A 57,671-nucleotide genomic window follows, 5' to 3' on the forward strand; every position below is an offset into this window, starting at 1 on the left:
ATCTGTCTTTTGCTCGTTGTTCATCAGGGCTACGGTCATCTCCAAATCCACCTTCCAAACCGGCGTCCCGGCAACGAGGGACAAAGATTTGCGAACGTTTATTTTGGTCACCCACAAGGTTATCGAGTGTCCTCCTATGCTGAATGACTCGGTGAAATTATCGATATCGCCTTTTAGAAGATGGTAATAGCCGGCTTGCTTCAGCCCCAACTTGCCGACCATGCGGTCATGCTTGAAGACAGCGCCGCCACTAAGCGTCAGGTTGCCTTGGTTGGCGTTGATATGTTCGAAGCGGTCGGTTTTTGTGGACGGTTTCGATCCGGTCAGGCTTATGAGCGGCAGTACGGTCGCCATCGACGTTTCCATGTTCTCGACCAGATCTTTGACTCGGGATTTTCGACCGACCCATCCGGTCGTTTTAGACACGTTCTGGACGAATGAACGGACGACGCGGCCCGGTAATCTCTCCAGTGGCGTATACGTCATCATGACGTCGGCCAGCGGAGAATCCGTGATGAATAGGTAGATGCTCGACCTTCTGTCATACTGCTTTTCATAGTAGTTGAGAAATGGGCGCAGCCCTTCTCTGGCGTACCGTTCGGTAATAATGTGCGACTGATAATGATCCGTGAACAGCCTGCGCGGTAAAAGATCGGATGATCTCAGTCCCAGATCCCCTTTACTCGGCCCCATCACTTTATACGTATATATGGGGGCTTTCATGTTCCCGCTCGTCTGGGAAGCCAAAGCGCCTGGATTCACAATCTGGTAGTATACGACCTGCTCGTGTTTCTCCGGCACGATATCGGTTCCGACGAGACTGGCGATTGCCAATTGATTAATCTCGATTTTATCCCAGCATCCGGTAAGGATGCCCGTACACACGCCAACGACAGCCAGTTTCCAAATGAACGCTTTCATACTCCTCCCCTTCTTTTTCTCTTGACCCGGTTCATTTGCGGGTAGCTTCTCATCCAGGGTCGCGGCACGCGAACCAGAAAATCTTTCCAGTCCTTCAAAGAGACCGGAGCCATTGGTGCGAGATAGGGAACGCTGAACGATTTGATGGAAGCCATATGAACGACGGTGAACAGCACGCCGCACAAGATGCCGTACAGCCCCATCGCGCCGGCCAAAATCATATAAAAAAATTGCAACATCCGTTGTGTGATGCCAAAACTGTATGAGGGCACGACGAAATTGGAAATCGCCGTTACCGATACGACGATCACCATCGCCGTCGACACCAGCCCTGCAGTGACCGCCGCCTGACCCAGCACCAAGGCGCCGACAATGGAAATCGCTTGCCCGGCGATTCGGGGCATGCGAAGACCGGCTTCACGCAGCAGCTCGAACGTCACCATCATGAGGATAGCTTCCATGAAAGCGGGGAAAGGAACGCCCTCCCGTTGAGCGGCGATGCTAATCAGCAGTGAGTGCGGCAGCAACTCATGATGATAAGAGATGATGGAGATGTACAGAGACGGCGTGAACACCGACAGTATGAAAGCGAGGAAGCGCAACCAGCGCAAGAGCGTAGCGATATCGGCTCTCTGATAGTAATCATCAGGAGCGGTAAAAAACTGAAAGAACGTGACTGGTCCGATCAGCACGATCGGGCTTCCGTCAACGATGACGCTCACGCGCCCTTCCAGCAAGTGCGCTGCAACAATATCCGGACGTTCCGAGTCCAGCAAAGTCGTAAAAGGAGAGTAGGTCCGATCTTGAATCCACTCCAAGACGTAAGCGCTGTCCAGCACACTGTCGATCTCGATGGCGAGGAGGCGCCGGCGGAACTCATCCACGACGCTCTCGGGCGCGAGATGGCCCAAATAAACCAACGCGATCGTGGTCGTCGTCTCGGTTCCAGCAACGATTTGCTCGATGCGCAGATTTACGTTTTTCACCCGTTTCCGCAGCAGCGACAAATTGGTGGCGACATCTTCGGTGAAGCCCTCCTGGGGTCCGCGCACCGTCGATTCCGTCAACGGCTCCGTGACATTGCGTTGGCTCGTTTGGGAGGCGTTAATGATCAACACCTCTTCTGCCGCCGATACCAGCAGCAGGCAATGGCCCTTGAGCAAGCTGTCGATACAATCCACAAAATCGGAGGAGCTTTTAATGAAGCTGAACGGAATCCGGCTTTGCAGGGCGTACATGACGTCCTCGGACGATTCCAGGTCGCTCAAGAGCGTTTTTTCGGATAAAAAGTGCAGCAGTTCGCGCTCGATTTTATTGCGATCCGCCAAGGTTTCAATAAATACGCAAAAGGTTTCAATATCCGGCGAGATGGTCAGCGAATGTACAATCAAATCGGGAGGCTCATGCAAGAAAGCAACGATCTGGTCGACAAAAGCCTGCAAATTCTCACCGTCAAAGTGCAAATACTCGTCCTGGAGCGAAGCGTTTATTTGCATAAGTAAGCTCCTCGTTTGGAATCATGATTATTTCCAGTATTACCAAAGGGATCCTGGATATGCATAAGCGCCATTGATTACTTCTTTTCTTCCGGGCGGGACGGACATAGCCCATAGTCATAACCACCGGCTTAGCCGGTGGCTTCCTTCGGCCCTATATCTGGGTAACGCTCTAAGAGAAAGAAGAGCGTATCTCGTTCGCGACAGAGAACGAACGCTGGGCTGCTGCCGACATCCGATTCTCCTTACCAACTGGGAGAAGGCTCTGCGTTGTGTCATCTACCGGGAAGCCCACGAAACTGTAAACTTACCTCCGCCATATCCACTAGGCAGAACTAGAGTTGTGCCATGGATTCTAAAATTCACCTTCAGTTGACAGTCCGCTATCAGCAAACAGCGCTTCTACTTTTGCTTTCGTTTCCGGCTTCAACGATAAGACTTGGGAATTGTACTGGTTTTCGGCTCATTCATGGAAATGCCCCTATTCACACTCCCTATGTCTATACGCTGGTTTTGATGTTTGGGCAGCTGGCCGCCGGTTGAAGCTCCCGAAAGGCAGGCGAAGCACAAACACTAACTCCTTCATAGACTTTTAAACTCATCGAGACGATTACTCGCAAGATCAAGGTATGCATTATACCCATCCTGTTTTTAAGGATAAGGTGAAGAAATTCCGTGAGGAATACTACTGGATCTCTAGAGGACTGCCACTGTTTCATTCAACTAACGTTCCCGTTAACGTAATATCGTGTTAATTAAGAATAGAAATTCCGACTTGATTTTAAACATAGCCTGTGTATAATTGACTTTAAATAAAATATTCATGTTGCCTAGGGTTCCGCGATTGAAAAGTCGGCTGGTCCGAGAGGTAACTCACAACTGAAAAGTTGTGTCACGGAGGGATAAAAGCCTGGGAGATAAACTGTCTAACGACAGTTTGTTTCCCAGGCTTTTTATTTTGCCGTATTTGGAAAAACTAAGTGCGGCGTAATTCTAAAAGGAGTGTGAAAAGAAATGAACAAAACATGGCTGTCAGTAGCTGTAGCAGCAATGTTTGAAGTTGGTTGGGTAATTGGATTAAAACACGCACATGGGATTTTGGAGTGGGGCGCTACTGTTATTGCAATAATTGTTAGTTTCACATTGATGATACTAGCGTCCCGCTCGCTTCCTGTAGGTACTGTTTATGCTGTATTCGTAGGATTGGGCACAGCCGGGACAGTTCTAGCGGAAATAATTCTTTTTGGAAATCCGGTTCAAGTGTCCAAAGTAATCCTTATTGGAGTTCTGCTCATCGGCGTTATTGGGCTGAAAATGTTAAGCAAAGAGAAAGAGAAGGAGGCAGCATAACATGGCCTGGACATACCTTATACTAGCTGGTTTGTTCGAAATGTTTGGAGTTCTAATGATAAATAAGCTAAACAAAGACCGTAATGCAACATCCTTTCTCTTACTGTTTGCAGGTTTTGGGTTAAGTTTTCTGTTCTTGTCGATGGCAATGAAAACATTGCCGATGGGGACAGCATACGCAGTTTGGACAGGAATAGGTGCATCTGGCGGTGCTATTCTTGGTATGATATTTTATGGAGAACCTAAAAATATATTGAGAATATTATTTATCACATTAGTTCTTGGATCTGCAGTTGGATTGAAATTGGTTAGCTGAATTGTTTTGACGGAGCCGGCACATTTTTTTGTGCCGGTTAATTGCCCTTTAGTTGAACGACGGGTTATTTAAGCTCTCTTTAGCTTAATCTCGGAATGCATCGGGGTAGATTTAAAAACTAGATTTCATTTCAGAATCAAAAACTTGAACAGCTTGGACAGTAGGTAAGATAACTGCGACTCGTTCTTGGCTCAATATGCTATTATCCGTTTGTACATAAATTTGTACTTCCTTTTTATCATCAGAGAAAATAATGCTGCTAATTGTAGGCTTGCCAAAACTATCATAAATGGCAAACTACAGAACCGTTAAACATCATATTACCGCCATTCCCAAAACTCCAAGCTTTGGTTTTTGTACCTGATAATTTTTGGAATATTCCAGTATCATCACACCTTTGCATCTTTGCAGGATTAGTGATGACTTGTGTTCTCATGCAACACCATTGAAGTGGGTTCTAAATTTAAGTTTTAGACAGGACAAAAAAATCAAAAAGCGGCAGACCAAGACTTGAAAAATAAAGTCATAGACTACCGCTATTGTCTTTGAACTAACGTGTTCCGAGAGTCTTATTGTGCTGTGGTGCGTGACTTAAGGTGATGGGCTGATCTAACAAGAGCATGGTTTATTTTTTGTAATCTACGGGTATCGAAATTTTCTTATTGTAGGTTTTAATATATTGGTACCCACTCACCAACAGCTCCATCGTTTAGTTCTGTGAAGTGAGCGTCCCAATTCGCTAACACAGTCACAATCATTGTACGAATTCTGCTAACCTGGGCAGTCGTAAACAGCGTATCCACGTAAAAATTCATCACGTTGGGTATTGCGTCAGACACTGGAGCGTCTGGCACATTTACGGTTATTTTCTACGTCGCCGATACATGCACTTTCGGCACGGCTTGACGCCTTCATTTCTCTTTCAACGAAATCATCTCCTTTCCTACCTATCGCCTACGCAACGGATTTCAATTCTTGAAATCCGTTGCGTAGGCGATGATGGATTTTTCTATAAAATTTTCATCCTCTTTTATTTTGAACATAGAAATAGTATGTGAGAGGGGGAATTGAAGATTTATGCGCAAGAAATCTCGTCGCTTAGGGGTGCCTAAGCGAGCCATTACATTGCTTCAATTCGCCAACCGTTATGTTGGCTTGCAGTTTAGACGCAATCCCCCGCCGCTTGAAATCGACTGCTCCCAGTTTACGCAAATGGTATTTGCGGAAGTGGGCATTAGCCTGCCGCGCACTTCGCAGGACCAAGCCAAACAGGGCGTGGCAGTAAGCCGCGCCGACTATGGCTCTCTTCGTCGATAAAATCGAAACTCTTCGCGAGCAGTTTGCAAGTATTCATAACGAGCGATTACAAGCAAAAGCAAACGAACCTTAACCTGATGGAATTCAGGAGTAAGGCAACTTAGTATTTTTTATTATTTGTACTGTCTACTTGACGGATTGCTGTTTATTGACCGGCTTCACATCCCCCCTGAAACGAGCTACATGCTCCAAATAGGCTTGCAGAGCCTCCTCTCTGTCGGTCGGTTCAATTTTATCTTCCAATAATTTTAAAAAAATAGGGGGAGAGAGAGGGTTAGGTCTGGCTATCTCCAAGGCTATTATCGAACGAAGCGGCGGGCAATTATCCAGGCAGCGAAGCGGTCTTTACCTTGCGGTTCCCAACAGATTGTAACTAATCCTGCTGTTCATTCCTTCCGGCTTCACTTACGGGGGTTATGCTCATACCCGAACGAGCGGCAAGTGAGAATGTTGACCGGTCAAAAGATATGTTAGACCACTATACGTTTTGAATAGACTATGCTATTCGGAAGATAGCATAAGATAAGTCCAGAAGACTCCGAAAAAAGGCTTTTACTGTACATGCTTTGCTGCATGTGTTCAGTAAAAGCCTTCAATTAATTCGATATCTGCGCTAGGACAATTTCTAATGAGCCGTTATTCGTTGCAGATAGAGCATTTTCAGAAGAATCAATGAATAATTCAATTCTGATCACAGAATCTAATTTCGATTGTATAGAATAAATATCCTCATTAAAGTTTGTTACTACATTGGGGAGTAGCAACATGGAGCCATAGCCTTCTTCGCCATTCGCCCCAATCAGTTTAATTAATACTTGCTTAGAGCTGTTATCTAGATTACGGATGGAAAGCTGCAAATTTTTCATTTCCGCTGTATGCCCTATGACTGTACTTTGAATATTCGCATATGATCCCTTTTCTACATTACTATAAGATATACTGACAAGCCCATCGCCAGCATCTGAGATATCATAACCTCCATCTGTTGTCCAGTTTCCAATTGGAATTTCCAATGGAAGGACTTGAGGCGGTGTGCTAGAGACCTCTGAGATTGCATAGGAAACAATTTCTAATGAACCACTATTGGTATTAGACATTGCATTTCCTGAAGAATCAATAAATAGTTCAATTCTCTTTAACCTGTCTATACCAAGATTGGCTTCATACACATTCAATTCATATTCTGTAATTGAATTCGGTGCCAGAAGCATAACTCCATAGCCCTCCTGCCCGTTTGCCCCAAGTAGCTTAATCAGAATATGCTTGGAACTGCTGTCTGGATTATGAATTGAAAGCTGTAAATATTTTTCTTTCTCTGAATGTCCTGTAATTGTGCTATAGATATTGGCATAAGTGTTCTTTTCAATATTACCATATGATACTCTAGCGGAGCCGTTCTCACCATTAGATATAGTGTAGCCTCCGAGCGTTGCCCAGTCTCCCAGATTCAATCCTGGTTGAACGACAGGCGGGAGAGTGTTCGAAACCTCCGCAAGCTCATAGGACTCGATAACTAATGATCCCGCATTCGTATCGGCCTTTGCATCTCCCGAAGAATCGATAAATAATTCAATTCTTTTTAGAATATCAATATTGGAATTAGTTGCATATACATCAATCTCATGTTCAGTCAAAGCATCTGGTTCTAAGGTTATTACGTCATAACCCTCTTGATTATTTGCTCCAATTAACTTGACCAGAATATGTTTGGAGCTATGCTCTTTATTTCGAATGGAGAACTGTAAATATTTTTTGGCAGCTGTATGATTGTCGATGGATCTAAAGATATTGGCATAAGAGTTCTTTGCAACGTTCGAATAAGTTACTGTAATATGTCCTGACGGATTTGCTTCCAGAGCAAATTTCCCATCAGTACCCCAACCTTTTAAGTCTATTGCTGGGAGATTCGGCGTAACTGGACCAGGATGGTACTGTTCTGAATCAATTTTTGGTGATGGCTCCTCGTGCAGGGACGTATTATTGGCAAAGGCCACAGCAAGCAATTCTAACTTACCATTGTTAACGTCTGCGCCAGCCTCTCCAGAAGAATCAATGAACAACTCGATTTTAGAAATAACATCAATGCCGGAATTTGAACCATATATATCCATTTCATAATCTGTTGTTGCATTCGGCTTTAAGACCATTAATCCATAACCTTCTTTTCCATTCTTGCCAACTGTCTTAATTAATACATACTTGGAGGTACTGTCCAAGTTCTTCATCGTAAACCTGAGATATTTTTTCTCCTTTGAATGACCACTAATCGTACTATAGACATTCTCATAAGTATTGCGACCAATGCTTTCATAAGAAATTTCGATTAAGCCGTCTTTCCCTGCGTTTAGCTTGTATCCTCCTTCTGTTTTCCATTCGCCGATTGTCAGTTCTTTGACTTCTTCTTCATTGTCATTTTTCGAAATCTCGGTAAAGCTCACATCTTGAATCTCAAGCTTTCCATCATTTAATTCTGCCCCTGCCTCACTCGAGGAATCAATGAACAGCTCAATTTTAGAAATAACATCAATATCAGGGTTAGCACTATAAACATCCATTTCATAATCTGTTGTTGCATTCGGCTTTAAGACCATTAATCCATAGCCTTCTTTGCCGTTCTTGCCAATCGTCTTAATTAATACATGCTTGGAGGTACTGTCCAAGTTTTTCATCGTAAACTTGAGATATTTTTTCTCCGCAGAATGCCCGCTAATCGTACTGTAAATATTCTCATAGGTATTCCGTCCAATATTTTTATAAGAAATTTCGATTGCTCCATCTTTCCTTGGATTTAATGTATAACTTCCGTCTGTCTTCCAAGTTCCGATCAATTCCTCGTTGCTCTCCATTTCTTCATCTGAAGGCTGCGGTTTCTTAGGTGGTTGCGAGCTTGCCTTACTAAAAGATACGGAGATAATCTTCAGTTCGCCTGTGCGATCCTTTGTTGGAAGAAGCGGACTGGAATCAATGAACAATTCCATTTTTACAACCTTGTCGATTCTCGGATTTGTCGCGTATATATCCATCTCATATTTCACAACTGACTCTTTGTAGTCCATAAGATCGATTACTCCATATCCCTCTTCACCATTCGCACCCAACAATTTAACCAATACATTCTCAGCACTGTGATCTAGGCGATCAAGCGTAATGGTCAGGTTGCCATACTCCTTCGCGTGGTTATTTACAGTCGTATAAATATTGGAGTAATCACTGAGCCTATTATTTTTATAGCTAACATGTGTCAAGCCGTCTTCCCGCTGTATCGTATATCCACCAGCCGTGTTCCAAGCATCAATTGTAACACCTTTCCCTGTAGGCGGTGGTACTGATGCTTCGGCAACTTGCTGTGTTGCAGCCTTCATAAGGGAAGTAGAAGCGATTGTTATTTTCCCTTTCCGATTGCTTGGCTCATTAAGCGGATTACTATCAATAAATAATTCAACTCTCTCAAGCTTATCGATCATCGCATTAACAATTCTCGTATCTACCTCGTAAACGACAGTATCGGTGTTGTGTTTCGTAAGATCAATAAAATCGTAGCCCTCTTGTCCATTAGTCCCTAAAAACTTAACTGTAATGTTCTCTGTGCTTCTGTCTCCTCGATCCAGAACAAGCTTCAGGAATGGGTAAGCTTTACTATGATTTTTTATTTCAGCACTGACGTTAGCGTAATCCGTAGGATTGTCATAAGAAATTAGCGTTCGTCCATTCTGGACAGACAATTTGTATCCACCATCTGTACTCCATGGCATAATGGTATTCTCATGAAATGCTGTCCTTCTCACTTCGTTTGCTTTTGTTGTTAAGGTTACGGATTGTACGGTCATTGAGCCTTTTCTGTCATAACTAGCCTTTGAATTCGGATGCGATTCTATCATCATGACGAGTTGAACTCCATCTGTCAGGTTGTCCTGCAATTCTGACAGCGCTGCCGAAATATCATAAGTGAGTTGGATTGTCCCCTTCTGACTGGCCCCTGCTTTATAGCTGCCTACAAATGCTTCATGATAAAGCCAGTACCCGCCGTTAGAATCTTCTATAAACTGCTTCTTATCGCCTCTAAGATATAATTCCATATGTGTAATGCTCTGATTCAGATTCACAAACTGAAGCATTAACTGATTAGCATTTCCAATATTCAGTTTACGCCGTACGCTTGCATAATCTGCTGTATGATCAAACTTAATAGAAACTTCTCCCTCTTCAGTTGGAGATAAATGATACCCTGTCCACACTGCCTCATTTATCCACTCACCAACATGTTGTTCTGTTAAGGGAACATCCTCTTCGAGTGGAAGCGCCGTTGATGATACAGGCACAGGTTGCGGGTTCTGTTTATTATCCATATTGGTTTTAGAAATAGTGGGTTGAATGCTGCTGCCATTATCTCGAGACATGATCATTACAACTGAAATACTTGCAATAATGACAGCCATTGAAATCATAATAGAGAGACCTAGCTTGGATTTCATCCAAATCCACATTGAATTCATGGCCAACCTCCTTTTATAATATTCTAAATCCATGGCTAGCACTTGGAGCATGTTCTATCCATCGCACGCGCCCCAAACCCGCTCCATTAACATCCTAAGTTCTCTTTTTCCTTACTATAAAAGCTGCTGCGACTAACAACAAAACGATTGCAGCTCCAGCGTAGATCAGCCAGCTGCTAGAACCACTGCTGCTATCGTCCTCCATATTTAAAGGCTTTGTTGGGTCTTCCAATCCAGCATCTTCTGTATTACTGGCAGTACTTGCTTCTGGCTGCTCAACTACAGCAACTGCCTGCGATCCAATTGTGTAAGAAAACTCATCTTTATAGAGAGTGCTGTCAGGATTTCCGATATTCGCTCCAGTTACAATATAAGCTGCATCGTTCGTTAAAAACGTGTTCCAGTTGATCGTAGTAATCTCTTGTTCATCATGATTGAACACAAGCTTTTGACCATTCAGACTGAGCTCATACCCCGTGTCGGCTTTTGTAAATTCAAACTTTAACTCGTCTCCAATGTCATATGAAATCTCAGCATTGCCAATGAAAGTCCAGTCTCCTGGCGCAGCATGCGTATGCGGCATAATCTGGAGAGTGTGGCTTTCCTGATTGTAGAAGAAGAGAATGAAGCCTGCTTTCACTGGATCTTGACCATCCCAGTTGTTGAACAATCTAGGTTGATCAGCAAAAGAGACAACAATCCAGCGATCACTTGCATATTCCATAGGTGAATCAATAGCGAACTTCCATTTTAAGTCATTCAGATCATATTTCTGAACACTCTTAACCCCAACTGCAGAAGGCTCCGGCATATTACCGGTATCCGGCCAGCTCAGGCCTCCTTTGCCAGTGACCTTGACCGCGGTATCCCCTGCTTGTTCTACACGCTGTTCAATATAAGTTCCGTTCAAGAATCCTCCCTTGTCATGCGGAATAAATCCATTCACGCTTTCAGCAGCAGCAAAACTATTCATACTCAGGCCCAAAGACAATAACGATATCACAATCAAAGATAGTAATTTTTTCATAGAATAAAACTCCTTCATTCATTCTCCTGACTCCAACAAATCTTGGGGTAACCTCACCAATCGACATATTCATGTCCTGGATAAAAGGACATGAATTCCTTGTTAATCGCATCTGGTGAATAGGTCGCCATTAAATTCATAGCCAATTCGCAGAAATACTGGTTTGTTAAGCGCTTTCAATTTATTCACTAAAACTGCGATGTTAGAATCCGCCACACCCTCTGCAACTTCTTGTTCATAAGCCTCTTCCGGGTGACCTTTCATAGTCATGTATAATCCAATCTGTGGAATAACATCGTCGCCATATTTATTTAAGTCAATCTGGAGCCACTCGAAGAAGTGCTCCAGATTATCCTTCAGTCCTACGTAATACATACTGATGATAGGCTTAACATCATCCCCCATGGCCATGTTATACTCGGCAAATGCTTCCGTATCTTGACCTGGACCATGCAGCACCTTGTCGCCCACCGGCTCCAAACGCTTTTGTGGTACAGTACCAATGGTGTAAGCAGAGTAAAACTCCTGTCAATGATTTTAGATTACTGTTTTCCTTTAGAATGGATATATTGGCCCTTTTGCATTTCCTTAATGTAATTGTTCAGGACGATCTCATTTGTTTGCAATCGAGCATCTCCCCAGTTACTCCAGTTGGGGTACTTACTCCATTGCCAATTGATATAACAGATTGCTTTAATCTCCTTATGGGCATCTACCCATTCGAAGAATGGCTTAAAGAAGTTGTCCCAGCTTTCCATACCATCTGTAACTCCCACAAATCTTGGGGTAACCTCGCCTATCATTACCGGATAACCCCGTTTTTTAGCCTCGTTCATATAGTCGATGGTATCCTGCTGAGTCGTTTTATGAATTTCAAAAATATCAACTCCCCACCAGTCGACATATTCATCTCCTGGATAAAAAGACATAAAGTCTTTGTTATTCGCATCTGGCGAATAGGTCCATACCGTCGCTACCTGATCCAGCCCTGCTTCTCTGATGGCTTTCGTAATTCGGATGAACGCCTGCTTGTAGGATTCCGGTTTGTAGCCATTCCACTCGCCATTAAACTCATAGCCAATTCGCAGAAATACTGGCCTGTTCAGCGCCTTTAGCTCATTTACGAGTATCTCTATGTTATAGTCAATCTTACCTTCCGCGACCTCATGATCAAAAGCCTTCTCAGGGTGGCCATCCATCGTCATATATAAACCAATCTGCGGAATAACATCATCGCCATAATCATATAAATCGCTCTGGACACCTTTGAAAAAGTTGTCTAATTTATCCTTTAGTCCTATGTAATACATACTAATGATCGGCTTAATATCATCCCCCATGGCCATGTTGTACTCGGCAAAAGCTCCCATGTCTTGACCTGCACCATGGAGTACCTTTTCGCCTACTGGTTCCAATCGTTTCAAGTCGTCTGAGGTCTTGTAGTTAGTCAGACTTTTAGAATGGTTTGAACATGCAGTTACTATGAGCATAAGTGCAAGTATAATCAGTAAGCTTGATTGTCTTATCATGTCATTCCCCCTCCTTAATCACCACTGTACTTAAAGTACTCAAAGTCAGCATAGATCGTATGATTGTTCAGGTCCTGACAGCACATTCCGACGAATGCCCCTGTAAATCCCATTGGATTCGCATACTCATCTGAAAGAATTGTAGTATCGAATTTCTCCCCTACCTTATTCCAATTCGTTGAATCGCTCGAATAATAGAACTGTCCGGATTCATAATTGACTTCAAGTCGGAGATAGATATCGGAATTGAGATGAACGGAATGCTCCGGGGTTAATGCACGATAACTCCCATTGTCTATCGACAGTACATGGAGTACCTTGCTAGAAGCCTGTTCATCATAGGTTACATACAGGTAATAAAGATTATCTTCGTTATATCGATAAATGAGTCCAGCCTTGTGTTGAAAGCTTGTCGGATGGAATTCAAGCTTGGTCTCGGCCTGAAATACGAATGTGTCCTGTCTTCTGCAGACCATACTTTGGGTATGCATGGAAACAACTGATTCCCTGCCATGTAATCGCAAATACCCCGGTCTCTCCGTAATATTCATAATTTCAGCACCAAGCGGAATTCTTAAGGTTTGAAAATCCTTCAAATAATCATGATCATGGAATTGGTAGAGTATTTCCGAATTCCGGATTGACGGCTTCGCGTCTGTATGAATTTCTATTTCATCACTGGGGAATAAAGTCCCATTAGCAAGGTATGGCCAGCCCTCTCTCCACACAACCTCTTGAAGACTTGTTTCGCGTCCCAATACACATCGTAAACTGTCATTGACTGGCCTGCCGCATAAATGAGCAAAATACCATTTACCGTCTTTTCCTTGACATAGACTGCCATGTCCTGCTTTTTGAATCTTTCCTGAATAACCTTTAGATGTAATCAGATGCGTGTTGGGGTGCATCTCATAAGGCCCGGTAAGACACTTGCTTCGTGCCACCGTTTCTGCATGATCATAGGAGGTTCCCCCCTCAGCAGTAAACAAATAATAATAATCCTCCACTTTGTAAATATGAGGTCCTTCCACCAGACTCAGCTCAGAACCTTTAAATATTTTATGAATAGGTCCTACTAGTTTCTGCTCTCTTTCGCAGTATTCTTGCAACAAAATGCCCGTAAATTGATCTCCGCCTACATATCTATAGTCCCATTCCATATTTAAAAGCCACTTTTTACCATCTTTATCGTGGAAAAGGGAAGGGTCAAATCCACTGCTATTCAAATAAACAGGGGCACTCCACGGCCCCTCTATACTCTCAGAAGTAACAAGATAATTATGCGTATCCTTAAAAGGATGGCTGCCCCATGCCTTTACATCTGTATAGATCAAATAAAATTTACCATTGGCATAAGATAAGCATGGCGCCCAAATTCCTCCCGATGCCGGATTCCCCCTCATATCCAAATGAGCCAGTCGATTTAACGGTCTTGCAACGACTTCCCAATTCACTAAATCTGTGGATGCATGAATCTGTACACCAGGAAACCACTCAAAAGTAGAGGTTGCAATGTAGTACGTATCTTCAACTAGCAAAAAAGAGGGGTCTGGATTAAAGCCGCGTAATATGGGGTTAGTTATTTTAAGCATGTTGTCTACTCCTTCACTCCACCTAAAGCAACACCGGATATTATATATTTAGACAAGCTGAAGTATACGATTAGCAAAGGCAATACCGTCAGCATAATTCCAAGATACATGCTTCCTAGTTCCGTTCGATAGATGTCTGTTTTTAATAGTTGAACCATCATCGGCAAGGTATATTTTTCTTGCGTGTTAATCAAGATCAATGGCATAAGATAGTTATTCCAAGAACCGACCACGCTAAATATAGCGATTGTAGCAAGCGCCGGCTTCATTAAAGGAAGATTGATTCGATGGAAGATAGCCAATTCCGATGCACCATCAATTCTTGCGGCTTGAATGATCTCCGGTTGTAAGGTTGCATCCAAGTACTGCTTGAAAAAGAATACAGCTGTTGCTGTAGAGATAGCAGGTACAATGAGTGGAATAAAGCTATCCGTCAAATTCAATCTGAGCATAAACTGGTAGAAACCGATCATCCCCAGCTGCCCGGGAATCATGATGATCCCGAGAACAACCCCGAACAAAAAACGATTTCCTTTGAAACGATAGGTGACAAATCCGTATGCAGTCATCGCGGAGAAATAAATCGTTAATAATGCGCTAGAGAAAGCAATAAATGCACTGTTTAAAAACCCAGTAATCACATTAAAGCCTTTACCGACCAGCACATCCCAATTCGATAATAGGAAGTGGCTAGGGATTAAAGAAAAAGATTGCTGAATTTGCTCCGTTGATCGGGTTGCGTTGACAATCATGATCCAGAATGGCAATATGCTTGCGGCGCAAAGCACCAAACACAACAGGTAAATGAACAGGCTTCGCGTGGTCAGGTTAATGTTCATTTGACGCCCTTCCTTTTTCTCTCGGGTTCCATGTGAAAGAACTTGAAGATAATTGCGCTTAACAGAATTACGACAAGGAATAGAACAACAGAGGCAGCAGAAGCAATGTAATAGTTGTTAGAGCCTGTAAATGCTTGTTTATAAATAAACATAGCTATAGTCTCTGTGCTATAGTCCGGAGCTCCTCCTAGCAATAGGAACGGTATATCAAACATTTGTGTACCTCCAATTAACGAGGTAATCAAGTTGTACAATAAGATCGGTTTGATTAACGGCAAGGTTATCTTGAAGAAGATTTTTGTATTTGACGCACCGTCTACCATTGCCGACTCATAAAGAGAGGGACTAATGCCAAGCATCGCAGCAATCAGAATCAACATATTGCTTCCATACCACATCCAAAATTGAATGAAGGCTACAATGGAGCGAGACCCCAGCTTATCTCTAAAGAAGTTATAAGGCTCCTCCAGTATGCCAAAGCTCACAAGCAATTGATTGATTGGACCAGTAGGATGATTAAATAATACGTAGAACAGTACAGACACTGACGCAGCGGTAATGATATTGGGCAGGTAGAAAAGCACTTTGAATACGCCCTGCCCTCTAAGCCTCAGTCGAGGATTCGTAAATATCGCCGCCAAAACAATGGCTAATGTAATTTGAGGTACAAAATTCATAATCCAAATAATGAAGGTGTTAAAGAATGACTTAATAAACAATGGATTATGAAATAAATCCACGAAGTTTTTGAAACCAACATAATTGTAATCTGTGTTCCAGCCCTTCAAATCTGTAAAGCTCAAATTAAACGTGTAAACCATTGAATACAATCCAAATACAAGAAACACGATAAAGAAAGGTGCGATGAAGAAATAGCCGTATCGATCATAATTAAGCTTTGAACTTCGCGACTTCATGAACTTTCACCTCCTAACGCTACTCCACTTGATAATGTGGAAATGCGTTTTTAACCGCTAATTTGAAATCTTCAATCGCCTGCTCTTTCTGTTTTTCTCCCAGTGCGTAAGCGATTACCTGTTCAGATAATAGCCCACCTATCGTTCCATCATCACCGGTAACGATTGATGCATCAATATCACCTGCATGACTCGCGAAGAGCTCATAGTGATTTTGTCCGCCAAGAAAGTCTTCTTTGAAATCACCCTTGATTTGTTCTACCACCTTCTTATTTGACAGGAAATCACCGGTGTCTTTTGCCCAACTCTTCAAGAAATCTTCATTGCTAGTGATATATTCTACCAGCGCCTTTGCTTCTTCTTTCATATTGGACTTATCATACACACTAAGCCATGTTCCACCGCTAAAATAAGGTGCAGGTCCTTGGGTTACTGCCCAATCATTCTCAGATGTTGTAGAGCCATCAGCCTTTTTAGCATTTGGCTTCAAAACATAGCTAAGACCCCATGTCGGAAGAAAATAACCGAAAGCAGAATCACCGGACATGTCTGCAAACCATCCTTCAGACCATTCGACTGTTTCGTTCGTTAATTTTTTCTCTTGCAATATCTTAGTTGTCTCCATTAATTCATCTATTTTCGAATCAATAATCAGCTTGTTATCAACGATCCAAGGGCTAGTTCTGGCTGCATAGAACACTTTGTATAGATCAGAGAAGGAGGAGACAATTTTCACTTTTCCGTTGGATTGTTTATTTAATTGTTCGCCAGTAGCAATAAAAGTACTGAAATTCTTTACATACTGTTGTACCTGTGCCGGGTCCGAAGTCCCCAAGTATTGTTCTGCCAAGCTCCTTCTGTAATAGAACGCTCCAGGAGTAGCCTGGAAGGTAGCTCCTCTAAGAACACCGTCCTTGCCCCTCATCATGTCCAGAACATAAGGATATTGTTCTTCAATAAGCTTTCCTTCAATATTCAGCCCATCCGCCGCTAGACTTGCAAGGTAACCAGAGTCTAAATATTTCTTTGCGTAAGCGCCTTCAAGAGCAAACACATCAGGAGCACCTTTGCCTGTACTGAACACAGGATCAAGCTTTGTCTGATATTGCTCGTTCGGAATAACTCGAACAACAATATCATAAGGAAGATCCGGATGATCTTTCATATAGTAGTTGTTTACAATCTTTTCAATTTCGTCTGTGAACGTCCAAACGACCAGTTCTTTTTTCTCATCCTTTTTGTTACTGCAGCCTGTAAAAATCGATACCAGCATTGCCAAAACTAAAATAAGAAGACTCAACTTTTTTGTTCTTTTCATAACAAAATGCCCCCCAAAATAATAGTTTTTGAAAATCGAAATCGATTTCGATTTTTAGTATAAAGGATTTTACTCCTTAATCTTGCAACTATCTCCTATGATAATACTAGGAATCATGTTCAAGGTTTCCTTCATTTCACCCTCTTGTTCAATTAAACGGACCAATTTTTCAGCAGCCAGTTCTCCCATTCTCTCCGCATCTTGTTTAATTGTTGTGATCTTCGGTCTTAATAATTGAGAGATTTGTATTCCATCATAACCTACGATTGAAATATCCTCTGGTATCCTCAGCCCGCTGTCTACAGCAGCATTAATTGCTCCTAATGCTGTGAAATCATCGCAGACCATTACTGCTGTTGGTCTCTTATCACGCTGTAGCAGTTCCATCATGATTCTGTAACCTGTCTTTACAGAGTAATACTTAGCTTCTAATAATTGATCATCATTGAAGCTTTCCCCCTTTTTCTCTGCCGCTTTTTTTAAGGCATTAATTCTATCAAATGTGATATAGGTCAATTCACCGTGCAAATAGATAATATCCCGATGTCCCAATTCATACAGATAGTTATACAAAAGAGTCATCCCCGTGACACTATCTGTCGTTACACAACTCACCCTATCATCCGAATAATCAATCGCTACGATCGGCAGATCGCTATCTAGCAATTCATTAATTTCATCACTATAAAAATCAGTACAAGCAATGACCACCCCGTCCACTTGTCTGTACTTGCAGTGACCCAGATAAGATAGCTTTAAATCACCAATCTTGTTTGAAATGAAAGTCACATCATAGCCTTTCGATTCAGCGACTTTTTTGAAACTCTCCAAAATTTCTGCAAACAGCGGATGTGTTATTCCTATGTTCTCACCATCTTGAAATAAAACACCGATGTTCCATGCTTTTCTTTTGATTAACGCTTTAGCTTGAGAATTTGGATAGTAGCCCATCTCCTTAGCAGTTTGTTTGATGAGTCTTCTTGTCTTCTCTTTAACATCAGGATATCCATTTAGTGCCTTAGATACTGTTGTCGGAGAAAATCCACATGCTTTTGAAATATCATAAATTGTTATCATACGAATTCCCCCCCAGAGATAAATCGAAATCGATTTCGAAATTGAATATTAAAGAATTTCTAAATATGAATAAAAATTACCAGTAGCCTTGCTTATCACAATATACATCGTTTATTTACTTTTGTAAACCCTTTCTTTTTTATCAATCAAGAGTCTGTTTCCCCGTATAATATCTTCAATTCGAATTCCCCCCATATAGACAAACTCACTAGGACACTCGGTTGAAACGTTGCTATTAACACCTGGTAACTAGACGATGTACAATAGACTGCGCATCAAGATTTGGAGTTCTAATTGATTATTAATATGATCGGTCTGCGATGCATCCAATAGTTGCTCCCTAGTCTTTTAATAAAATCTCTCATTGTGCGAATAGCTTATACTGCATTGCTGCTAAATAAGCTTGAATTAGTATTCTTTATATGCCTATTTTAAAATCCTTATAGTGGCAATGGCTTCATTGGATGACAGAAGCACCGATTTGTCCGTGCAGATAGGGACGTTCTTCATCTCGGTACTCTATGATGAGCGTATTTTCATGCATGACAGATATCGTTGCTGCTCTTACCGTAACTTCAAACGTATACTCCTGGTTAAGCTCCCATGGGAAATCCACCGTATACAGTTGCCTGTATCCGTTCTCATTCTTGTACAGAACCAGCGTGTTTCCATCGGCAAGGCCTAAGGCATAGGACCTTATCGCTCCCTGCACCCTGAAGTTTATCCGATGGTAACTCCCTAATTGCGGAATCACCGTCGCCGTAAAGGAATAATCATTCCAATCATAACTACCGGTATATGCTTCGCCAAAGTCCGCACAGCTCCCGCTCAAGCATCCGTCCTCCAGCGTCCAAATGCCTTTGAGATACGTAAATTGACTTACCTCGCTATGCAGCCTGGTCCATTGTTCAATTCTCTCTTTTCCGAAATCTATCGCGTATTCCGGGCTTCCTGAAAAATCAAAATCGTCAATGAATGCATGCTTCGGTCAAGTGAAGGATGAAGGCTCGAAGGCAACAATCAACGGGTTAGCGTACCAAAAAAAAATCGACGACCGCTCACCGGTTGAGTACCAGATCGCGATCGCCGCATGAATGAACCTTGTTTTGGATGAATTGCTTGTAGATAACTCCCGAAAAATTAATGCATTCCGGCATGCGAATGACAGCAAATATCAGTTTCCGAACACTCTGAACTCGCTGAAAGCAGTCCAAGCTCCCAGAGGAGTTTCTGTTACGGTTACTTTTAGATACCTTCCAGTTGCCGAATAATTGTGCGTCTGTACCTGAGCCTGGCTCGTGTTCTCAGTTTTGTCTGCAACCGTTGTCCAGTTGACATCGTCAGCGGATACTTCTATTTTATATTTCCAAAGTCGGTCATTATCGAGAAATTGGATTTGACTTCCTGTTAAATTATAGTTGCTCCCGAGATCAACCTTCCACCAGTTATTGGGGTTTCCGTTGCCCGCAGACCACCATGTCCCCGCATTGCCGTCCACGACCCTGTCTGAGGTGTTCGCATTTTGACTAATGGCTGTTGTAAATTTGTTTTTTGCAATATTTACGGGGCTCCCGAACACTCTGAACTCACTGAAAGCAGTCCATAAAGATGTGGGTGTTTGGGTAACCATTACTCTCAAATATCTTGCTGCAGCCTTGTAGCTGTGTGTCTGTGTTTGTGCGGTGCTTGTATTGGCTGTACTATCCCATACCGTTGTCCAATTGGTGTTGTCTTGCGAGATCTCAACCTTGTACTTCCATGCATACGTATCGTTCAGGAAAACAATCTCGCTCCCGGTTAAATCGTAGTCCTGGCCTAGGTCTACTTTCCACCAATTATTCGCATTTCCGTTGCCTGCAGACCACCATGTTCCAGTATTTTCATCAGCAGCCATGGCTGAGGTATGGCTATTTTGACTTATAGCCGACGTAGTCTTATTTAAGGCAATATTGATATAGTCGGCCGGAAGCTTATAGTGTTTGTAATAATCAATTTCAAAGTATTTAGGATACGTTGTACTCGGATCGTAAGGTCCAGTCCAGTATGAATTATCTTCCGATTCATACATACTAAGAAGCATTACACTTCGATAAGATGGAGAAAAATTAAATTGCTTTATCACTACCCCATCCAAATACATTTTCATTGATCCGGGCAGCCATTCAAAGCCATAAACATGCCAATCACCTACATTAAATCCTGTAGGTGTAACGTTGCTAAACATACTTTGCATTCCCGGATCATCCCACTTGTGTGTATTGATCTGGTACTCTCCACCGTTTCTCCCGAGTATTTCGAAAATGTCTACTTCACCGTTTTGATTCGTCTTCTTCGTACTTACATTGAAGTCATCCTGCATACCTGTTATCCACCAGGCAATATGGTCTCCTCCGCCGATATTAGCCCGGGCCCTGATTTCATAGTATCCATATAGCGGTGCATAGCTTCCCGCTTTCTCGCTATGATCCGGAGTCATATTCCTTGTTGTAAATCCTCTTCCTGTACCCCACGGCAGCCAGTCTTGGTTCGCAGACACAATTCCGCTTACGACATAATTATTGCCAGTCACATCCTTCCCCCAGCCCTTATAGGGAATACGGAGCTTTAACGTGCCGTCGGAAACCTCATAAGAAGGATTCGAGAAATTGTGGGTTGACGGATGCCAGCTTGGAAAATATTTCGGATACCAATTATTCAAGTTGATAGAGCTGCCATCAAAATTGTCTTCCACGTGTAATTGCCATTCCGTGTGAGCTGGTGGCGCAGCATCTGCAGTATCATTATGGCTCGCGAAGATTGTGAAACCTAATGCTGCAAACGCTATAAGACAACTAACAAGCACCTTTTTCAAATGATCATCCTCTTCCTCTTATTAAATTACACTCAACTTTCACAGCTTGAAATACCGAACAAACCCTTGATGTACAAGGGTAATTCGGTTATCCATTTTCTAATCTTTCTTGTCTCTAACATGTGACGTTATTTGTCTCAAAAATGGACGATATCTGCATCGGCAACACAACGGAATCCTACGTTTCCAGATGAACTATCAGGAGTGTTTTTACTTCGTGCAGCTACTCGATAACGATTGCAATAGGATTTATGGCATAGGTATGATCCGCCTCGCATCGATTTCAATTCACTGCCGGAGTGGAAAGCATCATCAACCCATTCCCATACGTTTCCCGACATGTTGTATAGTCCGAATCCATTCGGTTGATAAGAACGAGCGGGTGCCGTACCCAAATAGCCATCTTTGGCGGTGTTATGATAAGGAAAATGCCCTTGCCAAATATTACAGCGATGTTCTCCGTTAGGCTCAAGTTCGTCTCCCCAAGGATATCGTTTCTGTACAAGTCCGCCGCGAGCTGCATACTCCCATTCCGCTTCCTTAGGCAACCGTTTTCCAGCCCAATTGCAATATGCGATCGCATCGTTCCAAGATACATGGACGACGGGGTGATCGTACCGATTATCCAAATACGAATCCGGACCTTCCGGATGCCTCCAACTCGCGCCTTCTACCACATACCACCACGGAGTCTCGGTTACCTTATGCTTGACCGCCTTCGCAGTCTCTGAGGAAACCAGCAGATGGAAAACGAAAGACCAGCCATACTTTTCAGCATCCGTGGTGTATCCAGTCTCCTTAATAAATCGACCGAACCGTTCATTCGTAACCGCTGTCTCATTCATATAAAAGGAGGAAACGGTGGTTTCTCGTACGGGCCCTTCTCCGTCTTCTGGAAAACCCTCCTTTTCGTCGGTACCCATGAGAAAAGCTCCCCCATGAAGGTGCAGCATACCTTCACGCTGCTGATGTATGGCGTGATTGGGGACTGCAATCGATGTATCTGCAGCTATCTTCACCCCAAGCATTGCCGATTCCCGAGAGGTAGAACAACAAGAAGATAACTTAATCTCCTTGCTCTCGTTTGATCTCATTTCCTTAACCCCCCATTAGAATAGAATGATCCTCTTACAAACAACCTCAGCAGATAATTAACAACGTGAACGTAAACCCGTTCACTAGACTGTCCGCTTGATTGGCAAACCCAAAATGAAATGCTGTATATCACCCAACGCTCGACCTAAGATGTTGCAGACAAGCTTGCGGTGTCCTTCCCACTATGAGACTTACTCCATCCGTATACCCTTCTTCTCTGCCAGTGAGTTCCCGTATTAATCGGTCTCTCCAACATTCCAACACCTCCGCTTGCTCCGCAGACATCGCAAGGTTGCGCAGTTCATTAGGATCCGCCTGAAGATCAAACAATTGCTCCTCACCTGTCTGGGAATACCAAATATATTTGACCTTTCCATCGGTTACGTAGTGATAGGAAAGTTCAGAATAGGCATGCTCGCCATGGATGTAATCCCTCCATTCTGTCGTGCTTGCGCTCGTCCCAAGAGAAATGATGCTCTTTCCATCAACCGATTCTGGAATCGGAACATCGGTTGCATCCAGTAAAGTCGGCATGATATCTCTCAGTTCTACGACACTGTCCACATGCTTTCCTCGGGCGAGATTCAACTTGCCTGTCGGATCGTTAAGGATGAGCGGCACCTTAGCGCTTCCTTCATAAGGCAGTCTTTTCTGGTACAACCTATGGTCTCCCAATAAGTCGCCGTGATCCGATGTAAAAAGAATGATCGTTTCCTTACTTACACCGAATTGGAATAGGGCGTTCAGCAAACGGCCGATCTGGTTATCAATATGGGTAATCAATGCATAATAGGCCGCCATGGATTTACGGCGCATGCGTTCATGCACGTTTCCTCTTCTGGTGGTTGGGTTAAGTCCGTCACGTTCCGGGTCATCGGTACGAGCCCAATCGCCGATCGGCGGCTTCAGCAGATCAATTCCGTCGTAAAGATCAAGAAACGCCTGTGGAGGATCAAGAGGCGAGTGCGGCCGAACGAACGATGTCCATAAGAAGAACGGCTTGCTTGGATCCCTGCGTCTCAAGAAATCAATGGATTGGGTAACCGCCCAATTTGTCGGATGGAGAGATTCGTCCAGATGCCATGGTCTTGCAACCGTCGAAGCATTACAATCGAGTCCATGATCCATAATGTCATGCTGTGATCCCGCCCGCTCTCTCAACCAAGAAAGATAATCGTCGGTTTGATCCCACCACTGAAGCGCAGATGATTGAGAACGATCTCGGTTGTAATGCATGTACCCGTCATGCAATACAATATTATGGAATCCGCATAGGTTGCGCGTCGGATACACGTGCATCTTTCCGACACATTGCGTATGGTATCCTGCCTTGGCGAACTCGCCGGGCATCGTGTGTTCATAGTTCCATGGCACCTTGTCCTCGTATCCGACCCTTCCATGATTTTGCTGACTCATTCCCGTCAGAATAGCCGCTCTGGCCGGAACGCAAGATGGAGTAGCCGTATAAGAGTTTGTATAAGTAACGCCAGTTCTAGCCAGATTGTCTAAATTCGGCGTTTCGATTACGGGGTGGCCCAGAAAATGAAGGCAATCCGCCCTCATCTGATCCACGGTAATTAACAGAACGTTTGATTTCATGCGATCCCTCCTTTTAGATTGCCGATAATTCTTATAAGCTCGGCCTCTTTCCTTAGCCTTTTACCGCACCAGCAGAGATTCCGCTAATAATTTGCCTTTGAAACAGGATATAAAGAACGATAATAGGCATTGAAATCAAGACCATGCTGGCCAGAATAATATCCCATTTGCTCCCGTAAGTTCCGAATAGTTCATACATTTTGATGATCAGAGTGTTCGAATTGTCATTCGAAAGCAATAAGAACGGAATGAGGAACTCATTCCAAATCCATAACGAGTAGACGATCGCGACAGTGCTTATGATCGGTTTCATTAACGGTACGATAATCCTGAAGAAAACGTCCATTTCCGAACACCCATCGATATATCCTGCTTCATCCAGTTCCCTTGGTACCGACTTGACAAATCCATGGAACATAAGAAGGGCGAATGACCCCGATGTACCGATATTAATGAGGGAAACGCCTATGATGCTATTGTTTAGGTTGAATTGGTTGGCCATCTGAACGACCGGAATCATATAAGCGAAAAACGGAATCAAGTAGGGCAAAATAAACAAAGTATACATAAATCTATTGAATTTCGATTTCACCCGGCTGAGCTTATAACCCGCCAGCGAAGCAGTAATCAGAATGCCGATTACCGTTATGCCCGTGAGCAGCACGCTATTCTTTAAGGAAGTGGCGTAATCCAAGGTCTCCAAAGCCTTCGAGTAATTATCGAAGTTGAGTTTGGAAGGCAAGGAAATGAAAGAATCGAACATCTCGCCGTAAGTCTTGAAGGAATTCATGACGGTCACAAAGAGCGGATAAAGGTACAAAATGACGATAATCAATAATCCGACGGTTAACCAACTGCTTGATTTACGGTTAATCTCCATCAGGCTTCAACTTCTCTCTCTTTGAAAAATTTCAGTTGGATGAAACCAACGGCAAAGAGTACCAGCGCCATGGTTACAGCTTTAGCCATGCCATATCCGTACTTAAATTCACCGAAGGCATTGGTATAAATGTTCAGAGACAATAAATCGGTCGCATATCCAGGCCCGCCGCCCGTTAAGACGAATACAGCATCAAAAATTTTGAATGATGACATGCACCCCGTAAAAACGCAAATCGTTACCGCGGGCATGAGCAATGGTAAGATTATTTTTATGAATAATGTAAGGCCGGTCGCTCCGTCCATTCGGGCGGATTCTAGAATAGATTTGTCTAAGCCTTGCAAACCTGCCACATAGATAACCATGAAGTATCCCAAGGTGTACCAAACATTCATAATGATAATGGCATAGATCGCATTACTCGCAACACCCAGAAAATCTATATTCAGGAATGGCAAATGTAGTTTCTCCGCTAAATCGGGCAGTGCGTCAATAAAGATAAATTTCCAGGTAAACCCAACGACGACTAACGCAAAAATATAGGGGAGGAAAAACAGTGTACGGAACACATTCTTTAATTTCGATTGAACCGATTCCACGGCAAGAGCTAGCAATATGGCGATTAAATTGGATAACAGGACGTTTGGAAAAGTGAACAAGATTGTAATCCATAACGAATGAAAGAAGTTAGAATCATTTGTGAATATATCGATGTAATTTTTGATCCCGATAAAGCTTGCACTCGGGTCCATCGTGGAATCCGTAAACGACATCCATCCCCCTTTTATTAAGGGAATAAAAAAGAACATCAGGAACATAACGGTGAATGGTGATAGAAAAATCCAATATGACAGCCATGAACGCCATTTTCCCCTGATATCCGATTTCGGCATCGCTTGTTGTTGAACGATAGTTTGATTGACTAACGACATAAGCCGACTCCTCTCTCATAAATGACAATCGGGCGATAACCTGACGTTCAGAGGTTATCGCCCGATTATATTAGTTATTTAACGGCTGTTAGCTCTTTCCATTTGTCATCCAGCAGTTTAAAAAATTGTTTCTTATCGATCTCTCCCGAAACATACCTTTGTATTTCCTTACCTACCGTGTCTTGGAAACCGGTTGGCCAGTACGTTTTAATGAAGCCTACCGTTTTACCACCGTTTTGAACATAAGAATTGGCGTCAATACTAAGTGGATTAGTTACATTCAATTCCACATCTGTTTTTACCGGAGAAGCCTGGTTAAGAACTTCCGTATACACCTGAGCGCCAGCTTGGGTAGTCATCCATTTCAAGAAAGCTTTCGCTTCTTCCGGATGTTTCGTATCCTTGGACACAAACGCGATTCCTTGTGCCGAGTAGAGCATTACGGCGTCATCCGGATTATTGGAAACCGGGATAGGAGCCAAGCCTACCTTCGCATCCGGATTCATATTTACGATATTGTTCGAATATGTCCAATCTCCTTGAAAGGCGATACCGGCTTTGTCTGTTGCGATATTGTTGGCCAAATTATTGATATCGCTCGTCAATGGACGGTCAAATGTATTGCTCTTCACGATATCGATAAGTTGCATCGATTGCTCCAGTCCTTTATTGTCGGAGAAAGAGGCTTTACCCGAAGTCATGTCGGCATACCATTGAACGAAGTCACCCGCGTTCGCGTTCGGCGCGAGAACGTCCCAGAACATTTGGTGGCTTACCCACACGTCCTTGAATCCAGTCGCTATCGGAATTACGCCGATGGCTTTCAGTTTTTCGATAGCTAGCGTGAGTTCATCCAAAGTCTTAGGAGGTGTAGTAATGCCCGCTTTCTCGAAGACAGTCTTGTTGTAGATCATCCCCTTTCCTTGGGCAAGAGTAGGAATTCCGTATACTTGACCTTGGTATTTACCCGCATCTTGGAATTGAGGCAATATTCCATCGATGATTCCCGAATCTGTGAGGTCAAGAACATAACCCGGTTCAACAAAATCTCCATTTGCTACGTATCCGTTTCCATCGAACAGATCAGGAGCATCCCCGGCAGCAATTCTCGACTTCAGAGCGACGAGGTAATTATCGCTGACATGCTTGAATTGTACCGTAATATTGGGCTGATCTTTTTGAAGCGCATCATTGATGAATTTCTTTTGATCGGCCGTAATTTGTTGCATTGTGAAGTACTCGAGTGTAACAGGCTTTCCTATTTGTTCAGGAGATGTGTTCGCGTCCTCGGAGGCAGCGCCCGAACCCGATGGCGGTGGGGATGATGCTTCATTCGTGGTGTTGGAGCTGCCACATGCCGCTAAAGAGAGCGATAAAAGCAAGACAATAACGGAAATCAAAACGTTTCTTTTCATATAAATCCTCCTGCTCATTCCATTTTAAGTTGGACGGTTCGTACCATTGATCTCGGCTATTCAATACCCAACCGTTTTACTGTGATTTCATCTTACCCTTTCACGTTAAACGAAGATATGTATCTCCTTGCCATTCATTTGTATTCTATTGACGAATAAAGATCGGGAACGTTACCTTACGAAGAACAGTGGCTCCTATTGGTACTAATGTGACTGGGTGGGATACTCCGTCTTGATCAAGCAATTGTCCATTCAACTGATTCGAGGGTTTTTCCCATCTCGTTATTAAGGAAATGTTTTCAAAAGTAAAACCAAAGTTTTTTTTAGTTCCATCCAGCATCCAGTCCATATGACCGGGGTTTTCATGAATAGGAATTGCATCAAAATCAACAAAATCTGTTCCCTCATAAGAATGAGTAGTGATTCGCTGCTCTGAGATTGGCAGAGCATAAAGTAACGGACCTCTATTAAGCGCCGCCTCACCATTCGCCGCATAGGTTGAAATGATATCAGTCTGAAATAGAAGACGTATCTGATCATCACTTTTCCAACTTTTAACTACAACTAGATATCCATCCTGCTCTGTGATTTTTGCTTCTTCGCAATGGACTTCATAAGCAGTCGACCATGCTGGAATACGGAAATATAGCGGACATATCAGATCTTGTGCTGGACGAATATGGAATAGGAAGCTTTCGTCGAATGGATAAGACGTTATAGATTCAATCTCAATTGTCACATTTTGGACTATAGTGCTAATACAACTTGGGCCATAAGAAACCATAGCCAAGCCCGCTTTCTCCCCTTCACCCACTCGCATCCACATCTGGTTCACATAATAAGGCATCAGCTTAACTGAATTTCCAGCACAGCAAAGGGCTCCCTTTTCATGTGTAGGTGAATACTGGAACTTCGCTAGCTTTTCTTTCGGATTTCCCGAACTAGTTTCCTCTGTTGTTGCACTTGCGCGGTTATCCTTACTCAAATATGAAATGGCTTTGCCATCTGGAAGCCTTGCACCTTGTGCAGCATTGAAGGCAAGTCTTTCAATTCGCTCTCCCCATTCTGTATTTCCCGTTTTTTGAAGTGCGGCATACAGGCTGATCATTAGTTCAGTAATACCACAATACTCGTAAGGCAATGAAGGGTCTGGATCGCGGCCAATAATATTCTCATCCCCTATACAAGCACCGCTCGGAACCAAATAGCGTTTGATTTTCGTATAAGCGTTCTCACCAGCCTCTTTAAGTAAAGGATCCCCCGTTGCATAATACAACCAAATTGGAATTTTCAAATGCTCAGTAGTATGCGGGGCATGCCACATGAACGGCTTTTCTAGATCCAATAAATTGTCTAGCTGATTATCAGTATCACGAATCTTTTTTGCCGAGCAGTAATCCTCGTAGCACCACAGCCCAAATGTCAGAAAATCCTCTTCCCCCGTAATCCTGTAGAGCCACTCTAGAACCTCAACCAGCATAAGACCATGTCCCGTTCCTCCTGCCGGCTCCTCATTATTAAAATAAGAATTTTTATTGTCGGGTCCATAATATTGCATTGTTAAGCGCATCGCTTTCACAACAGCATCCAAATACTCTGTTTTCCCAGTCAGCTCATAGTAAGCAAGCATAACCATAAATATACGACTTTGAGTCCAAAATTCGCCATTCTCTTTTTTATGTTTAAATCGAGTTAAATTCGTGTATATACCAATGTAGCCATCCTCATCCTGAGTATGCAGTATCTCCTTCATATAATTGTCCGCGATGCGAATGTCCTTCTCGCTCCCAGTCAAATATGCCATCCGTACATAACCATCCATCCAAAAAGCAGTTTGCTCACCGCTCCACCAGGTTCTAGGTGTGTCTTGCACCATGCCAGACGGTGTAACTTCAAAACTATCTACCCGTTCTTCCTTAAATATTTTAGGATTGATAGAGGAAGTCAGTTGAGGCAAATGTCCAGCGATGCCTTCTCCCAAATCCTGTTCCATTTGTTGTAAAATCCAGCCTTTAGGTTTAATTTCCCCTACATTTAATGTATTAAAATAAGATCGTGGCACCTCGTGAATAGAACTCATAGTGGTTGCAGCCTCCCGATATTGAAGAAAATAAGCAACAGATTTCCCCAAGTATATTACTCTGTAAGTAATTAAAGCAGGTATACGCTTGTAATCCGCTTGTACTAAATTGCAAAAGGCTATCCCATCCGTAGATTACTCTACTGACAAGATAGCCTTACCGTCTATATAGAAAAGTTCGTATATTTATTACGATATGCACTCGGAGACTGACCCGTATACTTTTTGAATGTTTTCGAGAAGTGACTTTCATCCGTAAATCCAAGCATATCCACAATCTCCCTCACCTTGACATGCCGCTCATCCATTAGCATAAGCTTGGCTTGGTCGATCTTTAATTGAATAATATGATTAAACAAATTGGTTCCAAATATCTTCTTGTACAATCTTGAAATAGATTCTCTGCTTATATAAAAGCGATCTGCCAAGTCCTGTAATGAAACCTTTTCATTAAAATGATTTTCTATGTAAGCACGAATGTCATAAATAACACCTTGCTCCCAATCCTGATACGATTGTTTCCTCTTCGTTATCAATTCTACCTCTGAAATAAAAGAGAAGCATAATTCTCTGAGAGCAGTAAGTTCCAACTCCACCTGCAGCTGTTGTTCAATTTCTTGCGCCTTCTTTAACAACCTTGGTCGGTCTACGATATCAATATACTCGCTCCCTACTAACTGCTCTAACTCTCTCCATATTCTCATTAAGAGATCAGTCATGCTTGTTATTTGAATCATAGGCAAAGCTGCAATCTCTGTATAGCAGCTTTTGATCCATTCCCGAATGTAACCCATATTGCCGTTCAAGACTGCTACACCTAAAAGATCTATCTTCTTCCCTTGATCAGAGAGGAGGGTATCGGTCAAAGAGGTTATATTTAATTCACGGTAAAGCCCAATGCCTCCGCCTTGACGGAAAGAACTACGTTTCAGAGCAAGAAGCGCTTCCTGGTAAGAATCACCTATTTGTGAAACCCCGTAATAACATTCACCTGCTCCAATAAACACCCCAATATTCAAACTCGTTCGTAATTGTGCAACTATCTCCTCAAGCAACGTTTTAGTATAATCTAGATCAATGCTATTCCTATACAACAACATGCCACACTCATAATCTTCTCCACCAGATTGAAATACAATGCCGCGCTTTTCAATTAATTTATTTAGTACATTAGTCACCTCGAAGGATAACAGCTTATGATCAGAACCGAATCGCTTACTCAAATAAGTGAAATTAGCTATCCTTAGCATTGTGACTTGATAGAACAGCTCCTCCCGCAAGGGGATACCAGTCAATTCACGAAAATTGTCCATATTAAACGCTCGCCCTTCAGAGAGCTGCGTCATAGCTTCTTCTTTATAATATTGTATCGCTAACTCCGTTTGCAGTCTGCGCTGACGAAGGCTTTCCACTTCATTTATGGCTTTGGATAATGCCGAATTCAGTTGTTCTTTACTGAATGGCTTCATCAAATAATCTACGACTTTTGTCACGATAGCTTGTTTCATATATTCAAACTCGTCATAACCGCTTATCACAATTACCTGGATTTGCTCATCATAATCTCGCAAAGCCTGAAGAAGCTCCACTCCACTTATCCCAGGCATCCGCAAATCTGTTACTACAATTTCAGGCCGATATTTCGCCACATACTCAACTAACTCCGTTCCATTCGTTACTTCTGCATATACTAATCCGAGATCGTTCCAATTTCCCATATTAACGACCGCTTTACGAGGCTTATTCTCGTCATCTGCAATAACTACTTTAATCATTCTGATCCTCTCTCTCGATCGGGATGTGTAAAGCAACTGTGGTTCCCTTTGTTTTATCACTATCTATTTCCATTCTAAATCGATCCCCATATCTTAATTTCAAACGATAAAAACCATTCAGAATGCCGTGATTTTGTAGATTAATCCAGTCGTTTGGAGCAGCGTCATTTAGTTTAGCTTGAAGGTCGGCCAATCGCTCAGGATGCATGCCTTCGAAATTATCCGCAATCATTATAACGAGGCAGCCATGCTCTGCATAAACCTTAATCATTATCGTGCCTAGCTTAATACTTTTTTCGATCCCATGAATAATGGCATTTTCCACTAAAGGCTGCAAAATTAGTTTGGGTATACGAATGTCTAAATACTTTTCGTCCACCTCAAGCGAGTAGTTCAACCGTTCTTCAAATCTGAATTTTTGAATCGTTAAATATTGTTGTATATTTTCAATTTCAGCACTCAACGGAACATCATTTCCCGTCGCTGAAATGCTATACCTTAGCATAGAAGATAGAACACGAGCCATATATTCAATCTCATCTACACCTTTTTCAAGTGCTACTCCTCCTATGGCCTGCAAAGTATTGTTGAAAAAATGAGGATTAATCTGCGATTGAAGCATTTTTAACTGCGCAGTTTTTAGAATGATTTCATTCTTATATTGCTCATTAAGCATATAATTAATTTTTCGACTCATCTGATTGAATGTTGCAGAAATAGCTCCAATTTCATCATGCGATTTTACGATAAGCTCGCTTTCAAATTCGCCATTTCCCACCTTTACCATATGCCGCATTAATTGAATTAAAGGTTTCGTAAATCGCATGGAAAGTATAGCTGTCGTAATGACTAAAAGTATTAATAAAATCCCGCTAATGCCAAGCATCGTATTCCTCGTCTGAGCTACTTCACGCAAAACCGTTTGCACTGGAACCTTTTTGTAAAGAATATGACCCCACTTCGGTGAAATAGTGAAAATAACGATTTGTTCAGCTTTATCTGCAGTAGACTTATAGTGCAAATAGCCTGATGAAGTTCCCATTTCTATAATTGCAGCATGCAACCCGCTATCTTCTTCTTGCTGAGAGGGATTAAACAACCGAGTAGATGTAAGTTCAGCACCAGCTTTATCTGTCATAATAATCATTTCATCTTCATCGCTAACTAATTCAAATAATGCACTTTTAAGATAATCCGTTTTATAATTTGCTGTAAGAATCCCATACACTTTATTTTTGTCATACATAATACGGTTTAAAGAAAATATTGCTTCTTGCTGATTCAAATGATAACGTTCAGGATATTTCTCAATCAAACGCAGAGGCTCGATTGTCCGCCTCTCGGGACTTGCTAGCAATCGTTGATACCATTCCATTCTTGTTATTTCTTCTCCCCCATGAAAAGAAGCGTTGACCGTATCGTTAACGACATACACCTCATCCTCATCTGGATTATAGAACGTCGCAGAATGGGTCTCTTTCCGTTCCGAATAGAAATTAACTAAATTGTATAACGTGCGACTATAATACTCTGTCGATTGTAGCTGTATATTTAAAATGTCACTTGCATAGAAGGAATCGCTAAAGAAACGAACTGAATTTTGATCTAATCGATTAAAGTAATCATCGAACCTCTGCTCTAGCTGATGAAGAGATATCTGATTCCCATTCACATACTTTTTCTCCGTAAAAGAAACTACATTATAATAAGAGATGAATACCAGCAAAAGAAGCGGAATCAAGCCTGTAATCGTTATCGATAAAATTAGTTTAGTTCTTAAATTTAAATGGCGCATATTCAGTCTCGACTCAACTCCTTATCCTTTTGGATAACGCCTACAATTCGTGAATCTGCACTAATGATACGCCCCTCTCGCACGTTTATAATAAATTAATTCGATATGTATAGTTGGTTTTAGTTTTAAAAAAAATATTTGATTCTTCAATTTTTTTGATGAAGCCATTGTAACAGCCAATTTCTCTCATAGTCAATATATCAATCAATATAATTCCATTATAGGAAACAGATATAATTTTCCAGCTCTTTGTCTGTTATTAATATTCAACTTCCTTTTTGGATGAATCATCCATCGAATACTTAATAGCATGAATATAGCTGCTGCTAGCCAATAGCTTGTCGTTAATCCTAAGTCTTTTTCTTTTTGTATTGACTCTCATCCAAACAAATTCCACTGAATATCAACATGAAAATTAGTATGTATAGCCATGATTGTTTCAGTTGATGGATAATATTTATTTTGTTCAATTTCGCTTAATGTTCCCTGTGATACACCTATACTTTTAGAAAAATCAATCAATCTGGTTGAGTTCATTGATCTTTCTAATTTTTTTCAGACGTCCACCTATTGTATCCGTTCATAACCCTCCCCATGATATTCATATCATCGGGACTGACTTTCGCGGTTCCACACTTTTTTATCACGTGACACATGTGTGTATTCATTAAAAGTCGACTTACGCTCCCTCCCCCACCAAATCGCCCCACCCCTTGCTACTCCTGCATTCCAAGCCCATTCCCCTTCATACCAGCTTCAATACGAGCAAATAAAGTCGTCCTACAAATCGGAGGAAAATCGAGGAAAAGCTTAATTCATTAAGGCATTCGAGGCGTTTATGTTTTCCTCTGCTCCCTAAACTCGCTTCCCTGATTTATGAAAAAAGCCGAGGAAAACAGGAGTGGCTACCTGAGTTTCGCTCGGCTTCTTGATATGACTTTATAAGCTTTAGGTGAACTTTATAATCCTTGGGGGAACTTTATTTCGAATTCACAAATTACTTTAGCTTCTTATCTTCTTACTCCACCGTCACGCTCTTCGCCAAGTTTCTTGGCTTATCGACGTCGTGTCCGAGAGCGAGTGAAGCGTAGTAGCTGAGCAATTGCAGCGGCACTACAGATAGTGCTGGCGTAAGGAGTGGCAGCGTTCTTGGGATGACGAAGATCTCGTCGACCGACTTGCTGGCCTCAACTTCGTGACCGGCATTGGCGATACCAAGCACATGGGCGCCGCGCGCTTTTACTTCCTTAATGTTGCTCAACGTTTTCTCGTACAGCTCTTCCTGCGTTACAAGCGCAATGACTGGGATACCATCCTCAATCAACGCCAACGTGCCGTGTTTCAGTTCACCTGCAGCATAGGCTTCCGAGTGAATGTACGAAATTTCTTTCAGCTTTAGCGAGCCTTCCATGGCTACAGCGTAATCTACGCCGCGGCCGATGAAGAACAAGTTTTTATGCGAGGAGATCGATTCGGCTACTTGCTTCAGTACAGCCGATTGCTCCAAAATGCTTTCCACTTGCTCAGGCAACTGATTCATTGCGGAAATCAGTTCGCCAACTTCGCTTTCCGACTTCGTACCAAGTACGCCAGCCAGATGCAAACCAAACAGATAGAATGCAATCAACTGCGATGAGTAAGCTTTTGTCGATGCAACAGCGATTTCCGGTCCTGCCCAAGTTACAAGTACATCGTCCGCTTCACGAGCAACGGAGCTGCCTACAACGTTGGTGATCGCCAGAACGCGAGCACCGTTGCGTTTTGCTTCACGCAGCGCTGCAAGTGTGTCCGCTGTTTCACCCGATTGGCTGACAACGATCACGAGCGTATCAGGAGTAATAATCGGCGAACGGTAGCGGTACTCGGATGCGACATCCACTTCAGCCGGAATACGCGCCAAGGATTCGATAACGGTTTTGCCGACCATACCCGCATGGGATGCCGTGCCACAAGCAACGATATGAACTTTGCGAATCGACTTGATGTAGTCGGAAGTCATCGACAATTCTTTCAAGTTAACCGATTTTCCGTCATCTGCGATCCGGCCGAGCATCGTATCGTGATAAGCTTTTGGCTGCTCGTAAATTTCTTTTAGCATAAAATGATCGAATCCGGCTTTCTCCGCCGTCACCAGATCCCAATCGACATGGAATATTTCCTTGGAAATGAATTCACCTTCGGTTGTCATCAATTCGACACCATCACGTGTCAAAACAGCCATTTCGCCGTCGTTCAAAATATAAACGTTACGCGTATATTCCAAAATCGCCGGAATATCCGAGCCGATAAAATTCTCGCCTTCGCCGACCCCGATAACAAGTGGGCTTGCAAAACGAACTGCTACGAGACGTTCCGGTTCGTATTCCGTCAATACGCCCAGCGCAAACGCGCCGCGCATTCTTTTAACTGCACGTTGAACCGCTTCGACGATATTGCCGTCATACTCGTCCGCTACCAGATGAGAAATAACTTCCGTATCTGTTTCCGATACAAATACATGACCTTTCTCAATCAGTTCATCCTTCAAATCGAGGTAGTTCTCGACAATACCGTTGTGTACGACCGAGAATTTCGCCGAATTGTCAGTATGCGGATGGGAGTTTACGTCGGAAGGCTTACCGTGCGTCGCCCAACGAGTATGTCCGATGCCGACCGAACCTTGCAGCGGATCGCTTTTCAGCTTATCTTCAAGCACTGCCAAACGGCCCTTCGACTTCGAGATTTCCAGACCATTCTTCGTGAAAACAGCGATACCAGCGGAATCGTAACCCCGGTACTCGAGCTTTTTCAACCCTTCAATCAAAATCCCCTGAGAATCACGATCTCCAATATATCCTACAATACCACACATATTTATATAGACCTCCGTTATCGGTTTAATTTGCCGTATACGGATGCCCGCCTAGTGCGGCACAAGGCGTTATTCGGTTGTCAATGCATGTTAGCCATGGTTGTTAAAAGTATTGGTAAAAGGAAAAGTACATACTCAAACAACGGTGCGTCCAAACAATGTGCAACCCTCTGCCCGTGCCAACCCCTCAAGCGGCATCGCAGACATACGGGAGCCATTCTTGTTCATACTCAATAAAATAATTGCTGTCGTTCATCAGCCTGTCGCACGTTTGTGGAATCAGTCGCCCAATTCTTTTGCGTAACGACTTTCGGTTGGCTTAAATACCGGAAGGTCCCCGCCGAATGTTTCGAACACCTTCACCTCGTCAGCTTCCCGTATGAACGGTTTATTTTTTATCGATTAGCATTCCCAACAACGCTTCGAAAAAATAAACCCGGTTCATCACGCAAGCTCTGGCGCTTATAACTCTTTATGAAAACCTCTGCCCTCGCTTTCATTTCCTGAATGATACTTCCTATCATATTCAATTTCGACTCGTTTCGCAACCTGAACTTTAGACTTAGTGCTCTGCTACGATGTAATACAGCTAAAAAGGAGTTTTTGAGCTTCATCTCCCTTAGGATAAAAGCCCGATAAACCAGCATTAAGGCACTGTGAGTGATCTGTAAGGCTCTTTCGAGCCTTACAGCACTTCGTCGAAGCCATTTTCGTGTCTGTAAGGCTCTTTCGAGCCTTACAGCACCTCGTCGATCCCATTTTGGCGCCTGTAAGGCTCTTTCGAGCCTTACAGCACTTCGTCGAACCCATTTTCGTGTCTGTAAGGCTCTTTCGAGCCTTACAGCACCTCGTCGATCCCATTTTAGCGTCTGTAAGGCTATTTTGAGTCTTACAGCGATACTTCGAGCGCATTTTCGCATCTGTTAGACGGTTTTCCGCCTTACAGCGATACTGTGGACGTGTTCTCGTATCTATAAGACGGTTTTCCGGCTTACGGCGATACTTTGGGCGCGTTTTTGCTTCTGTAAGACGGTTTTCCGGCTTACGGCGCTACTTTGGACCCGTTTTCGCATCTGTAAGACGGTTTTCCGGCTTACGGCGCTGCTTCGGGCGCGTTTTTGCACCTGTAAGACGATTTTCCGGCTTACAGCGATACTTCGGGCGCGTTTTTGCACCTGTAAGACGGTTTTCCGGCTTACAGCGATACTTCGGGCGCGTTTTTGCTTCTGTAAGACGGTTTTCCGGCTTACAGAGCTGCTTCAAGCACGTTTTTACTTCTGTAAGGCGGTTATCCGCCTTACAGCGCCTCTTCAAGCACGTTTTCGCACTCCGTAAGACGGTTTCCCGCCTTACCAGAAGCGCAGCAGCGCCCCCAAGTCCCGCTTCAGCGCATCACCCGCTCCTCTGTTAACGGCCTAAACCGTTAACCCAGCTGCTGTTTCACCACGTCAACGATACGGCCGACGTAGTCTTCGATTTGTTCCTTGTCCGGGCCTTCGGCCATGACGCGGATCAGCGACTCTGTGCCGGATGGGCGAACTAGAACGCGGCCATTGTCGCCGAGCTCTTTCTCCACCGCCAGGACAGCGGCCTCAATCGCTTCGTTGCCTGCGTAAAGGCTCTTATCCGCCACACGCACGTTGATCAGCACTTGCGGATATTTGCTCATCAGCGTCTTCAGCTCACTCAGCTTGCGGCCTGATGCAACAAGAGTATCTACCAGCTGCAAGGCCGTCAAAATACCGTCGCCGGTCGTATTGTAATCGAGGAAGATAACATGGCCGGACTGCTCGCCGCCCAGGTTGAATCCGCCGCGACGCATTTCCTCCATAACGTAACGGTCGCCGACAGCAGTCTGCGCCGATTTAAGGCCGATACGCTCAGTCGCTTTGAAGAAGCCAATGTTGGCCATAACCGTCGTTACAATGGTATCGCCGTTCAACTTGCCAGCCCGCTTCATCGCGTCTCCGCAAATACACAAAATATAGTCGCCGTCCACTTCCTCGCCTTTGTCGTCAATCGCGATCAAGCGATCCGCGTCGCCGTCGAATGAGAGGCCAAGATCGGCCCCATGCGCCAATACTTGCTCACGCAAATATTCCGGATGGGTCGAGCCTACTCCAGCGTTAATATTGCGTCCGTCTGGTTCCGCGCCAACCGTAATAATTTGCGCGCCAAGATCGGCGAACACCTTAGGAGCCAGCTCATAAGCCGAACCGTTCGCGCAATCGAGCACGATTTTCAGGCCGCTGAAATCGCCTTGAATCGTAGTTTTCAAATATTCGAGGAAGCGGAATTTGGCCTGTTCGTCATTCGTAACACTGCCGATATCGCCGCCAATAGGACGTGGCAGCTCGTCGGTCTCCGCATCGATCAGACGCTCGATCTCAAGCTCCGTTTCGTCGGAAAGCTTGAAGCCATCTCCGCCGAAAAACTTAATGCCGTTATCCTGAACCGGATTATGCGAAGCCGAAATCATAACGCCCGCATCCGCCTTCAATTCGCGCGTAATGTATGCAACCGCCGGCGTCGACACGACGCCGAGTCGTACGACGCTGGCTCCGATGGACAAAAGTCCCGCAATCAAAGCGGATTCCAGCATAGGTCCCGAAATACGAGTGTCAAGGCCGATTACGACCTTAGGCTTATCCGCCTGTCCCGTCAGTACATATCCGCCGCAGCGGCCGATTTTATAGGCAAGCTCAGGTGTAAGCTCCGAATTGGCAACTCCTCGCACACCATCAGTTCCGAAATATTTCCCCATTATTCGCTCTTCCCCTTTTATCGTGATACTGTTAGTTGTTTTGCATCCAATCTTATATCCTAATCTGAAATCGAGTCAATCAATTCAGAGTCCCATATCTTAGGGAACTATTGCCTTATCCCCCGTTACCGTCTCCGCCTTCAGGCTCTCCGTCTCCGGGACCGCCTTCACCGTCCCCTTCGGCCTCTCCGCCGTTATTCGAGCCGCCGGGGGTAGTGCTTTCGCTAGGCGGCGGCGTTGCCGTACCAGGCGGCGTTGCGGTTCCGCCTCCGCCGGTGCCGCCACCTGTACCGTTCCCTCCGCTATTGCTTCCTCCACTGCCCCCGTTGCTTCCGCCGTCAGGATCCGTTCCCGTATTGACGGAAGCGTCTCTGACTACAACAGTTACGGTGAGTTCGTTCGCCAGAGTGATGAACCTAGGCAAAAACGCTTTCAGCTTCAGTGTATAGGTTCCCGTTGTAAGTCCGGTCAGATCGCCCGACAACAGCGCATCTCCTGCGCCTAGAGCGCCTAATACATTGGGAGCCCCTAGCACATCGAAGCTGAGCATGGCGTCAGCGGGCTCCGTGATCTCCGCCTCCAGACCTTCTCCCAATCCGGTCAATATGACCTTGCGGCTAATCGTTTTCTTCTCCGACGGAACGACCGTAATTTCCACATTGATCTCCGTCGGCTCCACCATTTTTATTCCATCCACAGCCGTGACCTTTGCCTTCACTTTACCGGACTGTTTCACTTTCGACAGGTCGACTGTTACGCTGCTGTACGATTCAAGCGTATCAAGCAGCTTCTGATCGCCGTATACGGCCACCTTATCCATTTCCGGCTTTACCGCCGAGACGCTCAATCCTTCCGGCAAGCTGCCGGTAAAGCTGAGCTGCAGCGGCAGCATCTTCAATGGCGGGGTAACCGGAACGGTCACCGCTACGGAAGCCGGTCTGACCGTGGCATGATCCATCGGCCTGCCTTCTGTGTCGTAGACGACAATACGCGCTTTTTTCTCTTCCACCGACTTCTCGGCCCCCTCGACGCTGACCGTCGTGCTAACCGAGCTGACGAGCGGCATCTCTTCCTTCGGCAGCGTCACCTGAACCTGAGCGTGTTCAGCATCTGCCAATAGAGGCGTACCCGTAATATATCCTTTCGCAGGCGTTCCTTCCGTTATGACGCTCAGATCGAACGCCTTCGTCTGAATCTCCACAAGCTCTACCGTTACCGTCGACGGCTTCATCTCGACAAGATTAACACCTTTAGGCAATCTATACGACAAAGGCACCTCATGTTCGCCTTCTCCTACATTGGACAAATCGACTTGTACGACGACGTCCTCATCCTTCAAGCCAACCAAATTTACGCGGCGTCCTTCCACGACGGCGCGCACGACGGTTGGCTCCAGCTTCACCAAAGCAAAGCGGCTCTCGTCCAACCCGACTGGGATGACCGATTGCGCCTCGTAAGCCTTTGTGTCCATATTAGAGGTGACAGTAGCCGGCGTTTTCTCTGGATCGAAATGAACGACGGCCCACAGCAGCAGCGCAATAATGACGGACAGCACTTTCAGCGCTGTCGGGTGACTAAGCCATTTATCCATTGCGGCCCCCTTTCCGCTTGAGGAACGACGATACGCCAGCCTTTTCCTTGCCGTTCTCCTTCTGCATCGTCAGCTCCTCGAATAGCTTCGAGATGAGCGACTCCTCGTTAATATCGCGAACGATCATTCCATTTAATGCAAGAGACACTTGCCCGGTTTCTTCCGATACAATGACACTAACTGCATCACTCACTTCGCTGACGCCAATTGCCGCCCGGTGACGCGTGCCCAGTTCCTTGCTAATAAACGGATTCTCGGACAGCGGCAAATAACACCCGGCCGCCATAATCTGATTGCCCCGGATAATAACCGCTCCGTCATGAAGCGGCGTATTGGGCGTAAAAATATTTATCAACAGCTCTGACGTAATCTTAGATTCCATCTTAATGCCGGATTCGACCAATTCATTGACACCGGTCATACGCTCGAAGACAATCAACGCGCCGACCTTCCGCGCCGCCATATGCTGCACCGCCCGCATCACTTCGACAATTTGATCGTTAAGAGCGTCTTTCTCCAGGGACGAGGTTCGGCCAAACAGCTTGCCGCGTCCCAATTGCTCCAGCACGCGCCGCAACTCGGGCTGAAAAATAATAAGCACCGACACGACCCCGAACGTGAACATTTGATTCATCAGCCACTTCATCGTATATAAATTGAACCAGGTGCTGATCGCCCAAGCCGCGACCAGTATCAGAATCCCTTTCAGCAGCTGAACCGCGCGCGTGTTGCGCACGAGCAAAATCATTTTATAAATAATGTAGCTGACGATGCCGATGTCAATGATGTCTTTAATCCAGTCATTCCAATTCAAATCTGTAAAATAACTCATGCAAAAACCCCCAAACCGCCGACAACAATTATTTTTCTATTTCGGTATCAACCTTATTGTTTTCTAGAATCGGGTCTGGAAATCCTTTTTGCGGAAAAAAAATAACTGTCTCCCGATCCAGGGAGACAGTTTCGGCTCAAGATGCCAGTCCGCTGAATGTCTGCGTCACTTTGTACCAGAACCAATCGAGCGCTTGATCGATCGTTCGGCTTTGTCCGGCAATATGTCCGGTGGACGCCAAATTGAGGGAGCCGTCAATGACGGTTACGTTGCCTTCAACCTCTCCTCTGACTTCCGCCCTGCCATTCTCGACGATCAGATTTCCTTTAAAATGAACGCCTTCGGGAATCGTTACGGTGTTGCCTTCGATGACGACCTGCTGTAAATCTTCGCCCGATACAATCAATTTGGTGTCCTTCTCCCACATCGACATCGCGCTTCCCAGCATGACCAATACGAAAACGGCCGCAACCGCGAGCCCCGGATATCTATACAGAAAACGTAAAGCCCCTTTACGCTGCTGTGGAAGCTTTTCCTCAGGCAGCTGGGCCATAATGCGTTCGGTCAGCTTTGCCGCTTCCGTCAGGCCGTACCCAGGAATCCTCCGGTGCTCCAGCGTATCAAAAAGCAAAGCTTCGGTTTTTTCCATTTGCTCATAACGGTCAAGGCAAGCTGGGCATGATTCCAAATGAGCCTTTAATTGCTCCGCTTCCTCACGCGGCAGTTCGCCGTCCAAATAGTCGTGTATCCATACTTTGGCGACGGTGCATTCCATATCAGCCAGTCCTTTCTCTCATTTGCTCGCGCATAAGCTATTCTCCTAATAGGATACGTATCGCGGAACAGGATGTTTCACTTTTTTAAAATATAGGAATCAAGTCATCCTTACTTCTCCGGTGTGCCTATTTGAACCGCATAGCCGGCTTTAGGCCCCTTCATTTTGGGCAATTCGGCGTATGCATGATAATACGATCGTTCCCCGGTTACAGCTTATGCTCCAGCTTTTTGCGGAGAAAGTCCCTGCCTCGATGAACTCGCGTTTTAATCGTCGTTACCGGCATGTCGAGCACATCGCTGATCTCCTGCAGCGACAGCTCCTCAATATAACGAAGCATCATCACCGTCTTGTACTTCGGCGCAAGCGAGCCGATCGCCTCATGAATGATGCGCTGCGTTTCTGAGAGCAGCAGCTCCGACTCCGGCGTTCGGTTATCGCTTGGAATCATCGAATAACCGTCCAAGCCTTCATGCTCGTTCGATTCGGCGTCAAGCGAGTACGTGGGCTTTCTTTTCCTCAGCTTGTCGATGCAAAGGTTCGTCGCGATCCGATAAATCCATGTGGAAAATTTCATCGTATCGTCGTATCGTTCCAAATTTCTATGAACGCGCAGAAACGTCTCCTGCACGATATCTTCCGCCTCCTGGCGGTTATTCAGCATTCGGTAGGCCATGTGGAACAGCTTGTCCTGATACAGCTCCACGAGCTCCGCAAACGCCCGTTGATCGCCCTTCAGCGCAAGCTTGGCGAGCCGGGCTTCCAATAGATTCACTTATACTCCTCCAAACCTTCCGTTTGAACGGATGCTCGCCGCGAAGCTCAATCTCCATAAACCCGCTTCGCCGCGATGGACGCAAGACCCAATCGCCGCAATCACAATCCCCATAATTAAACATTCTAACAGAAATGGGAAACGCCGTGAACGATAAAAATCATAATTACAAACGATAATTAGCCGCATTTATTATTATATACGTTTTTCAGCCAGCATGGCAAAGAGCAGAAGCGGTTTTCCGCGCCTCTGCCCTTCAAAAGCCGCCTCATCACTCCTCATGAGCAATGAGAGCCGTGCCGCGTGCCAAGCTAATCAATCTACTGCTTTACATGCTGCCCTTCATCAAACGATCCAGCACCTCTTGAATCGTACCGGTCGGAATTGCAAAGCCGATTCCTTGCGCTTCCGAGTTGACCGCCGTGTTGATGCCAATCACTTCGCCCTTCATGTTCAGCAGAGGCCCGCCGGAATTGCCGGGATTAATGGAAGCGTCGGTCTGGAGCAAATGCTCGTAGACATGGTCCCCATCCTTGTCTTGTATCGTAATTGGACGTTCTTTCGCACTCAGCACGCCCACGGTCATCGTATGATCGAATCCGTACGGATTGCCGATCGCGATTACCCAATCGCCGATGTTCGTCTCGTCAGAATTGCCGATCGGAAGCGTTGGGAAGCTGTCCTCCCCTTCGATTTTCAATACCGCGAGATCTTTGTCTTTCGCCGTTCCGACGACGGAAGCTGTAAAAGGCTTGTCATGGCCTTCGACCGTTACCTTCACTTCCTTCGCTCCATTCACGACATGCTCGTTGGTCAAGATATAGCCGGATGAGTCAAAAATAAAACCAGTGCCGGAGCCGCTTAACTGAAGTTCTCCGCTCCCGCTCCCATTCCCGCTTTCGTCTCCTGCGCTCGGAGCTCCGCTCTCTTCATCGCCTCCACGGCCGTCTTGTCCAAAAGGAGAAAACGGCTGCGTGCCGAAATACTGCCAGTAATCCGAGTTGCGTCTAACGGAACGCTCCGGCTCCGTGTAATTTTCAATCTTGACGACAGCCGGCGAGGCACCCGCATAGATGTCGGAGATGAGGCTGTCGACCGAAGCCGAAGCCGTCTTCACGCCAGCGCCATTTCCTTTCGACGCCGCGCTCGGCATGTACGGCGTTTGCTCGGCGCCGCGCGTAAACAAGTTGGCTCGGTCGGCCGTATACATAAATCCGCCGATGACGATAGCACCGACCAGAAAAGCGGCAAACAGCGTCTTGCTCGATGCGCTTCGTTTGACTCTGTCTCTGCCCTTGCCGCCGCTGCCTTCTCCCGCTCCAGCATGCTCATAAGCGGCTGTAAACAGGGCCAGCTCTCTTTCATATTGCGATTTCATATCCGAATGCGAGCGGTTAGGCCCGTAAGTATAAGTGGCGGCATCCTTATGTTCCGCTGCGGTTTGTTCTTCGGTCTTAGGCTGGACGCTATCGCGATCGAATGGATTGCCGTTTCGATAATCGTTGTTCATGGATCAATTCCTCCTTCGGTCCAGCGGCCTTTTCTTGCCTTGTCCGCTTGCCCGTTGATTGCTTCCCATGACTCTATCATGAAGGACGCACCTTAAAGCAATCTTAAGAGGGTTATAAAAAAACATAAAACCTGATCCGATCGATTATGAAAGATTTTCCGAATCTTCGTTTAAAAACCGGTTCGCTTCAGCGACAAAATCGGATGGCCGGTCGATGGCCAAATAAATCAGAGATGTGCGCATAGGCTGAAAGAAAAAGCCATCCACGCGCTGCTCCGACTTTAGCGCCAATCGCACGTTCGGCGTTCCGACCGCCGGGCTAGCCGCTTGCCGCTTCTCTTCACCCGTTAATTCATACCCGCTCTTGGCCCAATCCACCGACAGCAGGTTCTCCCAGCGAAAATCGGCCTGCAATCGCAGTCCGTACCGCAAACGAATGCCTTCCTTGCCGATTCGAATTGGCTGCATGACAGCCGCTCTCGTATCCGCCCACAACAGAATAAGCAGCCACAGCTCCGAAATCGTTACGATCCAGGCAACGAGAGGCGACCACATCGCAAGCAGCAAGTGCACAACCACCGATTCGAGGACGATGAGCTTGGTGACAAAAGCGGCCAGCAGCACCTGGTTCGTTTCTCTATGGTACGTATAAACATTTGCGTTCTCTATGGCCAACGCCTTATCCCGCTTCCTCTTCCCCCAGGAGAAAAAGAAATAGTAGAACATAGCGACGTCATGCGCAATAAAAGAACCTATTCTTCGATCGCCTAACCGGTCTTTACATACATGCCGAATCGCTTCGACCGTATCCGGTTCCGTTCGTTTTCGTTCCTTGATCTGCTTGACGATCGCGATTAACAACCTTATTTCGATATATATAAGCGAGGCCTCAATGGCCACAATAGCTAGTTCAACCGGCCAAATGACATCCCAAGCCATGCTCTTGACGGACGCAGGCAAAGCAAACCAGGCCGCTATGGCGCCGAGAAGGGGGAACGGAAGAAGCGACTTGAGCTTTTTGCCGGAGTTCCGAATGACGAGCAGCCAGTAGCAAAAAGGAATAACAACGACGAAATCGAACAAAACAGCGTATGCCAGCAGCCGGTCCTGTGGAGCGATGCGCGCCGTTACCGTATCCACGCACAGGACAAGCGCTGCAATTGCGGCAAACAAGTAAAGCGAACGCGGGTTTCTCAGCTTTGCATTCATGACCCTGTCACCTGCTTTCTTCTGATTAGCTTCATGTATTTTCAGTATACAACCGAAGCCCTTCTCTCGTTGTTTCCAAATATGGATATATAATTACAAATAAAAGAAACCAAGTTCGGACGGTTAGCGTCCAAACTTGGCTTCTTAATGGTTAGGCTGCCGATCAGCCCGTATTTCTCAGGCCGGCCGCAATGCCGTTGATAGTGAGCAGCACTTCGCGGAGCAGCTCAGGATCGTCTTCGTTTTTGTCACGAAGCTCCCGCAGCTCGGTCAGCAGCTGTACTTGCATATAGCTGAGCGGATCGACATAAGGATTCCGCAGCTTGATCGACTCTTGAATAACCGGCACATTGTCCAAAATTTCCTCTTGTCCGGTAATTTTCAGAATCAGATCGGAAGTAAGCTTATACTCTTCTTCGATTTGGTTGAAAATGCGGTCGCGAATCGTTTGATCGGAGATCATATCCGCATATTCCTTCGCGATCAGCAGATCAGCCTTGGCAAGCGCCATTTGCAAATTGTCAACAAGCGAACGGAAGAACGGGAATTGCTCGTACATCGTTTTGAGCGTCTCCATTTTTTGCTCGTCGCCATTCACATATTGCTGGAACGCAGTACCCGCGGCATACCATGCTGGCAGCAGATAACGGCTTTGCGTCCATGCAAATACCCAAGGAATCGCCCGCAAATCTTCGAATCGATCGCTGTTTTTCCGTTTCGACGGACGGGAGCCGATGTTCAGCTCGCCAACCTCCGGCAGCGGCGTCGATTCTTTGAAGAAGGTCATAAAGCCCGGATCGCGGAAAATCAGATCCTGGTATTTCGTCAGCGCTGTCTCGGAAATCGAACGGGCAATTTCATCCCACTCAGCTTCCGCCGCTTGCTTCTCATTCGGATACTTCGCCAAGCGCGCGGATGTAACCAGCGCCCAAGTCGCTTGCTCCAAGCTGCGGTATGCGATGCCTTGCATCGAATAACGGGAGCTGAGCACTTCGCCTTGCTCAGTAATTTTGATGCCGCCGCCTACCGTGTGCGGAGGCTGTGCCAAAATACTGCGGTTCAGCGGCATTCCGCCGCGTCCGAGCGCGCCGCCGCGTCCGTGGAAGAATTTCAGCTTAACGCCGTATTCGCCCGCTGCGGCCGTAATTTCCTTCAGCGCAACGCGCAGTTCCCAGTTTGCAGTGACTACGCCGCCGTCTTTGTTAGAGTCGGAGTAACCGAGCATGATCTCATGCAGATTGTCTCTAGCGGCAACAGCTTGACGGTAAACCGGCAGATCAAACAGCTGCTTCATAATGCCCGGAGCCGCGTGAAGATCGTCGATCGTTTCGAACAAAGGCACAGATTGCAGTGTGCAGCGAGTCGTTCCGTCCATCTCTTTGCGGAACAAGCCGACTTCCTTAGCGAACACCATAACCTCCAGCATATCGCTGGCGCCTTGCGTCATACTGATCAGATAACTCGAGATACAGTTAACGCCGAACTCCTGCTGCGCCCGATAGATCGTATGGTAGACATCGAGACATTCGCGCGTCGATTCTGAATATTCAAGATGACTCGAAGTAAGCGGACGCGGCTCGTTCAGCAGCCTGTTCAACAGCTCGATTTTCTCATCCTCAGACAACGCGGAATAATCGGCGACAATGTTCATTTTCGCCAAAATTTCGGTCATCGCATTCTCATGCTCTTGGCTGTGCTGACGCACGTCCAATTGAAGCAGATGGAAGCCAAACAGCTCAACTTGGCGAACGAGCTTACCGATATACGTATCCGCTACGTAGTCGGCGAAATGGTTGCGAAGGCTGCGATCCATAATATACAGATCTTCCAGCAACTCGTCAGCGCTGTTATAGCGCACCGGAGAGCCTTTCAGCGATTCCTCTTGCGTATTGGCCAGCTTCTGGAGCATAAAGCCGATCTTGATCCGGTAAGGCTCCGTTACGTTGCGCCATGGCTCAACGCACTTCACTTCCACATTTTCGCGGTCCTTGCGAATCGATTCGAGCAATTCTTCCGATACTTGCGCAATGTTCGTGCTGAAGCTGAGCTGGTCCATCATTTCGGTCAGCTTCTCTTCATATTTCTTAAGAGCCAGCTGGCGATTCAGCGTCAGCGTTTCCCATGTGATCTGCGCGGTAACCGACGGGTTGCCGTCGCGGTCGCCGCCGATCCACGAGCCGAAGCGAAGATAGCTAGGCACATGCCACTTTTCGCCAGGATAGTATTTCGTCAAGCAGCGCTCAAGCTCTTCATAAACATCAGGAAGCGCTTCGAAGAGCGTCTCGTCGAAGTAGTACAAGCCGTTGCGAACTTCGTCGATAACGGTTGGCTTGCGATCGCGCAGCTCGTCCGTTTGCCACAAAATAAGCACTTCGTTCAGGAGCCTCTCGCGGAGCTTCTCACGCTCGCGGTAGGTCAGCGTCGGATTGTCGAGCTCGAGCACGTCGTTCGAAATTCGTTTATGAATATCGAGCACAGCGCGGCGCGTTGCTTCCGTCGGATGAGCAGTCATGACCAGTTCGAGCGAAATGTCGCTCAGAATTTGCCGAACGTCCGGCGATTCGATACCGCGGTCTTTCAGGTCGAGAATGGCGCTCTCGATCGAGCCGCGTTGCACGCTTTCGCCTGCCGAGCGCTCATAGTCGCGCTTGCGGCGGATGCGATGGTTCTGCTCAGCGATGTTGACGAGCTGGAAGTAGATCGCAAATGCACGAATAACCTGATGACGGAATTCAGGCTCGAGAGAAGAAATTTTCGCTTTGAAACGGTCGAACAGCTCGGGAACAAACTCGGCGCGAAGCGATTTGCTTGTTTCGCGAATGTCTTCGACAATTTCGAGCAGCTCGCGTCCGCCCTGGTGTACGAGAACTTCGCCAAGAATGTTGCCCAGGAAACGGACATCTCTCCGCAGCAGGTTGTTCGCCTGCGGACGGGGAGCTGACGCGGTAGATGCAGCTTGATCGGACATAATGTTCCTCCTAAAAGTTTTGCGAAGCAAAACTGCTTCGTAAGCTTGTGCTTAGTTTTGCGAAGCAAAACTTCGCTTCGTAAGCCTATGCTTAGTTTTGCGAAGCAAAACTTCGCTTCGTAAGCCTATGCTTAGTTTTGCGAAGCAAATTCGCTACGGTTGCCTATGCTTGGAATTGCGGTGCAAATCTATACGATCTGCCTGTGCTTCCCTTCGCGGAGCAAACCTTGCTTCGTAAGCCTACGCCCGGCTGCGGAGCTGGCCGCACCGTAACCGAAGCTTAGTATTGCGAAGCAAAACTTGCTTCGTAAGCCCTCTGCGTCTTGTCGATAAGATCGCGGCGGCAATGGCGCGGATCGCTTGACGCAATCTAAACTTCATCTATCATACTACAAAAAAGAACAAGGTTGAAGCCCCGGCACGGAGCAAAAATCCGGCTAGAAACTGTTCCCAGCTCCGTCTGCAGAACGATGAACGGCGCTGCGTCTCTTCGTATGATTAGGGTAACGAATAGAACGATGAAGGGACTGAAGAAAATGAAACGCTTACAAAATGAGACGGGGCAAGGCCTTTTGCAAAATAAACCTTATATGTCGCTAATGGCGTCGCAGTTGATCGCGAACCTCGGCGAATGGATTTACATTCTCGCGCTGCTCACTCTAGTTGGTATGAAATGGAATGCTTCTCCTTTGGAAATTACCGCTACAACGCTGTGTATGGTTATCCCGATGCTGATTGGCGGCCCGCTCAGCGGCATGCTTGCCGACCGTATGGAGCGCAAGACAATTATGATCGTCTCCGACGCGGCGCGCGTATTGATTATGCTGCTGCTTGTCTTCGCAAGCTCCCTGCTGCACGTCTATGTCCTGCTTCTGTTCAAGGGCATCTTTGACGTCATGTTCTCCCCTGCAAAAAACGGCAAGCTGAAGGAGCTCGTTCCTCACCATCAGCTTGAACAAGCGGTGTCGATCAGCGCCATCATCGAACAGGGCAGTAAAGTAATCGGTCCAGCCATTGGCGGTCTGCTGACAGCCGCATTCGGCATCACCGCCTCCTTCTATATCGACGCCGGAGCGTTCGCGATATCTGCGCTGATCCTTCTCTTTATTCCGCGCCGCAGCACATCAGCAGCAACAGCGGTTGCAGTCGGGGCACCCGAGGACGAAAGCGTAAAAGAAAAATCCCGCTTCAAAGAAGAATTCATTGCAGGCATCCGGATCATTCTTAGCATTCCAATCATTAAGTATGGCCTGCTCACCCTCTGTATGGTCATACTTGTCCTGCAGATCGCCGATTCCCAAATCGTCGTGCTGTTCCGAGGCTTGCCGGAAATGACGGAGGATATGCTCGGTTGGTGTATCGCCATGAGCGGCATCGGAACTCTTGTCGCCGCTTTCCTGATACGCTTTCTCTCCAGGCTTTCCACGCTTGCGAAAATGGGGTTGGGCGGCTCCATTCTCGGTTTCGTGTTCGCTGGAGCCGGCTTCCTTGCTCTCTACGGCACATCAGGCTCATTTACCCAAGCGCTCTATGTAATTGGCTTCTTCATTGCCGGACTGGGAGGCGGTCTGACGCTCATTCCGTTCCAGGTCATGATTCAGCAGCGGACTCCGGAACGGTTCATCGGCCGCGTTACCGGCACAATCGGCAGTCTCACCTCAGTAGCCGCTATTATCGGTCCGCTGACAGGCGGGTTGCTCGTCACAGCGCTGGGACCGGAAATCGCCTATGTTTTATCGGGCAGCGGCATGGCGTTAATCGGATTGGCGCTGCTCGCCTTTAAACGGCGCATTCTGGCGCAGGACAATGCCGCTGTGCCCGCCGCAACGACCCGAACGGAAGTATCTGCTTAACGGAAGCGACGTCATTTCTTTTGCGAATGCTTACCGCCCAGCAAGCTTGCCAAATGGAGGGCCACGAAAAAAATAACTGGCAGCAAAACGCAAAAAACGATATCGAACCAAGGGTAGTAATTGTTCAAAATATCGTTGTATACAACGATGTTCGGCGTAGTTAAAACCGAGCTTACAATCAAAATCATACCGATCGGTATCGTAAGCATGTTACTTTCCTTAAGACGCAAAAACTGAGCGATTCCTGAAATGAGAGAAAAGAACAGCATAAGCGTTTTATAAAAAACGGTTATAATCCATAAGAAAGCGAGAATCACTTCGATTCGCTCCACAAACTTGCCAATAGTTATTTTTTGGGCCAGTACGAATGTCGGATAATATTTCGTTTCCATCAGATTTGCCCCCAGCACCAGCACGCAAAAATCAACAGTGATAAGCAAAATAATCCCGCCGACGGCATAGCCGATAAAAATGGGTTTTGTCAGCTTCCCGTTCCCCGCCACATGAGGAACGAGCATAAGCAGTGTAACCATCTCCGTAAATCCATAAGCGTAGGCTGGCAGCATTCCTTTGAGAAAGGGATACATCCCTTCCGCCAGCACCGGCTTCATATTGGACATTTTAATTTGCGGCAGCAGGCAGAGAACGAGGAACAGAAACAGTATGATAAATACGGGAAACAGCATTTCTCCCATTCTCGCAAATGTCTCAACGCCATAACGATACGCGATAATAATAACGGTCATAAAAACGATCAGCATCGCATTGACCGGCGTCTCAGGCATCATCTGCGTCGTCAGGAACTGGCTCGTCTCACTCAACAATGCCGAAGCACACATAAAGATTTGGAATAGAAATAATATGGAGAAGAGGCTGCCGACAAATACACCCAACTGAGACTGCGCAGCCTCTACCCAGCTTTTCCGCTTCATCTTATTAGCAATTCCAGCGTATAGGAATGCCGTAGCCATGCCAAGCAGCAGAGCAAGGAACATGGACAGCCAGGCATCTTGTTTAGCAAAAGAACCTGTGATTGTTGGAAGCACCAGAATCGTATCACCAACTACGCCGAGTATAATCAAAATCGTGAATTGACGAACCGTTATTTTACCGTTTACGCTAGTTTGCATTCGTTCGACCCTCCTCTCCGGCATTCACAATGTCGGCTCTACTCCACAAGCTACTCCCCCGTGTAAGGCAATTTCAAAAGCAAAAACGGGTTAGGAAGCTCCACATTCATAACGAGCGCCGCATAGAGCGCCGTCCCCGTAAGGAGAAACAACATAAATGCAATTTTCTCCCGTTTTCTCTTCCGTTTACGCAGCCCCGGCATTTCCAAGCCAAAAGTCGCCGCCGCCAATAGAAGCACTCCAATAACCTGAGCCATTGCTTAGCCTCCCGTATTTGGATTTAACGTCGAATTGCCCGTCGTTCCCGTTTTGCGAATCTTCATTTTGATCTTGTATTGAACCTTAAGCGAAGGGAAGTGCTCATTGTTCCAGTTCTTTTTTACTTCTTTCCAATACGGGGCGTGGTCCTTGGCAAAGTGGATACCAAAGCCCAAACAATCCGATCGCAATGATTTGGCTTTGCGGACTGCCGCCTCCGCGTTGCTGCGAATAATAACAGCCGTTTGCTCCTCAAGCAGTTTAATTGTGGACGGCTTCATCAGATCGATCGAATCGCATTCTCTTTCATTCACACTGCCTTCCGACCGGATATAAACCGTCGCCTCTGGCTTGCCATTTACAACTTTCGTCTTAATCTCGGCCTCTGAAGAATTGATCTCTACACCTGTGTAGGCAGACGGGCCGCAAGGAATTTCAACGGACGTACTTTCCAAGTTGTCTGTAATGTCAGTGTATCCCTTGCTCTCTTTCTCGTTTAGCCAGCCAACCAGTTTATCTCCTCTAAAGATAGCGATGCCTTTATACCGATAACGGCTGCTCGGCTGGAACGTCTCCACATTCTTTTTCCGTTCCGCTTCTTCCACCGTACCAATCAGCTTAATCCCGGTCAGCGCCAGTTCGATGCCTTCGCTGGACATTCGATCGAGCACCTCGTCCAACGTAATGGATATTGTCGGCGCCCAGTTTCGTTCCGACGTCTCGAGTGAATGAAGCATGCTGTTGGTAGGCAGCTTCTCGAGCGGCGTGTAGAGCTTCAATATATCCTCGGCTTTCATATCCCGTGCAACAACAACTTTGAAATCCATCCGATGTTCATTATCCCGGAGTGCATTGTCGATAAATTCAGCAATTCCGCGCCTTGCCAGCTCCTCGCTTATCACATAAAACTGCAAATGGCCCATATATACCTTACGAGGCGCTTCAGCAGTCAGGGAGCGAGCCGCATCCAGCATTGTCTTGCCCCTCCCCTGATAGAGCGTTGTCGGCGGGCGCTCGCCGCCTCTTTTCTGAGCCGTTATTTCGCTGGGATTGACCACTTGATATGAAGCCAGATATTCGCCATTCTCCCAATCCAAGCCGAAGCCCAGTACAATCAGGAGTTCGTTCAACTCTCTCCGGCTCCAGCAGCCGGACAGCAACGACAGGCAAAGCACGATGACGATTATTTTCACAAACGATTTGAACACTTTATCCATTACGCCGCCGCATCCTTTCCTCACCGCTTGTAAATGAAGAACTTGGGCGCTTATATATCAGCCAGCGAGGCAATCGCAAAAGCGAATCCTCCATTCCGGCAGGCCGGTAAGGAGAGAGCGGCGACATGTACGGTTCCCCGAACGACCGAAGCGAGCATAAATGAAGCAGCAGTATAAATATCCCCATGAAGATACCCACTACGCCGAAGCTTGCCGCCGCAAACATAAAAGCAAAGCGCAGGATGCGAATCGGTATCGACATACTGTAAGACGGCACCGTAAAGGTCGATATGGCCGTTACAGATACGACAATAACCATGGCAGCAGAAACGATCCCCGCCTCGACAGCCGCTTGACCGATAACTAGCGTGCCTACGACGGATACCGCTTGACCAATTGCGCGGGGCATCCGCAGTCCCGCTTCCCGCAAAATCTCAAAGGTGACCTCCATCGCAAACGCTTCGACAAACGCCGGAAATGGCACCCCTTCCCGCTGCGCAGCCAGACTTATAAGCAGCGAGGTCGGAAGCATTTCACGGTGAAAGGTAGTGATGGCAATATACAGCGAAGGAAATAGCAGCGATATGGCGAAACTGACGAATCGCAGCAGCCGCAACAGACTGGAATAGAAATAGCGCTGATAGTAATCCTCCGCCGATTGAAAAAAAGAAATCATCATCGTCGGCGCAATCAGCACGTTCGGCGTACCGTCTACGAATATCGCAACTCTGCCTTCCAGCAGCTGCGATGCTACGTTATCAGGCAGCTCCGTATTATAGACTGTAGGGAAAAGCGAATACTTGCCGTCCTCGATAAGCTCCTCGATATAGCCGCTGTCCAGCACGCTGTCGATTTTAATTGCCTTCAGTCTCTGCCTTACCATGTCAATAACCGACTGTTTCGCTAAGCCGTTAATATACATCAAAGTGACGTCGGTCTTTGTCACCGTTCCGATCGCAATGGTTTCCAGCCAAAGCCGAGGATTTTTAATTTTCCGCCGAATCAGCGATGTATTGGTGCGGAGTGTTTCATTAAAGCTTTCACGAGGTCCGCGGATTGATGTCTGGTTTGTCGATTCGCTAACTTCGCGCCCCTTCCATTGGCGGATATCGGCGCACTGCGCTTGGCTGCTTCCGTCCAATAGAATAACGGCTTCACCCGACAATAGACATACATAGAGCGAGCCCATTTCCACAACGGTATGGATAGAGCCCACGCCCACAATCAATTCTTTGGCGATCGAAACCGGATCTCCCGTCCGGCTGTCCCGTTCCTCGCGTCGCAAGGCGTCAATACGCCTCATGTTGCCAATCAAGACATCCATAATATATTGGTTGACGATAGCCGAATCGGCCATTCCGTCGATATAGACGATAGCCGCCGCAGCTCTATCGCTGTTCTCGTAATACACTTTTCGAATAATTAAATCGTCGCTGTCGCCCATATCTCGCAGCAGTATTTGTTCGTTGGATTCAATTTGCGGTTCAATGGGAATGTTGGCGTATTCGGGTAAAATATGCGACTCATCTTTATGACGAGTATAGGCCGATGACTTATTTTTCATGAGGTCAACCTTCTCTCCTACTGCGCGTCTCCTTTTCATTATGACCAATGGGAAAAAACGCTAAACAGAAGGAAGGCTGTTGCGAGGAAGTTTCATTTGCCTCAAACTTGCCCTAAGCTGAAGGGACGAGGCGATGCAGATTGAAAAAAATAAACAACAAAAAAAGCCTTGATTATCAAGGCTTTCGAAGTTTAATTAGTTGGAGCGGGTGATGGGAATCGAACCCACGCTATTAGCTTGGAAGGCTAAAGTTCTACCATTGAACTACACCCGCATATGAAAATGGTCGGGATGACACGATTTGAACATGCGACCCCCTGGTCCCAAACCAGGTGCTCTACCAAGCTGAGCTACATCCCGACAATTGCGTTACTGATAAAAAATGGCGCGGCCTAAGAGATTCGAACTCCTGACCTTTTGATTCGTAGTCAAACGCTCTATCCAGCTGAGCTAAGGCCGCAAATTATGGAGCGGAAGACGGGAATCGAACCCGCGACCCTCGCCTTGGCAAGGCGATGCTCTACCGCTGAGCCACTTCCGCATGTGTAACAATTGTTTCATCGTTCGCGAAGTTTTTATCGCGGCGACAAGTAATAATATATCACCTTCGAAACACAAATGCAACTGTTTTTTTGTTTTTTTGCAAAAAAAGAATGGAAAGCGCTCCGCTCGCTAAAGCGTCACGCTTTCCGGCTCCTTCACGTCTTCTTGTTTATACGCCAGCCGCAGCCGCGAGTACAGGATCACGATTGTTCAGCGCGCGGTCGGCAGCCGATTCACCGGCCAAAGCAAATGGCAGACAAAGCGGTACTCCAGTGCGCGGATCGGGAACAATATCCGCTTCGATGTTGAACACCTCGCGAATAATTTCCGGCGTTGTCACTTCTACCGGGGAACCTTCCCCCACAACTGTGCCCTTCTTGATTGCAATCATATGATGCGCATATCTCGTTGCATGGTTGAGATCATGGACGACCATCACAATCGTCCGGTTATTCAACTCGTTCAGTTTCTGCAGCAATTGCAGCACTTCCAGCTGATGCGCCATATCAAGGAACGTCGTCGGTTCATCCAAGAACAAAATGTCGGTTTCCTGAGCCAGCGCCATCGCGATCCATGCTCTTTGACGCTGCCCGCCGGACAGCTGGTCGACTGGACGTTCCGCAAATTCAGCCATGCCCGTCGCATCAATTGCCCATTGCACGATTTGGCGATCCTCTTTGGACATCGAACCAAAGCCCTTTTGATACGGAAAACGTCCGTACGCAACAAGCTCGGATACCGTAAGGCCGTCCGGAGCGGTCGGATTTTGCGGCAAAATGGCAAGCTGCTTCGCGACTTCTTTCGTCGATTGCTTATGAATCGACTTTCCGTCGAGCAGCACGCTTCCTTTAGCCGGATTCATCAAGCGCGCCATCGTCTTCAGAATCGTCGATTTCCCCGAACCGTTCGAACCTACTAGCGCCGTAATTTTCCCTTGTGGAATGGCTACATTCAAGTTTTGTACAATAAGCCGATCGTCATAAGCAATGTCCAGATTCGAGGTTGTCAAGCGAATCGTCAAGACACGCACTCTCCTTTCAAGTTCGAGGGCAATGTTGATGTATATGAAGGTGATTTGATAACTATTATCAATTGGTTATAATGATAATTGTTCTCACTTATAAAGTCAATGCTTTTATTCGTCTTTGAGAAAAGAATTGAAGCTCAAAACAGAAATCAGTGCTTGCCTTTAAGTGAGGGGGAGCGCTGGGGACCAGAGGGTTCTTCCGATCGCCATTAAAGCCTGATTCCTTTATTTATTAGATAGTTGCGGTAGGAATCATGCTTTAAAAGCGACCACTATCGTTTCTCCAGAATCCCTCTGCCCCTTCGCCGCTCTCTCCTTCTCCGCCATGCACTGATTTTAAGTTTGAGCCAGAATTGAAGTTCTCTAACGCAATAAAACGCCTCCGAAGCCGCTGTATCAAGCGGGCGGAAGCGTTTTGGGATTAGAAGTTATTTTAAGGCGTTTAACAGGCTGCTAAGCTATTCCAGACGAAAACCCTGGTCTTTCAGAAACTCTCGCATATGCAGCCGTTTCTGCGCCGTTTTCGCCGCCATCGCTTGAGACCAGGTAGCATCCGTCTTGCCGTCCGATCTCTCGCGCATATAGGCGCTTATCGTCGCATCGTATTCGTCGATTGCTTGATCTGTCCGTTCTATTTGATACATGTTCCGGTGAAAGACCGCTTCTTTCGGCAGACGCGGCCGAGATAAAGGCTCTTGATCCGGCACGCCGATACACATCCCGAATACCGGGTACACTTTTTCGGGCAGACCAAGAAGCTCTGATACTCGCTTGGGTTGGTTGCGAATGCCGCCGATATAGACAATGCCAAGCCCAAGCGATTCAGCAGCCAGTGCTGCGTTCTGAGCAGCCAAGGTGGCGTCTACGGTGGAGATAATAAAATTTTCTGTCGTGCTGGTCTGCTCTTTCTGCTCTTCCTTCAAGTGCCTGCCTGCCGCACGCTCAAATCGGTAGAGATCGGCGCACCAGACGAGAAATATAGGACATTCCGCTACATAGGCCTGACCGCCAGCCAGCTCTGCAAGCTGCTCTTTCAATACCGGATCTGTGACCCCTATGACCGAGAAAGCCTGCATATTACTGGAGGTAGAGGCATGCTGCGCCGCTTCGATAATCGCGTCTAACTGCTCGTCCGTCACCGGTTGACCGGTAAATTTTCGGATCGAACGATGATTTTGCATAAGCCGTATTGTCTCATTCATTGTTCAGTCCTCCTTTTAACCTGTCTTACTCTGTGCTTTTCCTGCATGTCCTTCTTATCTTATCATGAGCCTCTCTTATAAAAAAAGCTCGCTCAGGCGATTATCTCGCCTTTACCGTCATGTATAATAGAGATAACGATTGCTCTAAACAGCATATGTACCCTAATTGGAGGATGTTGAAAAACAATGGCCCCACTGCAGCCCTTTACGGAAGAAGTTATTCGCATCATTAAAAATATACCCGCCGGTTATGTCATGACCTACGGACAGATTGCGGCGGAGGCGGGCAGCCCTCGCGCAGCCAGACAGGTCGTGCGCATCTTGCATGCCATGAGCCGGGCTCATCAGCTGCCTTGGCACCGAGTTGTAAATGCAAAGGGAGAAATCGCCTTGCAGGACGAAGAAGGGAAAATGACGCAAATCATGGAGCTGGAAAGTGAAGGCGTAGAGATCGGCAAAGGCGACCGGATCGACCTAGCCGTTTATCAGTATTTCCCGTCGTCGTGACGGACACGAAAAAGACAGGCTATCGTGGCTCCGATAACCTGTCTTTATAATGATTTCAGTCTCTTTTTTGAATCCTACTAAGAATAGTTCAAAGTTTTAATAATTTTCAATAGTTCCGACTTTTGAGCGTTTGATAAATACTTTGTGAATCTGATATACATCCCGTTTGGGGTCATTTGCACATGAAAGCCCTTCGGATTGTCATACCATTGCTCAATAATGCTTACGTACGCCTCTCTAGGATGCGACGTAGCATTGACAATAACTTCTGTTCCTTCTGCGAATAGCGGTTCCATATTGTGCCTCATCCTGTCTCGTTGTCTATTCTCATAACGAACTGTCTCTCAATCTACTATACCATAATTCACCTAGTATGCTAAATATGGAAATTAAAAAACCCCTGAACCGAAGTTCAGGAGCTCAATTGTAGTAAATGGTGCGCGTAGAGGGACTTGAACCCCCACGGTCGCCCGCCAGATCC

42 protein-coding genes, 5 tRNA genes and 1 riboswitch (2 of these 48 cut by a window edge) are annotated in these 57,671 nt (G+C 45.9%); of the genes, 5 read left to right on the top strand and 42 right to left on the bottom strand.

Annotation, left to right across the window (positions count from 1 at the left end; genetic code table 11):
* Together ACFVTB_RS22855 and ACFVTB_RS22860 are read right to left on the bottom strand one after the other, a co-directional pair.
* On the bottom strand, nucleotides 1-921 hold the 5' portion of the coding sequence (locus ACFVTB_RS22855; RefSeq protein ID WP_387754479.1) for a Ger(x)C family spore germination protein. Its footprint begins 261 nt before the window's first position; 921 of the gene's 1,182 nt are visible here — the first part of the coding sequence; its start codon is at nucleotides 919-921; the stop codon falls past the left edge of the window.
* Nucleotides 918-2,417 (bottom strand): spore germination protein, encoded by a 1,500-nt coding sequence (locus ACFVTB_RS22860; RefSeq protein ID WP_387754482.1) that lies wholly within the window; start codon nucleotides 2,415-2,417, stop codon nucleotides 918-920. The genes ACFVTB_RS22855 and ACFVTB_RS22860 overlap by 4 nt, the downstream gene beginning before the upstream one ends.
* An 819-nt stretch (nucleotides 2,418-3,236) precedes the next feature.
* A riboswitch (guanidine-I (ykkC/yxkD leader) is annotated at nucleotides 3,237-3,336 on the top strand.
* Nucleotides 3,337-3,431: 95 nt separating this feature from the next.
* Here ACFVTB_RS22860 and ACFVTB_RS22865 point away from each other — a divergent pair.
* From ACFVTB_RS22865 to ACFVTB_RS22875, 3 genes are all read left to right on the top strand, one after another.
* Complete coding sequence (locus ACFVTB_RS22865) at nucleotides 3,432-3,767, top strand: DMT family transporter (protein WP_387754485.1); 336 nt, start codon at nucleotides 3,432-3,434, stop codon at nucleotides 3,765-3,767.
* 1 nt (nucleotide 3,768) lies between these two features.
* Entirely contained in the window at nucleotides 3,769-4,083 is a 315-nt protein-coding gene (locus ACFVTB_RS22870) for a DMT family transporter (protein ID WP_387754487.1), read from the top strand.
* A 1,077-nt stretch (nucleotides 4,084-5,160) separates the two neighbouring features.
* Nucleotides 5,161-5,400 carry a C40 family peptidase gene (locus ACFVTB_RS22875; RefSeq protein WP_387754490.1) on the top strand — a complete coding sequence of 80 codons (240 nt, stop codon included), beginning with the start codon at nucleotides 5,161-5,163 and terminating at the stop codon, nucleotides 5,398-5,400.
* A 596-nt stretch (nucleotides 5,401-5,996) separates the two neighbouring features.
* On the opposite strand, the gene ACFVTB_RS22880 is transcribed toward ACFVTB_RS22875, so the two are convergent.
* The 29 genes from ACFVTB_RS22880 to ppc all read right to left on the bottom strand — a co-directional run bounded on the left by ACFVTB_RS22880 (nucleotide 5,997) and on the right by ppc (nucleotide 47,889).
* A complete protein-coding gene (locus ACFVTB_RS22880; RefSeq protein ID WP_387754492.1) occupies nucleotides 5,997-9,893 on the bottom strand; it encodes a hypothetical protein in 3,897 nt (1,298 codons plus the stop codon).
* A gap of 94 nt (nucleotides 9,894-9,987) precedes the next feature.
* On the bottom strand, nucleotides 9,988-10,920 hold the full coding sequence (locus ACFVTB_RS22885) for a hypothetical protein (protein ID WP_387754494.1): 933 nt from the start codon (nucleotides 10,918-10,920) through the stop codon (nucleotides 9,988-9,990).
* A 102-nt stretch (nucleotides 10,921-11,022) separates the two neighbouring features.
* A complete protein-coding gene (locus tag ACFVTB_RS22890; protein WP_387754497.1) occupies nucleotides 11,023-11,391 on the bottom strand; it encodes a hypothetical protein in 369 nt (122 codons plus the stop codon).
* 71 nt (nucleotides 11,392-11,462) lie between these two features.
* Nucleotides 11,463-12,449, bottom strand: coding sequence for a glycosyl hydrolase (locus tag ACFVTB_RS22895; RefSeq protein WP_387754500.1), 987 nt, complete (start codon nucleotides 12,447-12,449; stop codon nucleotides 11,463-11,465).
* Nucleotides 12,450-12,463: 14 nt separating this feature from the next.
* Nucleotides 12,464-14,041 carry a glycoside hydrolase family 43 protein gene (locus ACFVTB_RS22900; RefSeq protein WP_387754503.1) on the bottom strand — a complete coding sequence of 526 codons (1,578 nt, stop codon included), beginning with the start codon at nucleotides 14,039-14,041 and terminating at the stop codon, nucleotides 12,464-12,466.
* Between the two features lie 5 nt (nucleotides 14,042-14,046).
* The gene (locus ACFVTB_RS22905; RefSeq protein ID WP_387754506.1) at nucleotides 14,047-14,880 is read right to left on the bottom strand and encodes a carbohydrate ABC transporter permease; all 834 of its coding nucleotides are present in this window, start codon (nucleotides 14,878-14,880) and stop codon (nucleotides 14,047-14,049) included.
* Complete coding sequence (locus ACFVTB_RS22910; protein ID WP_387754509.1) at nucleotides 14,877-15,797, bottom strand: carbohydrate ABC transporter permease; 921 nt, start codon at nucleotides 15,795-15,797, stop codon at nucleotides 14,877-14,879. The genes ACFVTB_RS22905 and ACFVTB_RS22910 overlap by 4 nt, the downstream gene beginning before the upstream one ends.
* A gap of 19 nt (nucleotides 15,798-15,816) precedes the next feature.
* Complete coding sequence (locus ACFVTB_RS22915) at nucleotides 15,817-17,115, bottom strand: ABC transporter substrate-binding protein (RefSeq protein ID WP_387754512.1); 1,299 nt, start codon at nucleotides 17,113-17,115, stop codon at nucleotides 15,817-15,819.
* A 69-nt stretch (nucleotides 17,116-17,184) separates the two neighbouring features.
* Nucleotides 17,185-18,192, bottom strand: coding sequence for a LacI family DNA-binding transcriptional regulator (locus tag ACFVTB_RS22920; RefSeq protein WP_387754515.1), 1,008 nt, complete (start codon nucleotides 18,190-18,192; stop codon nucleotides 17,185-17,187).
* A gap of 457 nt (nucleotides 18,193-18,649) precedes the next feature.
* Nucleotides 18,650-19,024, bottom strand: a complete 375-nt coding sequence (locus ACFVTB_RS22925; RefSeq protein ID WP_387754518.1) for a hypothetical protein — start codon at nucleotides 19,022-19,024, stop codon at nucleotides 18,650-18,652.
* A gap of 342 nt (nucleotides 19,025-19,366) precedes the next feature.
* Complete coding sequence (locus ACFVTB_RS22930) at nucleotides 19,367-21,034, bottom strand: discoidin domain-containing protein (RefSeq protein ID WP_387754589.1); 1,668 nt, start codon at nucleotides 21,032-21,034, stop codon at nucleotides 19,367-19,369.
* Nucleotides 21,035-21,180: 146 nt separating this feature from the next.
* A complete protein-coding gene (locus tag ACFVTB_RS22935; protein ID WP_387754521.1) occupies nucleotides 21,181-22,137 on the bottom strand; it encodes a formylglycine-generating enzyme family protein in 957 nt (318 codons plus the stop codon).
* 130 nt (nucleotides 22,138-22,267) lie between these two features.
* Entirely contained in the window at nucleotides 22,268-23,737 is a 1,470-nt protein-coding gene (locus tag ACFVTB_RS22940; protein WP_387754523.1) for an arylsulfatase, read from the bottom strand.
* A gap of 52 nt (nucleotides 23,738-23,789) precedes the next feature.
* The gene (locus tag ACFVTB_RS22945; protein WP_387754526.1) at nucleotides 23,790-24,617 is read right to left on the bottom strand and encodes a carbohydrate ABC transporter permease; all 828 of its coding nucleotides are present in this window, start codon (nucleotides 24,615-24,617) and stop codon (nucleotides 23,790-23,792) included.
* Nucleotides 24,617-25,549, bottom strand: coding sequence for a carbohydrate ABC transporter permease (locus ACFVTB_RS22950; RefSeq protein WP_387754529.1), 933 nt, complete (start codon nucleotides 25,547-25,549; stop codon nucleotides 24,617-24,619). Before ACFVTB_RS22950 ends, ACFVTB_RS22945 begins: the two co-directional genes overlap by 1 nt.
* A 74-nt stretch (nucleotides 25,550-25,623) precedes the next feature.
* On the bottom strand, nucleotides 25,624-26,949 hold the full coding sequence (locus ACFVTB_RS22955; protein WP_387754532.1) for an extracellular solute-binding protein: 1,326 nt from the start codon (nucleotides 26,947-26,949) through the stop codon (nucleotides 25,624-25,626).
* 160 nt (nucleotides 26,950-27,109) lie between these two features.
* Nucleotides 27,110-29,044 (bottom strand): beta-L-arabinofuranosidase domain-containing protein, encoded by a 1,935-nt coding sequence (locus ACFVTB_RS22960; RefSeq protein WP_387754534.1) that lies wholly within the window; start codon nucleotides 29,042-29,044, stop codon nucleotides 27,110-27,112.
* Nucleotides 29,045-29,208: 164 nt separating this feature from the next.
* Nucleotides 29,209-30,819, bottom strand: a complete 1,611-nt coding sequence (locus ACFVTB_RS22965; RefSeq protein ID WP_387754537.1) for a response regulator — start codon at nucleotides 30,817-30,819, stop codon at nucleotides 29,209-29,211.
* Nucleotides 30,812-32,491: a cache domain-containing sensor histidine kinase gene (locus ACFVTB_RS22970; protein ID WP_387754540.1), complete on the bottom strand. Its 1,680-nt coding sequence runs from the start codon at nucleotides 32,489-32,491 to the stop codon at nucleotides 30,812-30,814. The genes ACFVTB_RS22965 and ACFVTB_RS22970 overlap by 8 nt, the downstream gene beginning before the upstream one ends.
* A 501-nt stretch (nucleotides 32,492-32,992) precedes the next feature.
* On the bottom strand, nucleotides 32,993-33,151 hold the full coding sequence (locus ACFVTB_RS22975; protein ID WP_387754542.1) for a helix-turn-helix domain-containing protein: 159 nt from the start codon (nucleotides 33,149-33,151) through the stop codon (nucleotides 32,993-32,995).
* A 481-nt stretch (nucleotides 33,152-33,632) separates the two neighbouring features.
* On the bottom strand, nucleotides 33,633-35,465 hold the full coding sequence (gene glmS, locus ACFVTB_RS22980; RefSeq protein ID WP_387754545.1) for a glutamine--fructose-6-phosphate transaminase (isomerizing): 1,833 nt from the start codon (nucleotides 35,463-35,465) through the stop codon (nucleotides 33,633-33,635).
* Nucleotides 35,466-36,888: 1,423 nt separating this feature from the next.
* Entirely contained in the window at nucleotides 36,889-38,229 is a 1,341-nt protein-coding gene (glmM, locus tag ACFVTB_RS22985) for a phosphoglucosamine mutase (RefSeq protein ID WP_387754548.1), read from the bottom strand.
* 115 nt (nucleotides 38,230-38,344) lie between these two features.
* Nucleotides 38,345-39,820, bottom strand: a complete 1,476-nt coding sequence (locus ACFVTB_RS22990; RefSeq protein ID WP_387754551.1) for a CdaR family protein — start codon at nucleotides 39,818-39,820, stop codon at nucleotides 38,345-38,347.
* Nucleotides 39,813-40,652, bottom strand: coding sequence for a diadenylate cyclase CdaA (gene cdaA / locus ACFVTB_RS22995; RefSeq protein WP_387754553.1), 840 nt, complete (start codon nucleotides 40,650-40,652; stop codon nucleotides 39,813-39,815). Before cdaA ends, ACFVTB_RS22990 begins: the two co-directional genes overlap by 8 nt.
* Nucleotides 40,653-40,788: 136 nt before the next feature.
* Complete coding sequence (locus tag ACFVTB_RS23000; protein ID WP_387754555.1) at nucleotides 40,789-41,427, bottom strand: zf-HC2 domain-containing protein; 639 nt, start codon at nucleotides 41,425-41,427, stop codon at nucleotides 40,789-40,791.
* A 208-nt stretch (nucleotides 41,428-41,635) separates the two neighbouring features.
* Nucleotides 41,636-42,202 carry an RNA polymerase sigma factor SigW gene (gene sigW / locus ACFVTB_RS23005; protein ID WP_387754557.1) on the bottom strand — a complete coding sequence of 189 codons (567 nt, stop codon included), beginning with the start codon at nucleotides 42,200-42,202 and terminating at the stop codon, nucleotides 41,636-41,638.
* A gap of 328 nt (nucleotides 42,203-42,530) precedes the next feature.
* Nucleotides 42,531-43,712, bottom strand: a complete 1,182-nt coding sequence (locus tag ACFVTB_RS23010) for a S1C family serine protease (RefSeq protein WP_387754559.1) — start codon at nucleotides 43,710-43,712, stop codon at nucleotides 42,531-42,533.
* Nucleotides 43,713-43,856: 144 nt separating this feature from the next.
* Nucleotides 43,857-44,921: a hypothetical protein gene (locus ACFVTB_RS23015; protein WP_387754562.1), complete on the bottom strand. Its 1,065-nt coding sequence runs from the start codon at nucleotides 44,919-44,921 to the stop codon at nucleotides 43,857-43,859.
* Between the two features lie 163 nt (nucleotides 44,922-45,084).
* Entirely contained in the window at nucleotides 45,085-47,889 is a 2,805-nt protein-coding gene (ppc, locus tag ACFVTB_RS23020) for a phosphoenolpyruvate carboxylase (protein WP_387754565.1), read from the bottom strand.
* A 536-nt stretch (nucleotides 47,890-48,425) separates the two neighbouring features.
* Between ppc and ACFVTB_RS23025 the strand changes: the two genes are divergently transcribed.
* Nucleotides 48,426-49,742, top strand: coding sequence for an MFS transporter (locus ACFVTB_RS23025; RefSeq protein WP_387754568.1), 1,317 nt, complete (start codon nucleotides 48,426-48,428; stop codon nucleotides 49,740-49,742).
* Nucleotides 49,743-49,753: 11 nt separating this feature from the next.
* Here ACFVTB_RS23025 and ACFVTB_RS23030 read toward each other — a convergent pair whose 3' ends face one another.
* The 10 genes from ACFVTB_RS23030 to nfsA form a co-directional block, all read right to left on the bottom strand.
* Nucleotides 49,754-50,872, bottom strand: coding sequence for a GerAB/ArcD/ProY family transporter (locus ACFVTB_RS23030; RefSeq protein ID WP_387754570.1), 1,119 nt, complete (start codon nucleotides 50,870-50,872; stop codon nucleotides 49,754-49,756).
* Nucleotides 50,873-50,922: 50 nt separating this feature from the next.
* Nucleotides 50,923-51,129: a hypothetical protein gene (locus ACFVTB_RS23035; RefSeq protein WP_387754572.1), complete on the bottom strand. Its 207-nt coding sequence runs from the start codon at nucleotides 51,127-51,129 to the stop codon at nucleotides 50,923-50,925.
* Nucleotides 51,130-51,132: 3 nt separating this feature from the next.
* Nucleotides 51,133-52,347 (bottom strand): Ger(x)C family spore germination protein, encoded by a 1,215-nt coding sequence (locus ACFVTB_RS23040; protein ID WP_387754575.1) that lies wholly within the window; start codon nucleotides 52,345-52,347, stop codon nucleotides 51,133-51,135.
* Entirely contained in the window at nucleotides 52,340-53,911 is a 1,572-nt protein-coding gene (locus ACFVTB_RS23045) for a spore germination protein (RefSeq protein ID WP_387754578.1), read from the bottom strand. Before ACFVTB_RS23045 ends, ACFVTB_RS23040 begins: the two co-directional genes overlap by 8 nt.
* A gap of 200 nt (nucleotides 53,912-54,111) precedes the next feature.
* Nucleotides 54,112-54,185 (bottom strand) — tRNA-Gly (locus ACFVTB_RS23050).
* Nucleotides 54,186-54,194: 9 nt separating this feature from the next.
* A tRNA-Pro gene (locus tag ACFVTB_RS23055) sits at nucleotides 54,195-54,271 on the bottom strand.
* Between the two features lie 23 nt (nucleotides 54,272-54,294).
* Nucleotides 54,295-54,371, bottom strand: a tRNA-Arg gene (locus tag ACFVTB_RS23060).
* A 6-nt stretch (nucleotides 54,372-54,377) separates the two neighbouring features.
* Nucleotides 54,378-54,452, bottom strand: a tRNA-Gly gene (locus tag ACFVTB_RS23065).
* Between the two features lie 171 nt (nucleotides 54,453-54,623).
* Nucleotides 54,624-55,469, bottom strand: coding sequence for an ABC transporter ATP-binding protein (locus ACFVTB_RS23070; RefSeq protein ID WP_387754592.1), 846 nt, complete (start codon nucleotides 55,467-55,469; stop codon nucleotides 54,624-54,626).
* Nucleotides 55,470-55,939: 470 nt separating this feature from the next.
* A complete protein-coding gene (gene nfsA / locus ACFVTB_RS23075) occupies nucleotides 55,940-56,683 on the bottom strand; it encodes an oxygen-insensitive NADPH nitroreductase (protein WP_387754581.1) in 744 nt (247 codons plus the stop codon).
* A 195-nt stretch (nucleotides 56,684-56,878) separates the two neighbouring features.
* On the opposite strand from nfsA, the gene ACFVTB_RS23080 reads away from it, so the two are divergent.
* Complete coding sequence (locus ACFVTB_RS23080) at nucleotides 56,879-57,190, top strand: MGMT family protein (RefSeq protein WP_387754594.1); 312 nt, start codon at nucleotides 56,879-56,881, stop codon at nucleotides 57,188-57,190.
* A 434-nt stretch (nucleotides 57,191-57,624) separates the two neighbouring features.
* On the opposite strand, the gene ACFVTB_RS23085 is transcribed toward ACFVTB_RS23080, so the two are convergent.
* A tRNA-Leu gene (locus tag ACFVTB_RS23085) sits at nucleotides 57,625-57,671 on the bottom strand; it runs 36 nt beyond the window's last position.

The organism is Paenibacillus sp. NPDC058071, from assembly GCF_042885235.1.
Lineage (GTDB): Bacteria > Bacillota > Bacilli > Paenibacillales > Paenibacillaceae > Pristimantibacillus.

Coding starts and splice junctions, on each gene's coding strand:
- ACFVTB_RS22875 (WP_387754490.1), top strand. CDS start 5,161: ATGCGCAAGAAATCTCGTCGCTTAGGGGTGCCTAAGCGAGCCATTACA.
- ACFVTB_RS22910 (WP_387754509.1), bottom strand. CDS start 15,797: ATGAAGTCGCGAAGTTCAAAGCTTAATTATGATCGATACGGCTATTTC.
- ACFVTB_RS23010 (WP_387754559.1), bottom strand. CDS start 43,712: ATGAACAACGATTATCGAAACGGCAATCCATTCGATCGCGATAGCGTC.
- ACFVTB_RS22945 (WP_387754526.1), bottom strand. CDS start 24,617: ATGGAGATTAACCGTAAATCAAGCAGTTGGTTAACCGTCGGATTATTG.
- ACFVTB_RS23025 (WP_387754568.1), top strand. CDS start 48,426: ATGAAACGCTTACAAAATGAGACGGGGCAAGGCCTTTTGCAAAATAAA.
- ACFVTB_RS22935 (WP_387754521.1), bottom strand. CDS start 22,137: ATGAGATCAAACGAGAGCAAGGAGATTAAGTTATCTTCTTGTTGTTCT.
- ACFVTB_RS22960 (WP_387754534.1), bottom strand. CDS start 29,044: ATGAGTTCTATTCACGAGGTGCCACGATCTTATTTTAATACATTAAAT.
- ppc (WP_387754565.1), bottom strand. CDS start 47,889: ATGTCCGATCAAGCTGCATCTACCGCGTCAGCTCCCCGTCCGCAGGCG.
- ACFVTB_RS22965 (WP_387754537.1), bottom strand. CDS start 30,819: ATGATTAAAGTAGTTATTGCAGATGACGAGAATAAGCCTCGTAAAGCG.
- ACFVTB_RS22915 (WP_387754512.1), bottom strand. CDS start 17,115: ATGAAAAGAACAAAAAAGTTGAGTCTTCTTATTTTAGTTTTGGCAATG.
- ACFVTB_RS22900 (WP_387754503.1), bottom strand. CDS start 14,041: ATGCTTAAAATAACTAACCCCATATTACGCGGCTTTAATCCAGACCCC.
- ACFVTB_RS22950 (WP_387754529.1), bottom strand. CDS start 25,549: ATGTCGTTAGTCAATCAAACTATCGTTCAACAACAAGCGATGCCGAAA.
- ACFVTB_RS23035 (WP_387754572.1), bottom strand. CDS start 51,129: ATGGCTCAGGTTATTGGAGTGCTTCTATTGGCGGCGGCGACTTTTGGC.
- ACFVTB_RS22865 (WP_387754485.1), top strand. CDS start 3,432: ATGAACAAAACATGGCTGTCAGTAGCTGTAGCAGCAATGTTTGAAGTT.
- ACFVTB_RS23045 (WP_387754578.1), bottom strand. CDS start 53,911: ATGAAAAATAAGTCATCGGCCTATACTCGTCATAAAGATGAGTCGCAT.
- ACFVTB_RS22920 (WP_387754515.1), bottom strand. CDS start 18,192: ATGATAACAATTTATGATATTTCAAAAGCATGTGGATTTTCTCCGACA.
- ACFVTB_RS23015 (WP_387754562.1), bottom strand. CDS start 44,921: ATGAATGCAAAGCTGAGAAACCCGCGTTCGCTTTACTTGTTTGCCGCA.
- ACFVTB_RS23030 (WP_387754570.1), bottom strand. CDS start 50,872: ATGCAAACTAGCGTAAACGGTAAAATAACGGTTCGTCAATTCACGATT.
- ACFVTB_RS22940 (WP_387754523.1), bottom strand. CDS start 23,737: ATGAAATCAAACGTTCTGTTAATTACCGTGGATCAGATGAGGGCGGAT.
- cdaA (WP_387754553.1), bottom strand. CDS start 40,652: ATGAGTTATTTTACAGATTTGAATTGGAATGACTGGATTAAAGACATC.
- ACFVTB_RS22885 (WP_387754494.1), bottom strand. CDS start 10,920: ATGAAAAAATTACTATCTTTGATTGTGATATCGTTATTGTCTTTGGGC.
- ACFVTB_RS22880 (WP_387754492.1), bottom strand. CDS start 9,893: ATGAATTCAATGTGGATTTGGATGAAATCCAAGCTAGGTCTCTCTATT.
- ACFVTB_RS22870 (WP_387754487.1), top strand. CDS start 3,769: ATGGCCTGGACATACCTTATACTAGCTGGTTTGTTCGAAATGTTTGGA.
- ACFVTB_RS22975 (WP_387754542.1), bottom strand. CDS start 33,151: ATGAACTCAACCAGATTGATTGATTTTTCTAAAAGTATAGGTGTATCA.
- glmS (WP_387754545.1), bottom strand. CDS start 35,465: ATGTGTGGTATTGTAGGATATATTGGAGATCGTGATTCTCAGGGGATT.
- glmM (WP_387754548.1), bottom strand. CDS start 38,229: ATGGGGAAATATTTCGGAACTGATGGTGTGCGAGGAGTTGCCAATTCG.
- ACFVTB_RS23000 (WP_387754555.1), bottom strand. CDS start 41,427: ATGGAATGCACCGTCGCCAAAGTATGGATACACGACTATTTGGACGGC.
- nfsA (WP_387754581.1), bottom strand. CDS start 56,683: ATGAATGAGACAATACGGCTTATGCAAAATCATCGTTCGATCCGAAAA.
- ACFVTB_RS22905 (WP_387754506.1), bottom strand. CDS start 14,880: ATGAACATTAACCTGACCACGCGAAGCCTGTTCATTTACCTGTTGTGT.
- ACFVTB_RS22990 (WP_387754551.1), bottom strand. CDS start 39,820: ATGGATAAATGGCTTAGTCACCCGACAGCGCTGAAAGTGCTGTCCGTC.
- ACFVTB_RS22860 (WP_387754482.1), bottom strand. CDS start 2,417: ATGCAAATAAACGCTTCGCTCCAGGACGAGTATTTGCACTTTGACGGT.
- ACFVTB_RS22895 (WP_387754500.1), bottom strand. CDS start 12,449: ATGATAAGACAATCAAGCTTACTGATTATACTTGCACTTATGCTCATA.
- ACFVTB_RS23040 (WP_387754575.1), bottom strand. CDS start 52,347: ATGGATAAAGTGTTCAAATCGTTTGTGAAAATAATCGTCATCGTGCTT.